This is a genomic window from Phocaeicola coprocola DSM 17136 (assembly GCF_000154845.1).
In the GTDB taxonomy this organism is placed as follows: Bacteria; Bacteroidota; Bacteroidia; order Bacteroidales; family Bacteroidaceae; genus Phocaeicola; species Phocaeicola coprocola.
Genome location: NZ_DS981495.1, coordinates 1 through 57,501, shown reverse-complemented (window position 1 = coordinate 57,501; position 57,501 = coordinate 1). Strand labels below are relative to the sequence as shown.

Below are 57,501 nucleotides of genomic sequence, written 5' to 3'. Positions count from 1 at the left end.
CCGACGAACGTGTAACGGCCTGGACTGAAAAATTAAAGACTGAACTGGCCTGAAAGCCTTGAAAACAAACGTCACTAAAACCTAATCTCCATGACAGCTCCTGATATAAATCCCGTAGAACTGAAAGTTTTTCTAAACCACATCTACGAATACAAGAAAGGTGTACGCCAGATGGTGCTCTACACCACCAACCGAAAATACGAAGCATTCGCCGTAAACCGACTGAAAAGCCAGCGCATTAAGTTTGTGATTCAACCGGTAGATGAGGAACGTATCAACCTGTTTTTTGGTAAGGCAGAATGTATCAATGCTATCCGGCTGATGGTAACCCGCCCTTTAAATCTGCTTACGCCCGAAGAAGACTTTATTCTGGGAGCTATGCTGGGATATGATATTTGTGCACAATGCAAGCGTTACTGTACCCGCAAGGCACGCAGAAGCGTATCAAACTAAAATCATTTTTCCTATTCATTCAGTGCACCACAATGCGGACAAATCCCTTTTGTCCGCATTTTTGCTCCACACGCACCACAGGCGTACGGATATTTGTCCGATTTCTTTAAACGCTCGATACACCACACCGCATATACTGCCAGGCAGATGTATGCCGCATATACCCAGATGCAGGTAAAGAAGATATATAAGAAAATACAATACGAAGCCAGTCCCAGCAAATAGAAGAAAGCCGTTTCAAGCTTTACCTGATGGAAAAGGTCATCGAGCATAGCCACTCCAAAAAGCAAAATCATCCCTACACATACGATGAACAGTCCGAGAATAAAAGGAACTTCAAAAGGATTCAGTGTAGGATCATAATAATAATGCTCCCACGTTTCGGGAACGAAATGCTGAATACTGTTATATACGGTAGCCGCCACAGCCAGTAGAAATGACAGGATAATAGGAAATACACTGTCGATATCATTCAGACCTATCAGCTTAATCTGTTTCCTCTGTACTGCCCGATAGACAAACCATAGAAAGAATACGGCCAGCACCAGAAAGAAAGGCAAGGTATGCGAACTGCTGAACAAATGAATAAACTGCGAAATAGGATCGATCGGTACGATATTCTCCAGCAGCTTATGTTCCTGAATCCAGCCGATAGTTTCCTGGTCACGCGCGACCTTTACCCATACCGAATCGACTGAATCCTGAGGATGTACATCAAACTCCGCCACCACAAGCTGGTTCCCTTTCACAACGGGAATAGTATCCATAAACGGCAACTGATGAAGCCACAAAGTATCAGCCTCAACTTCAAAATTGCTGCTCAGTGCATAGGCACGCTTGTGTAAGGCCTCCGGAACTGAATCTGTCTTATTCTCCGAAGTCCCGTCTGCCGGCAGATCCGGATGATAATAACAAGCCACAAGCCCTACCAGCAACAGGAGAATCAATATGTACTTACTCTTCTGCATATACTTTCATCTGACACAGCTTACAGTCGAACTGTAAACGGAAACGTTTGCCATCGCTGCTCACCAAGAAATACGGTTCACGATAAGGAGAACGCACCTTATGATGTACCGGACACCAGCCCATGCTATAACGCAGACAATGCTTGCAGAACATCAGCACAGCCTTTTCGGGTGCTTCTTTCTCGAATGCCGGTGCAATACGACGTACCCCATGGTCATGATAGAAAGCAGCAGCAGCCCCATTCATGACATTTCCCAGATACGTCAGTTCCTGAGCCGGAAAAGCATGATGAGTTTCAGGCACACGCCATACTTCCCGCGGATAATTGATACGGCGGGCTTCCAGCAGTTTTTCTACTGCGCGTCGGCGTAAGTCTGACAGTTCGGATGAAGGAATAAACCAGTTGTCCGATAAAACGATTTCCACACTTTCCGCCTCGAACGGTGTATTTCCCAGCTTACTCAACTGATTCTTCAGGTTCTCCAGCTGAGGAGTACGAGCCAGTTCTTTCTCTCTAGGCATAGCCAGGCTGATACGGTTATCATCCTCATCAGCAACCGACAGGGTAAATCCGAAATTATTTTCTTCAAGTCTCAGCGTAACGGCAATTTTCCGTTCGGCCGACTTTTTCTGCATCACCCGCTCAAACTCCTGATCGAAGTTACGGTAAAGTCTGGTTTTAGGTTTCACACGAGGCATTTCCTGCGGATAGAGCTTGTTGCCGTCTACCCGGTTCACACGGAATCCGCACAACTTACCCCGCTCGTCAAGATAGCATAATCCATCGCCATTGCTGAACGACTTCACTCCCGCTACCGTCAGGTAATTGCCACGAATCTCTTTTACTGTTCCTACCTCTTCTCCCAGTGACTTCGGCGTATCGAACGAGAAAATTCCCGGATTACGCCCGTGAACAAAATAGTCGGTAAAGCCACGGCTGAAGCTCTTGTCCAGCTGCGGACGGAAAGCAAGCTTCACTGTACCCGACGAGGCACGTATGTACTCCTTACGACGTTTCAGAATGGCATCCAGTTTCTGACGATAATAAGCCGTCACATTCTTTACATACGAAACATCCTTCAGACGTCCTTCTATCTTGAGCGAAGAAGCACCAGCATCAAGCAAAGCCTCCAGATTCTCACTCTGGTTCATATCCTTAAGCGACAGCAAGTGTTTGTTTCGAGCAATGACTTTTCCATCGGCATCTACCATATCGAAACCTAAGCGACAGAACTGCGCACACTCTCCACGGTTGGCACTGCGGCCGAAGCATGCCTGACTGACATAGCACTGTCCGCTGTAGCTCACACACAATGCACCATGCACAAAAACCTCGAGCAACGTATCGGGACAGGCAGCATGAATTTTGGCAATCTCATCGAGCGTCAGTTCCCGAGCCAGCACCACCTGACGGAAACCGACATCAGCCAGAAACTTCACCTTCTGTACCGTACGGTTGTCCATCTGCGTACTGGCATGCAACGGAATAGGCGGCAGATTGAGCCGTGTTATTCCCATATCCTGAATAATCAGTGCATCTACACCGGCACGATATAAATCCCAGATCATCGCCTCGGTATCTTTCAGTTCCTCATCACGCAGGATCGTATTTACTGTAACGTAGATGCGAGCATTGTACACATGCGCATGCTGCACCAGTGCAGCAATGTCTTCCAGCGAATTGCCGGCTGCCGCACGCGCCCCGAAACGGGGAGCACCGATATATACCGCATCGGCACCGTGATTAATAGCCTCGATGCCGCACTCCAGATTCTTTGCCGGAGCCAAAAGTTCTATAGGACGTTGTCTGATCATTATTTAATCTGATTAATATCGTATGGAGTTTCCTGATATACATAATAGTTCAGCCAGTTGGAGAACAGCAAGTTTGCCGTACTCCGCCAGCGAACCAGCGGACCCTTTTCAAGATCATTATCGCGATAATAATTCTTCGGCATGTCGATAGGCAGACCTTTTCCCAGATCACGGCGATATTCTGTATCGAGGGTATAAGGAGAATATTCCGAATGTCCGGTCACGTAAAACTCACGTCCGCCACGAGCCATAACGATATGTACCCCCGAATCGTCCGACTCGGAAATAATAGTCAGCCCAGGATGTTTCTCGATATCCGCACGGCGTACCTCCGTATGGCGGCTGTGAGGCACGAAGAACACATCATCGAAACCACGGAAGATAGGCAGCTTGCTCATACCCTCGCAGATATGATGCTCGAAGATACCGAACATCTTCTTGTCGAGCGGATACTTGGGGATACCATAGTGATGATACAGTCCTGCCTGTGCTGCCCAGCAGATATAAAGTGTAGAAGTGACATGTGTACGTGTCCAGTTGAAGATATCCTGAATCTCGTCCCAATAGTTCACATCCTCAAATTCGAGATGCTCCACCGGTGCACCCGTAATAATCATTCCGTCGAACTTTTCATTCCGCATACATTCGAAATCGCGATAAAACGCCTTCATATGTTCGATAGGCGTATTCTTCGAAGTATGACTTTTCAGTTTCATGAAGCTGACCTCAATCTGTAGCGGTGAGTTAGACAACAGACGAATCAAGTCAGTTTCAGTAGTTATTTTTATCGGCATCAAATTGAGGATAACAATTTTCAGCGGACGGATATCCTGCGTACTGGCGCGTGAATTGTCGATGACGAAAATATTTTCCTCCTTCAGTATATCGATAGCCGGAAGTTTGTCTGGTAAATTAAGTGGCATTTCTTTATCCGTTAATTAGTTGCAAGTGCAAAATTAGGAAATAAAAATAAAATCTCCCTTATTCTTCCACCGGAAAGACTAAGTGAGAGAACAGATTATTTGAACATTACAGAGCTATCCGGACACTTTCTCTCTGTCTCAACAATAACCACCGATTACAATCATGCCACAATTACACTTTCTCCGTAACACAAACGAACGCTCACAAGCTTGCATATATTGAAAAATTTTACGAATATTGCATATAAGTTTGCCGATAACCTAATCTATAAGTCTAAACTTAAAAAATCCATTAACCTAAGTATCTATACAGCTACTTATATAATATTTAAACATAAAAGTACATATTCCGGAGCATACCCGTTCACTTTCCGGCAGCTTATTAGGGTATAAAACCATACCTTAAAAGCGTAATTTTTATCCGTTCATCCCCTAAAAGGATGAAAAAATGGATAACCAGACATTAAAATCTCAATTTTTCCGGAGCATATCCGTTCACCTCCGAGAATTGCAGGTTGTAGCACCCTTTTTCCGGAGCATACCCGTTCACTTTAGACGTATGCTTTCAGATTTTCCGGAGTATATCCGTTCAGCCGTGCATGGAATTGTGAGCGTATATCTTCGTTTCCGGAGCATATCCGTTCATTCTTTCCCCGGTTTCAGTTTCCTTTGTGCTGGTAAGCTAACAAGAAACAGCACAGTCATGGCAGGAACAACAAAGGATATGAGTCTGATAAAACAAGTACTCCAGCTCAAGCAGGCCGGAGAATCCAACCGCGGTGTAAGCCGCAAGTTACCGATTGACAAGGAAACCGTCAACGGTTATGTGAATACAGTAAAAGCCAACGGATGGAACATCAGCGACCTCCTTGAGATTGACGATCCCGAGTTGGAACGGATGTTCCATGCTGGTTCTCCGGCATATACGGACAGGAGAATGGAAGAGTTTCTGATCCTGCTACCCAGATACAGGGAACTGCTGGCGGACCCCAAATCCCATGTAAGCCGTCAGGTCCTGTTCGATGAATACCGTGCGACTCATCCCGATGGTTACGGCAAGTCACAGTTCTATTACCATCTGAAGCAGAATCTCGTTGCGAAGAAGGATGTTACGGCCGTACTGGCCAACACCTACAAACCGGGTGAAAAGCTCATGGTGGACTTTGCCGGTGACAAGCTCAGCTATGTGGATGCCGAAACCGGAGAAATTGTCAAGGTGGAGGTGTTTGTCGCCTGCATGCCTTACAGCGACTATACCTATGTGGTATGTGTACCTTCGCAGAAGACGGAGGACTTTCTGTATGCCATAAGGATGTGTCTGGAACATCTGGGCGGTGTACCTTCCATACTGACTCCTGACAACCTCAAATCGGCTGTAATCAGCAATGACCGGCATGAGCCGAAGCTGAACAAGGCTCTTGAGGACATGGGCAACTACTACCATTTCGTGGTACTGCCATGCGACCCGGCATCGCCGACACAGAAGGCTCTGGTAGAGGACTCCGTAAGGATTACATATAACCGTGTCTATGCCAGATTGCGTAACCGTACCTTCCATTCACTCCTGGAACTGAACCGTGCCGTATGGGAGCTGATGGAAAGGCACAACCAGACCCGTATGCAGAAGCGTCCCTACAGCCGTGAGGAGCGTTTTCATGCCATGGAGAAGGAGCTGCTGAAACCCTTGAAACCGGAACCCTATGAGATGCGCCTGTATGCCGATCTGAAAGTACAGGCAAACTGCCATGTGGAGCTGAGACAGGACAAGGTGACCCATTTTTACTCCGTCCCCTATATCCATGTAGGAAAACAGGCAAGAGTAGTCTTTACGCGTTCATGGGTCAAGGTCTATGTGGAGCAGAAACTGGTGGCCTCACATATCCGCAGCCATACATACGGCTATACCACAGTCAGGGAACATCTCGCATCCAGCTGCAGGGTGATTATGGAGCGTTCGGCAGCCTATTATGTGGAGAAAGCAAAAGATATATCACCTGACTGCCATGAATATGTAAAAAGAATCTTTGACCCCAAACGTACCGCACAGCCTGAAGAGGTGTATTACAAGCTGTGCAACTCCATAGTCAGCCTCAGAAGGAAGTATGACCTTGCCACGTTTGACCTTACCTGCCGTCAGTGCATGGAGTACGGTATTTACTCCTACAGCAAGTTTGAAGCCATACTCAGACGTAACGGCATGAATGCATCCGCAGACGAGACGGTAATCTTCCATGCGCCTACACCGTCAAACCACGGGAACATGCGCGGAAAAGACTATTTTACAGGAAATGACATAAACCAACAACAATAAATGATTATGAGCAACGAAACAGAAAGAACACTGCACAAGCTGAAGCTTCCGGGAATGGCAAGCTGCTGGAGCTCTCTGGAAGAAACACATCAGTTGGACAAGCTTACCCTGCGTGAAGGCATGCAGATCATGCTCCAGTACGAACGTGACACGAGAGGGAACAACCGCATCCAGCGTCTTATAAAGAATGCCGGCTTCCGTCTGAGAGCCTCGATGGAAGAACTTGAAACGGACACGGCAAGGGGCATACAGACCTGCTCTGCAGCCGACCTTGCAACCGGAAATTACATCACGGGCGGAATGACGGTCATCATTACCGGACCGGCAGGAACCGGGAAGTCCTACTTTGCCTGTGCCCTGGGTGACAGGGCATGCAGGAACGGCCGGAAGGTACTGTACTTCACGATGAACATGCTCATCGAGAACCTGAAGCTTGCACATCTGGAAGGACGGGAAACAAACTTCTTCCGGAAGCTGAACGCACATGACCTGCTGATTATCGATGACTTTGGGATGGTCAAGCTGGACGGCCAGATACAGCATGACTTTGAACAGATCATAGATGACCGGTACAACCGGAAGGCACTCATCCCGGCCAGCCAGCTTCCCGTTGCAGACTGGTATGATGTGTTCCAAAGCGAGCTCATTGCGGAAGCCTGTCTGGACAGAATCGTGCATAAGGCAATAAAATTTGACCTTAAAGGAGAGAGCCTAAGAAAGAAGTATTAACTTTGCCAACAACACTGAATACTAACTGGGGACTGAACGGATATCACCGGAAATGCTGAACGGGTATCCGCCGGAATATGCACATAAAAGGGTATGAAAAAATAAAATCATTCTATTATGAGATTGTAATTGCAAATATTTATTTGCTGGATATAAACAAACGAGAATATGATGAAAGCAGTGTTTACGATGGAATTTGGGTAACTTTACAGACATTTGTTGTATATACTGTCATAAGTTTTATCTTTATTCTTATACGCATCTTTGGTACTCTGCAAAATCCGTTAGCAACTGGCATAGGAGTTGTTATTTTGTGTCAAATAGCGGTTCATTTAATTATGAAAAAGCTTAAGAAAAGTAGTTATGTTCAGATAGTCCACGAAGAATATTTAAAAATGAATGTAGAAGAAAGAAAAAAACATTATAAGCGTGGATTATGGAAAGTAATACCTATATTCTTTTATCCTATTATAATTATTGCGTTCTTAAAGCTGATAACTGTAATCTTTTAAGTTGACTCTTTCAGCTGTAACTGTTTATAAATAAGTACCTATGAAAGCAATACAAAACTGCTTACAGAAAATAGTTATCTATAAAATATATTCTTTAGAAAAGCAAAAAATGGAATATAATGACAATGAAGTATATAACCACATAGGAGTAGGTTTTTTGATTGTATTCTCATATATAGTAATTATATTGCTTTTTTTATCCGTACGATTATTTAATGAATTGAGAAACAATTCCACACTTATTGTTTGCGTTACAATATTATGTTTTTCGGCTAAGTATTTTTTCGTAAAACACTTAAAACAAAAAAATATGTTCAGGCAATTCACGAAGAATATTTACAAATGGATTTAAAGAAAAGAAAGGAAAACTATAAAATTGGATTATATTACGTTGTATTTGTTATTTTATTTCCTCTATTCAGCATACTGATCATGGAATTAATGACTATCATTATTTAAGAAGATCCTTTACTTTAACAGAATCAATACAACCATTCACAAAAAAAGAAAAGCCACTGGAAATATACGTCTCCAATAGCTTTTCTAACTTTATAAACTCAGGTAGTTCGAACCAATGTGTGTTACAAACTATCCTTTATTATTATTTTTCAATGCTTCTTTCTTGTCTTGATGATTAAAGTAAATCACACCGACAATAGCTATAACCGACACAAGTACTGACATGATAATTGCTCCCATATCATTCTCCCTCCTTTTTTTCTTCTCTTACAAGCCATAAGCCTGAAAGTAGTGTTAATACTATGGCAATAGACACAACAAAGTAAATTATCCAAGAGTCCTTTATGTCGTTGAAAACAGAGGACAACAAAACCGCTGTCGTCAAATACTTGGCTATATCCATCAGCCATTTACCTAATTCTTTCTTCATATTTGCAAAGATACAAAACAACTCTTAATCTGACAATATCTTCTGTTACCAATAGCAACTTTCAGAGAACAAATTATAGCCACTTTACAACCGATTTTTGTAAATGCTTGCCATCAGCTTCTGGTACTGATTCTCCAGTTCCATGTAAGCCTGCAAGTTACGGTATACATTGTCGGCTTCCGTATAGTAATCGATGATAGAAAGTTGTCCTGCGGTAACGGCTTCTTTCAGCATGTCCAGCGTTTGATGCATCAGCTCCACGTCGTATGCCTGCATGGCGGTAGTCAACTGCTGCATTTCGTTGAACTGGCTCTGGACCTGAGCCTCTGCCTGCAAGCGGGCATTATCCAACTGATACTGGGCGCTGATAGCTTGTGCACGGGCTATCTGGTGCTTCTTCCTATTCGAAAAGATCGGCAAACTTCCTCCGATAAGGAAGCCGTTGCTCTTTTCATCGAGTGAAGTGTTGCGACGATAGCCTATTTCCAGTTTCGGCAACCAGCTCTGACGACTTACACTGATGTTCTTCTCGGCAGCACGCGCAGCGGCATCAGCAGCCAGCAGCGTAGCATCGGTAGCCATCACCTCATCGTACAAGGCGTTATAGTCTTTCAGTGCTTCCACCTGCGGATAATCGCGTGAGGTAAAGTCCATCGGAAGATTGCCGTTCATGGCAAGCAACTGCTGCAAGGCGGTACGATGAGCCGCATTGTTCAGCGAAACTTCTGTCTGCACACTCATCCGTTCCATCTTGATTTTATTGACTTCCAGTATGCCGGCATCCCCTTCTTCCAGCCGTTTTTCGAACAAGGCAAGCAGTTCGTCGGCATTCTTTTTCCGTTCTTCCAGCAGACCTTGCTGTTTATTCAGCATTACAAGATCCAAGCAGAGATTCTTTGCATTCAGCAGTATATCGCGACGGGTAGCCTCATACTGACGGTGAAGGGCTTCACGCTGCAACTTTCCCGAACGGCTGCGTGCCGCATACAAGGTGGGAAAATCGAATCCCTGTGTCACGACCAGTTCCGAACTCGACATACCGGTAATACCTTTGGTATAAAACGGACTATATTCTACCGAAGGATCTTCCAGGTTATTCTGCGTCTGGACTTCCAATTGTGCAGCTCGTGTAGCATGTTGCTGTGACTGCAATTCTTTATTATTCTGTTCTATCTGACGGAGCACCTCATCGATGCTCTGTGCCTGCATGCCTGCCGTAAAAAACAGACATGCAGCCAATGTAATATAGGTATGTTTCATAATTACTGTTTATTAGCATCTGACTTCTTGCGGTTCATCAGTTCGTACACAATAGGGATGACAAAAGCATTGAGGAAAGTTGAGGTAAGCAAACCTCCCAGGATAACCTTTGCCATCGGACTCTGGATTTCGTTGCCGGGCAGACCTCCACGCAAAGCAAGAGGTATCAATGCCAGAGCAGACGATAAGGCGGTCATCAGAATCGGATTCAGACGGTCGAGAGAACCTCGAAGGATACTTTCGCGCAATCCCATTCCTTGTTCATCACGCAACGTATTGTAATGGCTGATAAGCAGCATACCGTTACGGGTAGCAATACCGAATAATGATATAAATCCGATGATTGCCGGAATACTGACTTCACCTGTAGTGCACAGCAAGGCAAATACACCGCCTATCAGGGCAAGTGGCAGGTTCAGCAAAATCACGCCACTCTGTGAAGCATTGCGGAACTGCATGTATAGCAACAGGAAGATGACCACAATACTCATCAGGGAAGTAAGCAATAAGGTACGACTGGCGGCCTGTTCACTTTCAAACTGTCCGCCGTATTCGATGTGATAACCTTCGGGCAACTGTATCTTTTCGTTCACCCGTGTCTGGATATCGTTTACTACACTGCGCAGGTCACGTCCGCTGGTATTTGCCGAAATGACAATCTTACGCTTTACGTTCTCACGGTTAATGGTATTCGGTCCCATCGACGATTCCACGCGCGCCACGTAGCTCAACGGTATCTTGCGTCCCTGAGCATCGTCTATCATCAGGTCTTTGATGCGTTCCATCGAGCCACGGTTATCTTCCGCTGCACGTACCACAAGATTGAAAGATTTTCCTTTTTCGTATACCTGGGAAACAACTTCTCCGGCCATGTTTACCGTAACAAATTCATTGAACTGTGCCAGTGAAATGCCATACTTGGCAAGCATTTCCCGGCGAGGTATAATTTTCAGTTCCGGACGCTCAATCTGTTGTTCCACATTCAAGTCAGCAATACCTTCCACATCGCTTACAGCCTCTTTTATCTGATTACCCAAAGAGAACATCTTGTTCAAGTCATCACCGAAAAGCTTGATAGCGATATTTGCCTGCGTACCACTCAGCATGGCATCAATACGGTGACTGATAGGCTGACCGATTTCGATATTTGCCCCAGTCAGCACCGACAATTTATGACGAACCTCTTCGAGTACTTCCTGATGGGAACGACCGTCCAGTTCGAACGGGGCTTCTATTTCCGAAACGTTTACACCCAGTGCATGCTCGTCGAGTTCGGCACGTCCTGTCTTGCGTGCTACGGTCTTTATTTCGGGAATGGTAAGCAGCAGTTCCTCTGCCTGACGACCAATCTTATCAGACTCTTCCAGTGAGATACCGGGAAGAGAGCTTACATTGATGGTGAACGAACCTTCGTTGAACGGTGGCAAGAAACTATGTCCTAACGTAAAGAACGCTCCCAGTGCCACGATAAACAGGGCTATAGTACCACCCAGCACCGTCCGCTTATGTTCCAGTGCCCAGAGCAGTCCGCGTTCGTAATACTTTTTCATCCATACGGCAACAAAAGCCTCTTTGGGCAGCCCGTTTTTCTTGAAATCTCCTCCCAGCAGATAGCTGCACAGGACGGGAGTAAGTGTCAGCGCTACGACTGTCGATGCGAATAATGATACGATGAACGCGATGCCCAGCGGAACCAGCATTCTGCCTTCCATACCACTCAAGAAGAACAGAGGTACAAAACTCACTACGATAATCAGGGTTGAGTTAAGGATGGGCATACGCACTTCACGCGAAGCATGGAATACGACATCCAATACGGGTTTACGTTCGCCGGCAGGAAGCATACGGTTTTCACGCAGGTGCTTCCATACGTTCTCCACATCGACTATGGCATCGTCTACTAGCGAACCGATGGCAATGGCCATACCTCCCAGACTCATGGTATTGATACTGAGTCCCATATAGTGAAGTACCAGAATAGCTACCACCAGCGACAAGGGAAGTGTAACCAGCGAAATGATGGTAGTACGTGTGTTGGCAAGGAAAAGGAAAAGTACGATAACCACAAAGATAGCTCCTTCGTAAAGAGATTCCTGTACATTGCCAATAGAGCTTTCGATGAAACGTGACTGACGGAAGATATCGGTAGAAACCTTTACGTCTGCCGGAAGATTCTTTTGTAAGTCTTTCAAAGCAGCTTCCAGCTTTTCCGTCAGCTCGATAGTTCCTGTATTCGGCTGTTTGGTAACAGTTATCAGTACGGCAGGTTTACCTTTTTCCGAAGCAAGTCCCAGTTTAGGCTGCTGGGCTCCTACCTGTACGTCGGCAATATCTTCCAGTGTGACCGGAGCACCGTCGACTGTCTTTACAACCGAACGTGCCATCTGGCGTACATTATCCGTAGAAACGACTCCACGCACGATGTATTCGTTGCCATATTCATAAATTACTCCTCCGTTGGTATTCTGATTCATGCCACGAGTTACTGCCATGACTTCTCCCAATGTCACACCGTAGTGCTTCATACGCTCGGGATGCAGCAGTATCTGGTATTCTTTAATGTCACCTCCCAACACGGCAACCTGAGCAACTCCTCCGGTAGACAGCAAACGCGGACGGATAGTCCAGTCGGCAAGTGTACGTAAATCGAGCATAGAGGTGCTGTCGGCAGTCAGTCCCACAATCAGCAACTCACCTAAAATAGATGACTGTGGACCGAGTGTAGGATTGCCCACATTATCGGGTAAATCCTCACCTACCGTTGCCAGTTTTTCAGATACAATCTGACGTGCCAGGTAAATGTCCGTATCCCAATCGAACTCTACCCATACTACAGAAAATCCCGTTGTCGACGATGAGCGTACACGACGTACTCCCGTAGCACCATTCACTGCCGTTTCGATAGGGAACGTAACCAGCTGCTCCACTTCTTCGGCAGCCATGCCTCCCGCTTCCGTCATTACGACTACGGTAGGTGCATTCAAGTCGGGAAACACATCCACTTCGGTATGAAATGCCGTATAGGTTCCTCCTATCAGCAATAATATCGAAGCCACCAGAACCAGCAAGCGGTTCTGTAATGAAAAATGTATGATTTTATTCAGCATAATATTCTATAATGATATACGTGTCTGTAACAAAACACGTCCGACGATTAATGATTGTGTGTATGTCCCGGAATGGTATTGCCGGCAGCAGCCAGTTTCACATGCATGGCTCCGACAGTCACCACTTTTTCTCCGCCTTTCAGTCCTGAAAGAACTTCCACACGGCAGCCATCGTTCATGCCAAGCTTTACTTCCTGTTTCTTGTAACATTCCGCATCTACCTGCAAGTATACGAAATTCAGTCCCTGCTCTTCGGTAATTGCCGAAACAGGCAGACCGATAACTCCCTGACGCTCTTCCGACAACAGATATACCTCTACGAAAGAACCAGGTATCACGTCGCCACGGTTATCAAATTCAAAAGTTACCGGGATGTAATAGGATGCATCGCCCGATGATTTGCCATACGACAGCAGACGTCCTTTCAAATCATCCAGCCGATATACTTTGTCATCGTAAGTAGTTGTGAAATTAGCCGAAACAATCGATTTCAGTCCAGCATAATAACGTTCGGACACTTCAGCTTTCAACTGTAAACGGCGAGTCTGGGTAACGGTAAGCAAAGGCTGTCCCACGGTTACATAGTCGCCTTCCTTTACCAGACACGACTTGACATAGCCTCCTATCGGCGACTTGACAGCCACTCCTTTTCCGTCCTTGCTGGGAGAAAGTGCCTCGTAAGCTATGCGGGCATTTTCATAATTTTCTTTCAGCTGATTAAAATCTTTCTGCGAAACGATTTGCTTGTCCACCAGCTTGGCCGCACGTTCGTATTCACTCTTTGCCGTTTCGTAAGCAATACGGGCACGCTTTACCGGATCCCCCTCCTGAATATGCTGTGAAGAAACTGTAAGCAGTGCCATACCGGCAGATACTTGTGTACCTTCAATCAATGAACGGGTAAAGTTCACAACACCCGAAACAGCAGCAACGACAGTGGCTTCATCGCCTTGAGCAGCCAATACCTGTCCGCTGGTAGGAATCACACTACGAAAAGCAGCTGGTTGTACTTCCTCTACTTGTACACCGGCGGCCTGAGCTTTTTCAGGAGTTAAAACTATTTCGTCTGCGTGGGCAGCATGCGCCTCTTTTGCTTCCCCCTCAGCTTCGTGGTCATGTCCTTCATGACCTCCACAAGAGCCCAGCATACACGCTGCCAGAGCTCCCATAAAAATATAATGCTTCATAATGATGTAATTAATGTATTAAAGACAAAAACTTATTTCTCCGCACCGCAAAGGTACGGACATTGTCCTGCAACCGGATTGCAGTTTTTTATACAAGAATTACAGAAGCGGGAGGTGCACGTAACCCAGCTGTCTGAATAAACTGGTACGCATGCAGACTTTCTACAAAGAGCGCCCAGTCGGCATCAGCATCGTCAGTCGGTAAGGCCAGTACGCCCAATACGTTAACCAACGGATAAAGTATGGAATAAAAAGAATAATCGGGAGTTATGTCAGACAGATGCTGGTCAGGTGTACTGCATTGAAAATTGGTAACACACACACTGGTACACGAATGGCGGTCGGCATCGTCGCTATGATGCATATATCTGCTGCATGTTGCAGTAGCCTCATGTGCCACCAGATCGGTCGACAAACAGAATATTTCCGAATGATGATGATGTGGGAAAACCTGAGCAACCAGCATCAGCATGCAGATTGCCAACAAAAAATATGATTTGAATTCCCTTTTCATCATCATTCTGTATCACTTAATAATATCAAGCTTCTTCATCACCGTTATCTTCGGCTATCGGTGTGGTGACGAGTACCTTATCGATACGCGCTCCGTCCATATCGACAACCTCGAAAGTAAATCCGTTCCACTGGAGTGTTTCACCACTGGTAGGAATGTGCTGCAATTCCTTCAGCAGCAAGCCTCCCAACGTATGATACTCTGAAGCTTCGAATAAGTCACTGCGGTTAAAATAACACAAGAAGTCATATAATGAACACTGTCCGTCTACCAGCCAGCCTTCCTTATTTACTCGTTTGATGATATCCGGTTCTTCCTCCGGATCGTCTACATTACCCACTAATCCTTCCAGAATATCACGCAGCGTAATAATACCGGTACAGATACCAAATTCATCACAAACCAGTGCACGACTGATTTTCTGCATCTTCATCTGCTCAAGCACTTTATAAACGTTCATGCTCTCATGAAAATACGTAGCCTCATGAATCAAAGACGCCAGCTTAAAATCGGGATTAGACAGATGTACAACCAGATCTTTCAAGTTTACAATTCCTTTCACATGATCCAGGTCACCGTCGGCTATCGGATAAAACTCAAACAAGTTTTCATTTACTACCGCTCTGACTTCGTCGGCAGTCATATCCATGTCCAGCCAGACAATATCACTCTTGTGTGTCATGATCGAGCTGACTTTCAAATCTCCCAACAAGAATACACGCTGCATGATATCTTTCTCTACAGGCTGTACCTCTCCTTCTTCGGTTCCCTCCTCGATGATAGATTTGATTTCCTCTTCGGTCACCTTATTGTCGGTTTCCTTGATCCCCAGTAAATTGAAAATAATCTCAGTACTCTTGGAAAGCAGCCAAACGAAAGGAAGTGCGATAGAAGCAAGTACCCGCATGGGACGTGCAACCACTTTGGCAGCCTTTTCGGCAACACTCAATCCGATACGCTTCGGTACGAGTTCTCCGAAAATAATCGTAAGGTAAGTTACAACGACTACAATGATACCCTGAGCCAATGCCGAAGCATAGGTAACAGATACTCCCCACGAAATCATGGTTTCGGTCAGGTCGGCAGCAATGCGGTTTCCCGAATAGATACCGGTTAAAATACCAATCAGGGTAATTCCAATTTGTACTGTTGAAAGGAAGCGGTCGGGGTCGTTAGCCAGCTTTAAAGCTACTTTAGCAGACTTGCTGCCTTTTTTTGCATCTGAAGAAAGCCGAGATTTACGGGCTGATATTAATGCCACCTCGGACATAGCGAAAATACCGTTAAGTACTATCAATCCGATAATTATGATTATCCTTAATTCCGCAACATAATTGATAATTATTTTTATAAGTTCCTGAGCAACATTTTGTTGCCCAGGTTTTTGCCATGTCAGCGTTTTCACTTACCTTAGTGTTGCGAATCCAAAGACAAAGAAAACCGCAACAGGCATGGCAAAGGTAGCAATAAAATCCGAAAGACTCACTCCTTTTGGAGGCATATTTCCAATCATGGAGCAATTTACCTCCCTTCTCTCCTCTACAATTGACTCAACACTTGGGTTGAGATGCAAACTCTATGGTTATCAATACAGCGAAATCATCCGCTCCCTCCTATGCGTTTACTTCTGCGGCGGTTCTTGCGTTGAGGATGTCACCGCCCACTTAATGAGTCATCTTTCCCTTCACCCCACACTCCGCACCTGTAGCGCCGACACCATCCTTAGGGCAATAAACGAACTGACCCGGGAAAACATCTCATACACGTCTGATGCCGGAAAGTCCTATGATTTCAATACGGCAGACACACTCAACACATTGCTCCTGAATTGCCTGTTGTCCACAGGGCAGTTGAAAGAGGGCGGGGAGTATGACGTTGACTTTGACCACCAGTTCATTGAGGCGGAGAAGTACGATGCAAAGCCCACGTACAAGAAATTTCTTGGTTACAGGTCCGGTGTGGCCGTTATCGGCGACATGATTGTCGGCATAGAGAACAGCGACGGCAACACCAATGTACGCTTTCACCAGAAGGACACGCTAAAGAGGATTTTGGAGAGACTTGAAGAGAAGAAGCTGACAGTCAAACGCTTCAGGGCCGACTGCGGCTCATGCTCTGAAGACATTGTGGATGAGGTCAGGAAGCATTGCAGGACATTCTACATACGCGCCAACCGCTGCTGCTCGCTCTATGATGACATCTTCGCGCTCAGAGGGTGGAAGAAGGAAGAGATAAACGGCATCGTGTTTGAGTTGAACTCCATTCTCGTTGAGAAGTGGAAGGGCAAACCGTATCGCCTGGTAATCCAGAGACAGAGACGCATGGGCAGTGGACCGGACCTGTGGGAGGGGGAATATACATACCGCTGCATCCTGACCAACGATTACGAATCATCCATGAGGGACATCGTGGAGTTCTATAACATGCGCGGTGGCAAGGAACGCGTCTTTGATGACATGAACAATGGGTTTGGATGGGACAGACTGCCTAAATCCTTCATGGCGGAAAATACCGTGTTCCTGCTCCTGACGGCACTGATACGCAATTTCTACAAGGCCATCATGCAAAGGATTGAAGTGAAGAAGTTCGGGCTCAAGGAAACCAGCCGTATCAAGACGTTTGTCTTCAAATTCATTTCAGTACCTGCCAAGTGGATTAAGACCGCAAGGCAATGTGTGCTGAATATCTACACCGACAACCATGCATATGCAGAAGCCTTCAAAACTTCTTCCGGATGATTTACATCACTTGATGGCCACTGATTGCGTATTGCCTCAAGTCGCTTTATGGGGTAAGGGGATGGTATGCGCATTGAAACGGACGCGAGGACTTAATGGTTATCTTACGAATCAAAAGTCCATTTCTCTTTATGTAGGTAGCACTTCGGGAATGGAGTTGCGGATTTAAGGATTATCTCATCCATATAATAAACAAGTGTGTTTGCCTCACAAATATAGCGCAATGTTCCATGACTATAAAAGATAGTTCCTACAATTAAACAGTTTTAACAAAAAAAACTGAATCACTCACCCGAATGCATACATTTTGTACGCAAACGGAATTTATGATAGTAAATTCTGCCAGTATTTTTTGCCAATTCCCTAAAGTTTGATGTCTGTTTTTCTGTTCATGCCTAATTTCCTAAACGTAAAAATGCCTATCTTTGGCAAAAAATAAGAAAACAGATGAATACAGAATATTTAAACAACTTTGAAGAGAAACTACAGCAAGAGTTACTGCACTTGTGTACCAATTACGGCATGCTCGACAGCACGCTACTTGCTGCCGATGACATAGACAACCGCTGGCACGACCTGGCTCCCGAATATGTAGCCGATGCAGTAGGACAAATTCGTGATTATCCTGTCGTATCAGTAGCTTGGGCTGCTTATCTTGGCCTGGGAGTCGCTTTTGGATGGGATGAAGACTGGGAATATTACGCACAGGTCAGCTATCAGTCGTATTACGGTGAGCAAGGTTTCGATGATATGGACGAACACATCGTACGCGATCTGCTGCAGCTACCGCTCGACAGCAAAGAAGCGGGTCAGCTGGAAGACATTATCCGCCGCTGCGGACAAGCTACAGTAAGCATGATACGCCATGAACAGATAGAACCTCAGAGTCCGATGGCTTTTCATGTTTTCGCACGTGCCTGCCGCACAATGTTCCGTATCGGTGCAGCCATCGAGCTGAAACGTCTGGGATACAAGTTCGAGAAAATAGAATTGGGACGGAATTTGAATGAGTTGCCCTCATAAATTCTTCGTTTTTTTCTATCTTTGCCACACAACAAATTTGCAAACAACAAGAAAAGATATAGCATGAAGCGGATAAAAGTCACTTCCCCCCACGGAATAAATACTTGCATACAGCTTCCTTCATCGAAAAGCATCTGCAACCGTGCACTGATAATCAATGCCCTTGCCAAAGGAAACTGTCACCCGGAAAACCTGTCCGACTGCGACGACACACGGGTGATGATACAGGCTTTGCAACACATGCCTTCCATCATCGACATTATGGCGGCCGGTACGGCCATGCGTTTCCTGACGGCTTTTCTTGCCGTAGGCGAAGGCACACACATCATAACCGGAACACAGCGTATGCAGCAGCGCCCTATCAGCATACTGGTCAATGCACTCCGTGCACTGGGAGCTGACGTAGAATATGCAGGCAATGAAGGTTTTCCACCGTTGCGCATCGTAGGACGCAAGCTGGTAAACAGTGAAGTGACTTTGCCAGGAAATGTAAGTTCACAATATATCTCTGCCTTGCTGATGATAGGTCCGGCACTGACTAACGGACTAAAGCTTACACTGACGGGAGAAATTGTATCTCGCCCATATATCGACCTTACGCTGAAACTGATGCGCGACTTTGGAGCCAATGTTGCCTGGATCAGTGAAAATCAACTGGAAGTAAAGCCTCAACCTTATCAAGCTGTTCCCTATTATGTAGAGAGTGACTGGAGCGCGGCTTCGTACTGGTATGAAATCTGCGCATTATCGGAACAGGCAACAGTCTGTCTGCCGGGATTATTCCGCGAAAGCCCGCAAGGTGACTCGGAAGTAGCACGGTTATTCGAACAGCTGGGGGTAGAAACAGTTTATGGGGAACGTGAAGTGACTCTTCGAAAAACAGGAAAAATCACTGCACGCATGGAATACGATTTCGTTAATCAGCCTGACTTAGCCCAGACATTTGTAGTGACTTGTGCCGTAATGGGTATTCCTTTCCGTTTCTCCGGACTTCAGAGCCTGAAAATTAAAGAAACCGACCGCATAGCCGCTTTAATAGCCGAAATGAAAAAGCTGGGATACCTCATTACAGAAAGCGAAGGTTCCGTACTGTCGTGGAACGGTGAACGCTGTACTCCTGACACCAGCCCTTGCATAGACACTTACGAAGACCATCGCATGGCTATGGCTTTTGCTCCCGTCTGCATCCGATTGGGAGATATATACATCAATCATCCGCAAGTAGTTACCAAATCATATCCGCATTACTGGGAAAACCTGATACATGCGGGATTCAACATCACGGAGGAATAAATCATCATGTGGATACTTATTGTCATACTGATAGGAGTAGCATTATTCGGACTGGTAGCCGGATATTTCTATAACCGGAACATACAAAAGAAAATCGATCGTGGAGAGCTGGAAGAAGCTCCTCCTGTAGTAACCGTAGACAGTGAATGCTGCGGTCAGCATCAGATTTGTGAAAAAGAAAGTCTGCTGGCAGCTGTAAGCAAGCAAATAGAATATTACGACGACGAAGAACTGGACCGCTTCAAAGGACGTCCTTCTGACGGATATTCGGAAGAGGAAATCGAAGAGTTCCGCGACATTCTGTACTCCATGCAGGAAGTGGATGTGGCAGGATGGAGCCGGAGTCTGCAACTTCGCGGCATTGAATTGCCCGACGAACTGAAAGATGAACTTTTCCTTATCGTAGGAGAACGAAGATTTCATTAATCTTCCTGCCGGTCTGTCTCATTACCGAATACAACTATCATGGATATATTAGAACTGTTACAATATACTTTTTTCCAACATGCCTTACTGGGTAGTCTGTTTGCCAGCATCGCCTGCGGAATTATCGGAACCTACATTGTCACCCGTCGGCTTGTTTTTATCAGCGGAGGAATCACACATGCTTCTTTCGGAGGTATCGGAATCGGACTCTATACGGGTATTTCTCCCCTACTCACGGCAGCCATCTTTTCGGTGCTGTCAGCTTTCGGAGTAGAATGGCTCAGCAAGCGGAGTGATATGCGTGAAGATTCTGCCATTGCTGTATTCTGGACATTCGGAATGGCTATCGGAATCATTTTCAGTTTCCTTGCTCCGGGATTCACTCCCGACCTTTCTTCATTCCTTTTCGGAAATATACTTACCATCACACAAAGTGACATACTGCTGCTTGGTATACTGAGTATAGTGCTTATCATATTCTTTTCACTGTTTCTACGCCCAATTGTAGCTATCGCTTTCGACCGTGAGTTCGCGCGTTCACAACATCTTCCCGTAGCCACTTTCGAGTATCTGCTGATGATGTTTATCGCTCTGACTATCGTATCATGTCTGCGCATGGTAGGCATCGTGCTTGCCATCTCGCTACTCACTCTCCCACAGATGACGGCAAACTTGTTTACCAGCCGTTTCAAGAATATCATCTGGCTGTCTATCGGCATCGGCTATATCAGTTGTCTGGGCGGACTGCTGTTCTCATACAAATATCAGATTCCTTCAGGAGCAGCCATCATCTTTATATCCATACTGATATATGTCGCAGCAAAAATCTGCCGGCAGTTCCGTAAACAGGAATAAATATTCGCGATTTTTACTTACTTTTGCAAGAACAATAAAAACAGATACTTATGGAAATAAAAATTACTTCACTCGATCATATCCACGAAGCTGCCAAAGAGTTTATTGCAGCCATGGGCGATAACACAGTATTTGCCTTCTACGGCAAAATGGGAGCAGGAAAGACTACTTTTACCAAAGCTGTATGCGAAGAACTGGGAGTAACAGATGTCATCAACTCACCTACATTCGCTATCGTAAATGAGTATCGTTCGGAAACTACTGGAGAACTGATTTATCATTTCGACTTCTACCGTATCAAGAAACTGGAAGAAGTATACGACATGGGGTATGAAGATTATTTTTACAGTGGAGCTCTGTGCTTTATCGAATGGCCTGAACTGATAGAAGACTTGCTTCCGGGCAATGCAGTAAAGGTATATATCGAAGAAAACGAAGACGGCACTCGTACCGTCCGCTTCGATGCCGAAGAATAATGCATTATGGTGACACACTATATCATACAGGGCATATTTGTCCTGGTGGGGCTGCTGGCGTTGCTGGCTGCCCTATTCAACTGGGACTGGTTTTTTACGGCCCATAACACACAATTCATCGTAGCCAATGCCGGCAGAAACCGTGCACGTCTGTTTTATGCCGCCATCGGTCTGCTGATGATAGCTACGGGAGTATTCTTCTTCCTTTCCATTCAGGGATGCATCTAAGTAACAACTAATCTATGAAAAACACCAACCTCAAAAAATGCTTCACAGCAAGCTTACTCGGAATCATTGCACTGGGAGGCTATGCACAAGTCAATTACGTAGAACCACCTATAATGGGATGGAGTTCATGGAACACTTACCGCGTCAATATCAACGAAGAGCTGATCAAGAAACAGGCAGATGCCATGATTTCACAGGGCCTTGACAAGGTTGGCTATCATTTCATAAACATCGATGACGGATTCTTCGGATTCCGCGATGAGAAAGGTATCCTGCATACCCATCCACAACGTTTTCCAAACGGAATGAAAGGAATAGCCGACTATATCCATTCACTGGGACTGAAAGCTGGTATTTATTCGGAAGCGGGAGCCAACACATGCGGTTCGCTTTGGGATGGAGATAAAAACGGAATTGGGGTTGGTCTTTATGGATTTGAACATCAGGACGCCAACCTTTTCTTCAACGAATGGGGATTCGATTTTATCAAGACTGACTACTGCGGAGCCGGACAGCAGCTCGACCTTGAAGAACAAGAAAGATATACGGAAATTGTTAATGCCATCCGCGAAGTTTGCCCACGAAATATTTCTCTGAATATCTGCCGATGGGCTTATCCGGGTACATGGGTAAGCAGTCTGGCACGTTCCTGGAGAATCAGCGGAGATATCAATCCGTCGTGGGAATCTGTCAAATATATAATCGACAAAAATCTGTATCTCTCAGCCTTTGCCGGTAACGGACATTACAATGATATGGACATGCTGGAAATAGGACGAGGATTAAAGCCGGAAGAGGAGGAAACTCACTTTGGCATGTGGTGCATAATGAGTTCACCACTGCTGATCGGCTGCGATCTGACTGCCATCCCGGCATCTTCACTGCAACTGCTGAAAAATAAGGAACTCATCGCACTGAACCAAGATCCGCTGGGACTTCAGGCGTATGTAGTGCAACACGAGCATAGAGGATATGTACTGGTAAAAGACATCGAAGAAAAAAGAGGAACAGTACGGGCAGTAGCTCTATATAACCCGACCGAAGAAACCTGTTCCTTCCGGGTTCCCTTATCAGTACTCGAACTGGAAGGTACAACACGTATACGCGACCTTGTGAAACAAAAAGATGAACGTTCGGTAACAGACTTCATACAGTTTGATGTACTCCCTCACGGAACAAAAATTCTGAGAGTAGAAGGTGAAAGACGTATGAAACCTACCCGCTACGAGGCAGAACAGGCTTATCTGAATCAGTTTGACGACTTGGGAAAACGTAAACGGGGAATAGCTTTCATGCCTTTCGAAACAGCATCCGGAGGCATGACAATAACCAATCTTGGCGGACATAAAGACAACTACGCACAATGGAATGAAGTTTTCAGTGAACAAGGTGGTACGTACCAGATGACAGTTCAATACATACCTGCCGAAAAGAAAGAACGTGAAATAAGTGACCGCCGCTTGGAAGTTACTGTCAACGGAAACATGACAGTGGTCGACAAATTGGAAACAGACCGTTCTAAAGGTGTCGCTCAAACGACATTCACCGTAAATTTACAAAAAGGATATAATGTGATAAGAATAGGAAGCCGATTCAGCTGGTCTCCCGATTTAGACTGTTTTACCCTCACTCCTGTAAAATAAATTCGCAGTAGCTTATTACACAAGAAAACTGCATAACACAAATATAAAATTCTTAAAAAAAACATCAAAAAAAGAGGCTTCCTCATTTTTGAAGAAAGCCTCTTTTTCCCTATTTCTTGCTGACAAATCAATCGACTTGTCCCAATGAATTTCCGTATTCCATTTCGCCCTGAACTACAAAGAACACATCGTCGGATTCGAAAGGTCCCATACCGTCTTTTGCAGCCTCTTTGACTATGTAGTTTACAATTTCATCCTGGTCGATGTTGATGTAACCTTCTTCGTCAGGTTGAGCGTCCAGACATCCGCTGGTTGTATAATAGTCTACTATCAAGTCGAGAATGTAATACAAATCGTCGTCTGTAAACTTCTCTTTCAAATCCTGAGGCAAATAGTTCTTAATAAACTCGATGGTTTTTTCATCGTCCTCATCTTCCAACAAGAAATCGTCTTCCATTCCCATAGTCTTAGCGCGTTTTAAGTTATTTTATTTCAATAAAGCTTCAACTTTTTCTTTCAAAGCAGCCTTTGTAGTAGCACCAACCTGTTTGTCTACCACTTCACCGTTCTTGATGAACAATACGGTAGGAATATTACGTACACCAAACTGTGCAGGAAGATCAGCGTTATCGTCTACATCACATTTACCGATGTTTACAGTATCTTTATACTCTTCTGCCAATTCTTCGATGTAAGGAGCAATCTGCTTACAAGGTCCACACCAAGTAGCCCAGAAATCCAATACTACAGGTTTTCCTTCTGCTACAATAGCTTCAAAATTGTCATCTTTAATGTTCAATGCCATAATTCTAGTTGTTTAGGTTATTCAATTATATACGCAAATATATACTAATTTATTTTATAGTCCAACAATGGCTGACTTTTTAAATAATTTACAATGTCTTTTCGTACTGATATTTTCATTGTACGTGACATCAGATTGACATACATCTGTCCGTCTTCATCTCGGATATAGAAGTACAGTTCGGCATTTCCGGGATTTTCTTTTACCAGCGAACTCAGCTCCATAATCATCTCGTCGTTGACAGCAGACAAAGGAGCGGTAACCGTCAGCTTTTCTATCAGCCGGTCTTTTACTTCCGACAGCAGTTCGATGTTATTGATCTTCACTTCCCATTCTTCCTGCTTCCACTGGCGAGGCTGACACTTACCGTGCATAAATAAAAACATTCCTTCGGCAAAAAAGTTTTTCTTTTCTACCCATTCATTGCCAAAAAATGCAAATTCGGCCGTACCGGAATAGTCTTCCACTTTTGCCACGCCAAAAGGTTTTCCTGTTTTGGTATATCCTTCGCGTACACCGGTTACGATACCTCCCAGTGTCAGGTCATGATTCTGCAACGGAGTCAGATCAGACAGTTGTGCCATATGGGTATTGCATACATTTTCAAGTATTACAGAAAACTCATCCAGCGGATGTGCAGACAGATAAATACCTACTAGTTCACGCTCTTTGTTCAAGCGTTCCAGATCGCTCCATGCCGATGCACGGACAATTTCGGGAGTAGCTATTTCCACCTCATGCTCACCACCAAACAACGAATTGGCGGCAGCTGCCTTATCCATCTGATATTTGTTTCCATAACGCACCAGTACTTCGACAAATGTTTCGTCTTTGGCATTCTTTACAAAGAAGTCTTCGCGATGAATGTTCGGGAAGCTGTCGAATGCTCCGGCCAAAGCCAGATTTTCGATATTCTTACGGTTACATGCCGAAAGATTCACACGCTGCACAAAGTCGAAGATATCTTTAAACGGTCCGTTTTTCTGCCGTTCGGTCAAGATGCTTTGTACAGCAGATTCTCCCACTCCCTTAATAGCTCCCAGTCCGAAACGGATATCTCCATGACGGTTTACAGAGAATTTCAGGCTACTTTCGTTTACATCAGGACCCAGTACATTCACCCCGGTAGCCTTACTTTCGTCCATCAGTTTGGTAATTTCGGTAATGTTCGAAATGTTACGGCTCATGGTAGCCGCCATATATTCCGACGGATAGTTGGCTTTCAGATAAGCAGTCTGATAGGCAACCCACGAATAGCAGGTAGCATGCGACTTATTGAAGGCGTAGGAAGCAAATTTTTCCCAGTCTGCCCAGATCTTTTCCAGAATCTTCGGATCATGACCGTTTTTCTTACCTCCCTCGATAAACTTAGGCTTCATATGATCCAGCTTGTCGCGCAACTTCTTACCCATCGCCTTACGCAAGGCATCCGATTCACCACGGGTAAAGTCGGCAAGCAGACGCGACAGCAACATCACCTGCTCCTGATAGACAGTAATACCGTATGTATCTTTCAGATACTTCTCCATGACGGGAATATCGTACTCGATAGGCTTACGTCCTTGCTTACGGTCGATAAAGTCGGGGATATAATCCATCGGTCCCGGACGGTAAAGGGCATTCATGGCAATCAAATCCTCGAACGTAGTCGGCTGAAGTTCACGAAGATATTTCTGCATACCAGCCGATTCGAACTGGAACGTACCGATGGTTCTACCCTCACTATAAAGGCGGTAAGTAGCAGGGTCGTCGATAGGTATCTCGTCTATATTCAGGATAATTCCTTTACTCTGCTTAATATTTTCGAGAGCTTCCTTGATGATGGAGAGTGTCTTCAGCCCCAGGAAGTCCATCTTGATCAGTCCCGTATCTTCAATAACCGAACCTTCATACTGGGTAACGAGCATCTTCTCGCCGGTTTCTTTATCGTCGGCCGTACTGACAGGAACCCAGTCAGTAATATCGTCACGGCAGATAATAGTACCACAGGCATGTACACCCGTATTGCGGACGTTTCCTTCCAACATCTTGGCGTACTTAATGGTATCACGAAGCACAGGGTCCGACGATACTTCGGCTGCCTGAAGCTCGGGCACATAGGCTATTGCATTGGGCAAGTTAAGTTTCTTATCAGGAATCTTATCGGGTACAAGCTTACACAAACGGTCGGACTCCGAAAGAGGCAATTTCTGTACACGTGCTACATCCTTAATGGCAAGCTTGGTAGCCATCGTACCGTATGTAATAATATGAGCAACCTTTTCCTGTCCGTACTTCTCAGTTACCCAATTCAACACGCGTCCTCGTCCGTCATCATCGAAGTCGACATCGATATCAGGCAAAGAAATACGGTCAGGGTTCAGGAAACGCTCGAACAGCAAATCGTATTTGATAGGGTCGATCTGCGTAATACCCAGACAGTAGGCTACAGCCGAACCGGCTGCTGATCCACGTCCCGGACCGACAGATACATCAAGTTGATTGCGGGCCGCAGAAATAAAGTCCTGTACAATAAGGAAGTAACCCGGGAAACCCATGGTTTTCATGATATGAAGTTCGAACTTGATACGTTCTTTTACTTCATCTTCCAGATGCTCACCATAACGGCGGCGTGCTCCGTCGTATGCCAGCTTTGCCAGATAATCGGCTTCCAGCTTGATACGATACAGCTTTTCGTAACCTCCCAGTCGCTCAATCTTGGCCTTTGCCGACGCTTCATCCATGACCACATTGCCATTTTCATCTTGGGTAAATTCATCGAACAAATCTTTTTCGGTGAATTTCTTACGATATTCCTCTTCTGTTCCGAAATCTTCGGGAATGGCAAAAGTAGGCATGATAGGCGCATTATCGATCGAATAAAACTCTACCTGATCGCATATATCGCAAGTATTCGCCAGTGCTTCGGGCACATCGGCAAACACTTCGTTCATTTCTTCACGGGTTTTCATCCACTCCTGTTTGGTATAAAGCATACGGTTAGGATCGTCCAGATCCTTACCCGTACTCAAACAGATTAGACGGTCGTGTGCTTCAGCATTTTCTTCATCGACAAAGTGTACATCGTTTGTACACACCAGTTTGATATTATATTTTTTTGAATACTCTACCAATTTTTGATTTACAACTTCCTGAAGCTTGTAAGTTTCATGATTTGCACGAGGTACAGTAGCCTTGTGACGCTGAAGTTCAAGATAAAAATCATCGCCAAACAGATTCTTATACCACTGGATAGCTTCTTCTGCCTCTGCAAACTGACCTGCCGTAATGCGGCGTGGAATCTCTCCACCCAAACATGCCGAACAGACAATCAGTCCTTCGTGATATTTTTCCAGTTCCACACGGTCGGTACGCGGACGCATATAGAATCCCTCGGTCCATGCTTTCGATACCAGTTTGATAAGGTTGTGATAACCCTTCAGGTTTTTAGCAAGTACCACCAGGTGGTATCCACTCTGGTCAGCCTTTCCTTCCTTATCAGTCAGACGACGGCGTGCGACATACATTTCACAACCGATAATCGGCTTGAAGAGCTTCTTCTTGGCAGCTTCCAACTGTTCACGGCAAGCAGCAAGGTCGACTTCCGGATTCTCCGACTCAGCTTTTCCACTTTCCAGTGCAGCTATCTTTTTCTTCAAATCCTTTATTTCACCGTTGGTCCCGCCATTCTTCTTATTTACATAATTGAAGAATTCCTTTATACCGAACATATCACCATGATCGGTAACAGCAATGCCTCGCATGCCGTTGGCTATGGCTTTATCTACTAAACGGGGAATTGATGCCTGACCATCGAGAATAGAATATTGAGTATGGACGTGCAAATGAACAAAATCTTGCATATTTTCATTATTAAAAACAGAGTTCAAAGATACCGAGCTTTCGGAGAACAACCAACTACAAACGATAAAACTTGTAACGAATGAATACTTTTTAGTAAAAAAAAGGCATAAAGGACAATTCTAACGGTTGTTTATTTGGCAGGTTTTTAAATTAAATATATTTTTGCACGATAAATAAACTTTGTTATGACCCGATTGAACAAAATAAAAAAGATAAAGAAAATAAGATTACACCGGGAAGGTACTCACATTCTAATCACCAGCGCACTTTTATTGCTTATTGTCAACGCAGCATTGTATTGGGGATTAGAGTGCAAAATGCCTTTCTACATCATAGCTTTTGCCAGCATCATTCTTTACCTGCTGATGGCAAATTTTTTCCGTTGCCCTATCCGTCTGTTCGATGGTGAAACAGAAAAAATTGTCGTAGCCCCTGCCGATGGTCGTATCGTTGTGATAGAGGAAGTAGATGAGCATGAATATTTTCATGACCGTCGTCTGATGATTTCTATCTTTATGGATATTACAAACGTTCATGCCAACTGGTATCCGGTAGATGGAGTTATTCGTCACGTTGATCATCATAACGGACGTTTCATGAAAGCATGGTTACCGAAAGCGAGTACAGAAAACGAACGCTCGATGGTGGTAATAGATACTCCGGAAGGACATACGGTCATGGCCAGACAGATTGCGGGAGCAGTAGCACGCCGTATCGTTACTTATGCAGAAAAAGGAGAAGACTGCTACATTGACGAACACATGGGATTCATAAAATTCGGATCACGTGTAGACGTATATTTGCCTCTGGGAACTGAAGTGTGCGTTAAGATGGGGCAAAAGACAACAGGTAATCAGACTGTCATAGCAAAATTAAAGTAATACAGGAAGGAAGCAAAAACATGGCAAACGCAATCGTTCGCAATATTCCCAATACACTTACAAGCTGCAACTTGTTTTCAGGTTGTATAGCTGCGTATATGGCTTTTCATGGCAATTATAAGGAAGCCTTATTATTCATTGTATTAGGTGCTATGTTCGATTTCTTTGATGGAATGACCGCACGTTTGCTACATGTATCATCTCCTATCGGTAAAGAACTAGACTCACTGGCTGATGACATTACATTCGGACTGGCTCCGGCAGCCATTGCTTTTTCCTTGTTCAAGGAAGTATATTATCCGGATTTTTTAATGCCGGTAGCAGGCATTATGCCATACACGGCTTTTCTGATTGCTGTATTCTCGGGATTAAGACTAGCCAAATTTAATATAGACGAACGCCAGACCAGTTCTTTTATCGGCATGCCTACGCCTGCCAATGCATTATTCTGGGCTTCATTGGCTGTAGGAGGACATTCTTTTTTAATATCCGACAATTTTAATGCTATCTATCTTTTTGTATTAGTGGTAGTCATGTCATTACTGCTTGTCGCAGAACTGCCAATGTTCTCATTGAAGTTTAAAGATTTGTCTTGGGGACACAACAAAGTCAGTTATATATTTTTGATTGTCAGTCTGCCATTGCTTATCATTTTCCAGTTAAGCGGTATAGCAGCGGTCATTATCTGGTATATTCTCCTGTCATTGGCAACACGTAAAAAATAATTAAAACAATAATCGCGGCACGGTTATTGTTACTTTATGAATAAAAACAATAACTATGTTTCATATTTTAGGATTTCTATTTTTTTTCATTCTGATAATTCTTGTTATCGGACTTGCCTTAATCTCCAAGGTGATACGTACAATATTAGGAATCGGTCGTCGTATGACAACCGGAAACGCATCTTCCTCGACTAATACGAGTTCACGAAACAGTCAGTATAACTCATCATCTTCCAGCGAAAGCAATTCACAGCGTCAGCCCAATGAAACTACATCGGGCAGGAAAAAGATATTTGGAAGTGACGAGGGTGAATATATTGACTTTGAAGAGGTAAAGGAATAAGAAACTGAGAATATTCAAAGGATATCAAAATAATTTCCCCACTTAAAAAAGACTTTCTTTTTACAGATAAGTCTGTTTTTAAGTGGGGAAACTTTTTTATATCTCTATACTCAATATATCAGGTTATTCTTCATCATCGTCCACCAAATCTTGTATCGGCATCTGACGCTTAATAGCCTCACGGAAAGAAATAATGGTTTCCGAACGCGCCAATCCCAAAGGCTGCAACTTATCGTGGATAATATTTAGCAAGTGATGATTGTTTCTGGCGTAAATCTTTATGAACATGTCATATTGTCCGGTTGTATAATGACACTCTACCACTTCGGGAATACATTTTAGAGCTTCTGTCACCGAATCAAATTGTTCGGGATCTCTCAGAAACAAACCAATATAAGCACAAGTTTCATAACCGACCTTTTCAGGATCTATTATAAACTCGGAGCCTTTCAGTATTCCCAAGTTTGTCAACTTTTGAATACGCTGATGAATCGCTGCACCCGAGACATTACAAGCACGAGCTACTTCCAGAAATGGAATACGAGCATTGTCAGCAATCAAGCGCAAAATCTGTTCGTCTAATTTGTCTAATTGATGATGTCCCATTGATTAATGTTTTATTTGGTACAAATATAGTATATTTATTCCATACGCTAGATACCAATTATAACTTTTATCTTTGTTTTAGCAGTAAATTGGCAGATAGTCCTATCTTTGTAAAAATTTAAATCTTTTGAATTATGAGAAAAAATATATGGGCGGCATTGCTGATTTCAGCATGCACGCAGATTGGAGCATATGCACAAAACTTCGATGATTTCTTTATTAATAAAACACTGAGAGTAGATTATTTGTTCAACGGAAATGCGCAAAAACAAGAAATAAGCCTTGATGAACTGGTATCACTTCCCGGATGGGCCGGAAGAAGAAATTTTCTTGATAAACTTCCGTTAGAAGGCAACGGACAGATTACAATGAAAGATAAGGCATCTGGAAAGGTAATATACCGTACATCCTTTTCCAGCCTATTCCAAGAATGGGTAAGTGAAGAGGAAGCCAGCCGTGTGACCAGGGGATTCGAAAACACTTTTTTACTTCCCTATCCTAAACAACCAGCAACGGTAACCATCGAACTGAAGAACGTTTATCATCAGGCCTGTGCTTCACTCACGCATGAAATCAATCCGGATGATATCCTTATTCACCAACGCGGTACAACGCATATAACTCCTCATCGCTATCTGCTTCAAAACGGTACACCCGAAAAATGTATTGATCTCGCTATCATGGCTGAAGGATATACCGAAGACGAAATGGAAACCTTCTACAAAGACTCCCAGACTGCTTGTGAAGCAATATTTGCTCACGAACCATTCAAGCATCTGAAAGAACGTTTCAACGTCGTAGCAGTAGCTACACCTTCTCACGATAGTGGAGTGAGCATTCCGAGAAAAAGGAAATGGAAAAATACTGCTGTCAGTTCTCATTTTGATACATTCTATTCCGACCGCTACTTGACAACTCGCAGCGTAAAAGCCATGCATAACTGGCTTGCTGGCATTCCTTATGAGCATATCATTATTCTGGCCAATACTGACACTTACGGTGGAGGAGGTATCTATAATTCATACTTGCTGACTACAGCACATCACCCGATGTTTAAGCCCGTAGTAGTACATGAGTTAGGCCATAGTTTCGGAGGATTAGGTGACGAATATGCGTATGACACAGCTCCCAGTCCGCAATACCCATATAGCGTAGAACCATGGGAACCTAATATAACTACACTGGTTGATTTTGAAAGCAAATGGAAAGATATGCTTCCGGCACAAACTCCTGTCCCCACTCCAGCAGAAACAGACCCTAATACGATATACACTAAAGTAGGTGTATACGAAGGAGGAGGATATACATTAAAAGGAATCTATCGTCCGACAACAGAATGCAGAATGAAAATAAACGAAGCACCTCGTTTCTGTCCTGTTTGCGAACGTTCACTCGAAAAAACAATTCATTTCTATACCGATTAAAATATTTAAAACCATGTTGACATTTACCAAAATCCAAACGAATCACAAACATTATGACTTTGTAGAAGAACTTTTACATCAGTCATTTCCTCTTAACGAGCGCAGAGATGATGATTGCCAACGGTTTAATACAGACAATAACCCGTTATTCCACTGCTATCTGATTACAGAAAACGTGGATGAAAAAGAAGAGAGTCTTATCGGATTGATTACAGTCTGGGAATTAAATGGTTTTCGATATGTAGAACATTTGGCTACCTCACCAGCCATACGTAATAAAGGCTATGGTAAACTTATCATGGAAACTCTCAAAAAGAAATTCTCAGGAATTATCATCTTGGAAGTAGAAAGACCAGAAGATGAAATGAGCAAGCGCCGGATAGAATTTTATAAGCGATGTGGCTTTTCTCTTTGTGAAAAAGACTACATTCAGCCAGCCTACAGAAAGGGAGGTGAAGGAGTACCTTTATATCTGATGTATATTGGAACAGATAACATAGATCCGCAATATCCTGAAATAAGAAATGAGATCTATCAAAAAGTATATAATGTAAATTAGAAAGGGCCTCAATTACCATCGCAATTCTCATAAACACATAAATATAGCTGAAGATATATCAATCTCTAATTGCATAAAGATAATCGTATAAGTTGACGCTTGAATATCTTTATCGAAAATAGAAAGACGCTACCAAAAGATAATGTGTTTTCTAAAAATGAGGCTGTTTCAAAATAGAACAGCGAAAGTAAAAATCTTACAGATTAAAACTGAGAAATAAAATCTCCTGCTTTAGTCTTTATTTATTATAATAATAGGACTAAAAGCAGGAGTTTTTTATGTCGTAATTTATATAGATGATAAGTAAACCTATCTCAGTTTTTTATTTTGATACAGCTCCATTTTAATGGAGCATACTGGCCTTTTCATTATAGATTTACCTCCCTTTAATATTTCTGAATATTCGTTTTAATCTAACAGAATCTGCAAGAATAAACCTGAAAGACAATAAGAAACGGCATACTTTGATTATCTCAATAAAAAAAGAGAGGTTACTCTTCAACGGAGTAACCTCTCTCATTATAGCTTATCTTAAACTATTACTGACGCTGTGTAGCAGAATAGTTAATCTTCAAAGCATAAGCCTGACGAAGTGCCTGTTTTACTTCTGTTACAATACCCATCTTAGTCTTAGCATCGACTTTCAATGATACAGTCATAAACGGCTTATCAGCTTCTTTCATGTTTTCACGTTCCTGATAGATGTAGTCCTGAACTTCTGATGCTTCAGCAAACTTATCATTCAACTGAATACGGTCAGTAGTACCCATCTTCTTCTGGAATTCCGGCAAAGGTTTACCGATATAGATGAAAGAAACCAAAGATTTCTTTTCAAGCTTTTCCAATTCTGTAGCCTGAGGAACCTTAAACTGAACCTTCAATGTAACTTCACGCATAGTTGTTACAATCATGAAGAAGAACAACATGGTAAAGATAAGGTCAGGCAAAGAAGAGGTGTTCAATTCAGGCATCTCACGCTTGCCACTCTTATTAAATTTTCCCATGATTAGTTTCCTCCATATTTTTTAGGTTCTGCTTCAGAAATCTTTTGTGGATAGTAATCCATAATAGCATCCTTCTCTTCCTCTGAACATTCTGCATATTCCTTACCAAACTTAGACTTAGCAAGTTCGCTACGTAATTCGTTATATGCAGCTACCAATTCATTCTGAACCTGAAGGTAAGCTTCATAGCTTGTACCAACGTCGTTCTGTACAGAAATTACATGCTTTTCAGTAATCATCACATCACCAAAGAATGGGATATTCTTTGCATGCTTTTCAGGCATGTTAGGATCATCATTCGGGTTTGCAATGAATTCTTTAGCCTTTTCTCTTAATTGCTTAATATCAGACCATTCTCCACCAACCATCAACTGGTCGTCTTTGTTCAAACGAACCTGGAGAACGTTTCTTTCCTTAACAATGATATCATCTTTCTGATCTTTGTTTTCTGGTGGAGGCGGCAAACGTCTCGCCAAACCACGGTCAGTATCCATTGATGTTGTAATAAGGAAGAAGATAAGCAACATGAAGGCGATATCTGCCGTTGAACTAGCATTAATTCCCGGCACTTTTCTATTCCTTTTTGCCATTTTTACTTACTTCGTTTAATTAAACTTCAATGATAATTACTTTTTAAAGATACCAGACAAGTTAATCAATGTACCGATAGCTGCGATACCGAACAATACATAAGTAGAGTAAAGCAACATATCAGAAACTTTCAACATTGTTACATCTGAATATTCAGATCCGTCACCTAAAACAACAGTTTCAGAAGAACCGATATTGTAAGTTACGATTAACAGTACAACCAATAAGATCAATCCCAGCAAAGATTTAACAGCGCCTTTCGGATTATCTTTCAATGCTCCACCAAACTGAGCGATAGCACCAATAAGTGTAGCAATAACAGTCACAGCAAACATTCCGTACATTAAGTACATCAGAGCTGGCGTATTAGCAGGTTCAACCAAACCTGCTGCATTTGTTTCGTTGTATCCTACTCCGAAGAACATGCCAAGCACAACCAAGATAAGGGCGATGCAGACATAGAATACGTAGTAAGAAACTTTGTATGATAATTTAGCCATTGTTCAAAAATTATTTTTTGTATTTCAAGTTGTATTTCATGATCATATCAAGCAATGTGATAGAAGAATCTTCCATCTGACTTGTGATAGCTTCAATCTTAGAAAGAATGTAGTTATAGAATACCTGAAGAATCAATGCTACAATCAAACCGAAGATAGTAGTGATCAACGCAACTTTCATACCACCAGCAACAACTGTCGGAGAGATATCACCTGCACGCTGGATATTATCGAACGCCATAACCATACCGATTACAGTACCCAAGAATCCCAAAGACGGAGCCATTGCGATGAACAGTGTAATCCAAGAACATCCTTTTTCAAGGTAACCAGCCTGAACACCACCGTAAGATACTACAGAACGTTCAACAACGTCTACACCTTCGTCGATTCTCATCAGACCCTGATAGCAGATAGAAGCAACAGGACCACGAGTGTTACGGCAAATAGTCTTAGCACCTTCTACATCACCTTTTTCCAAAGCTGCTTCAACTTTAGCCATCAATTTTTTAACGTCAACTTCTGCCAAGCTCAAGTAAATGATACGTTCGATACAGAAAGCCAAACCAAGTACCAATGCGATAGCAACCAATGACATAAAGCCAGCGTCACCTTCGATAAACTTAGTTTTCAACTCTTTGTGCATACTGCCTTCTTCAACTGTAGCAGTAGCTACTTCTTCAGTTGCAGCAGGTGCAACCTGTTCTGTTTGTTCTGGAGCTGCTGTAGCTGTAGAATCCTGAGCCATAGCTGTCTGAGTCATTCCAAATGAGAGGACTCCCATCACTGCAAGAATTGCAAATAACTTTTTCATTGTGTGTCTAATTTTTAAGATTAAATAATTAATAGTTATAAATTGTTTTTAATTGTTTCATCTTTTTCTCACTGCGGAGAGAACGGGATTCGAACCCGTGATACGCTTTTGGCGTATACACGCTTTCCAGGCGTGCCTCTTCAACCACTCGAGCACCTCTCCTCATGACCTCGCTTGAAAGCCTTTTTCTTAAATCGAACGCAAATTACAAATAAAAATGCGAACGGCAAGCGATTTCAGCCACAAATGTATTCTTTTTTTTCGTCTTACATAACATTCACTAGCCAAAAGTTTATTTATACCCCTAAAATTAATAAACTTTAAAAACTATTCTCGGCATTTTTAAAAACTTTCAGCGCGTTTTCCGAGGTCACACGACCTATTTCCGACAAGGAAACATCATACACTTCGGATAGTTTTTCGGCCACTTTTACCAGGTATGCACTTTCATTGCGCTTTCCTCTATAAGGAACTGGTGCCAGATAAGGTGAATCTGTTTCCAGGGCTAAACGCTTCAAAGGTACAGATTTCAAAACTTCCGGCAAAATACTTTTCTTAAAAGTTACGACTCCATTTATGCCAAACATAAATCCAGAATACTCCATCAGCTTATGTGCGTCCTCTATTGTACCGGTAAAACTATGAAATATTCCGGTAAGTGATGTTTTACGATAGGGTTCCAGAACTTCAAGCAACTCCGGATAAGCCTCACGACAGTGAATAATCAGCGGTAAATCATACTCAAGAGCCCATTTCACCTGAATATCGAGTACCTCCATCTGCTCTTTTTTAAATGTCTTATCCCAGTATAAGTCCATCCCTACCTCTCCGATACCATAGAAAACTTGCTCCGAGCGCAACCATTTTTCTACCGTACCCAGACGTTCTTTCCAGTTTTCATCTACCGAAGTCGGATGAAAACCTATCATGGGATAGCACCCATCGTGAGAGTTACATAAAGCCAACATAGCTTCTACTGAAGTATCATCTATATTCGGCATAAAAAGACGTGTCACTCCGGCCTCTGTAGCACGAATAATTGCCAACTCACGATCTTCATCAAACTCTTCTGCAAAGAGATGTGTATGTGTATCGATTAAAGCTACCATATTGCTTATTTATTAAACGTTATAAATTACGTTCCATCAAACTCATTACAAAATCAGACAGTTTTTTCTTGTATTCTTCTTCCACGTTCACCTCTTTCAGCAGCCTCATTCCTTCATGATAATATTCATTTATCTTATCTCGGCATATATTCTGCAAGCCCACCTTATTATATATAGCAGTAACAGCTTCTATCTTCTGGGCTGGTACATAGTCTTCAGCTTTCAACCATTCTTGCAAGGAAGCACGTGTCTTGTCATCCGACTTTTCCAATGCTGTTATCAGCATAAACGTTTTCTTATTACATAAAATATCACCTCCGATATTTTTGCCAAATACCAGCGGATCACCATATACATCCAAATAGTCATCCTGCAATTGGAAAGCAAGCCCTATCTGTATACCAAAATCATAAAGCAACTGTGCATCTTTTTCCGAAGCTCCTCCAAGCACCGCTCCTATTTTTAAAGCACCGGCAAGCAGAACTGAAGTTTTCAAGCGAATCATTTCCATATATTCATCAACAGTCACATCTTCTCTGGATTCGAATTCCATATCCCATTGCTGTCCATCACAAACTTCCAGAGCCGTACGCGAGAAGATATCCATAACCTGATGTGTATATTCTACCGGACACCCCTGCATCATAAACTGAAAAGAAAGTATCAGCATTGCATCTCCGGAAAGAATAGCTGTATTTTCATCCCATTTTTTATGAACGGTAGGTTTTCCACGGCGCATATCCGCTTTATCCATCAAGTCATCATGCAAAAGCGTAAAGTTATGATAAGTTTCTATTGCCGCAGCCTGAGAGAATATTGCCTGCACATCTTCCTTAAACAGGTTATAGGCAAGCAGCATTAACACCGGTCTCAGTCTTTTACCTCCCAGTCCTAACACATATTCTATCGGGTCGTACAATCCTTTAGGTTCATGAGAATAAGGCAATGATTCGATATAAGCATGAATTTGCTTCAATAATTCTTTTGAAGTCTGTTGCTCCATGATTTTTCTTTTTATTAAGGTTATAAAAAATTTTTAGGCACGAATGCACAGTTTTCAATTCTGCGCAATCCGTGCCTAAACAATATTATCTAGGAAAAGCTTACTGCAACTTGAATGTTACAGGTACGGTATATTTTACACGTACAGCTTTACCACGCTGCTTACCTGGTTTCCACTTCGGCATCATCTGGATCACGCGAAGTGCTTCCTTGTCCAAATACGGGTCAACACTACGAACAACAACCGGATCAACGATAGAACCATCCTGGTTTACAACGAACTGTACGATAACACGTCCCTGTACACCATTTTCCTGTGCGATAGTCGGATACTTGATGTTCTTAGCCAAGAACTTCAAACATTCTGCCATACCACCTGGGAATTCCGGCATTTCTTCTACTACCTGGAAGATCTGCTGTTCTTCAACTTCCTCTTCTTCTACGACTTCAGGTACATACTTGATGTCAATAGCTTCACCTTTATCTTCGTTAGACTGAATAGTAGATTCTTCTACATCTGCATCATTTTCTGCAATCTGCAAAACTTCTTCTACTTTCGGTGCTTCGGGAGGTGGAGGAGCTTGTTTTGGTTCTTCCTGTTCCGTAATAGGAACCATTTCTTCTTCAAAAGGCACATCTACAATACCACTATCGGCAGTGATTACGACATCACGTTTGGTCCATTCAAACGCAACGAACATTGCTGCCAATATCAGCACGAGCCCGATCAGTAAACCAGTGGTCTTCTTGCCTTCAAGATCGGCTTTCGGCGATTTTTTAATTTCCATAAAAAAACTTTTATAGGTTAATAAATTCTCTGTTCGGCAAATGTAGTGCAAATCTTCGAATATGCAACAAGATAAGGGTGAAAAATTGCAAAATACGTTCATTCCGTACTATCTGTCACGAAAATAGACTATCTTTGACTTCTGATTCTTTTTAACTCTATAATAAATAAGGTATGAACAAAATCATCATTGCAATCGACGGGTTTTCTTCCTGCGGAAAAAGTACAATGGCAAAAGATCTGGCTAAAGAAATCGGTTATATATATATAGACAGCGGAGCAATGTACCGGGCTGTTACTCTTTACTGTATCGAGCACGGACTTTTCCTGGCGGATGGAAGCATCGATGAAGATAAGCTAAAGCAGCAGATGAGCAATATTCATATATCATTCCGTCTAGATACAGAAAGCGGACGTCCTCGTACATTTCTGAACGGAACGGATGTAGAAAACCAGATCCGGACATTAGAGGTATCCTCACTTGTCAGCCCTGTTGCAGCTTTGGGATTTGTACGTGAGGCTCTCGTACGCCAGCAGCAGGAACTTGGTAAAGAAAAAGGTATCGTAATGGACGGAAGAGATATCGGCACAGCGGTATTTCCTGATGCAGAACTGAAAATATTCGTCACTGCATCTGCCGAAATTCGTGCACAGCGACGCTATGACGAACTGAAAGCCAAAGGACAGGAAGCGTCTTTCGAAGATATCCTGCATAACGTAGAAGAACGCGACCGCATAGACCAGACGCGTGAAGTAAGTCCTTTGCGCAAAGCAGACGATGCAATACTGCTGGACAACAGCAACATGACTATTGCAGAACAGAAAGAATGGCTTATGAATCAATATCTTCAGGCAACTCATGCTTAAAGTAGAAATAGACGAAGGGTCAGGCTTCTGTTTCGGAGTAACTACTGCTATCCGGAAGACAGAAGAGGAACTGGCAAAGAGCGATACGCTTTATTGCCTGGGAGACATTGTGCATAACGGACGTGAATGTGAACGCCTCAAACAACTGGGACTGAATACAATCGACCACGAGGAGTTTGCACGGCTTAAAAACACCAAAGTTCTGCTCCGTGCTCACGGAGAACCTCCCCGCACCTACGAACTGGCTAAACAGAACAATATAGAACTTATTGATGCAACCTGCCCTGTCGTACTTCGCCTGCAGAAGCGAATCAAACAAGAATTCGACACTCCAAATCCGGAAGGACGGGAAAAACAAATCGTAATATTCGGGAAAAACGGACACGCTGAAGTATTGGGACTGGTAGGCCAGACCAACGGTCAGGCTATCATTATAGAAAATCTGGAAGAAGCCGAGAAGCTTGATTTCAGCAAAGACATCCGTCTGTACTCACAGACAACCAAGTCACTGGATGAATTCCGGCAGATCGTTGCATACATTCAAGAACATATTTCACCCAATGCGACTTTTCAGTATTACGATACAATATGCCGTCAGGTAGCAAACCGCATGCCTGATATACGCAAGTTTGCAGCCCGCCACGATCTGGTATTCTTTGTATGCGGACATAAAAGTTCAAACGGGAAGATTTTGTTTCAGGAATGTCTCAAGGTAAATCCTAATTCTTATCAGATAGACCGACCAGAGGAAATCGACCGGAAACTGCTGGAAGGCGTGCAGTCCATCGGAATATGTGGGGCAACCTCCACACCGAAATGGTTGATGGAAGCCTGCCGAGAAACAATTTTGTCGTATTCTTGACATCCAAAAATACAGACTTTTATTTGCTTGTAAACTAGTTTTTTAATACTTTTGCTCCAAAAGATTTTAATAAAGAAATAACATATGGGAATTATTAAATGTATTGGTATCTTGACTTCAGGTGGCGATGCTCCTGGAATGAATGCTGCAATCCGCGCCGTCACTCGTTCGGCTATATACAACGGACTGACCGTAAAAGGTATTTATCGAGGATACAAAGGCCTCATCACCGGTGAAATTCAAGAGTTCAAAACCCAAAATGTCAGCAATATCATACAGCAGGGAGGTACTATCCTGAAAACTGCACGCTGTCAGGAATTCAAGACTCCGGAAGGACGTAAAATAGCTTACGAAACCATGCAGCGTGAAGGCATTGACGCACTGGTAGTCATCGGTGGTGACGGTTCACTTACCGGAGCACGTCTGCTGGCACAAGAATTCGATGTTCCTTGTATCGGATTGCCTGGAACAATCGATAACGATTTGTACGGAACAGATACAACAATCGGATATGATACAGCTCTGAACACAATTCTGGATGCAGTCGACAAAATCCGCGACACTGCAACTTCACACGAACGTTTGTTCTTCGTAGAGGTTATGGGACGCGACGCCGGCTTCCTGGCGCTGAACGGAGCTATTGCAGCAGGTGCCGAAGCTGCAATCATTCCTGAATTCAATACAGAAGTCGACCAGCTGGAAGAGTTCATTAAGAACGGATTCCGTAAATCAAAGAGCAGCTCTATCGTACTGGTAGCCGAAAGTGAAATCACAGGTGGAGCTATGCATTATGCAGAACGTGTAAAGAACGAATATCCGCAATATGATGTACGTGTAACTATTCTGGGACACTTGCAACGTGGTGGTAAACCGACTGCACACGACCGTATCATTGCCAGCCGAATGGGTGTAGCAAGTATTCAGGCTTTGATGGAAGGACAGCGCAATGTAATGATCGGTATAGAAAATGACCAGATTGTTTATGTTCCGTTTACAAAGGCTATCAAAAACGACAAGCCTATCGACCATGAACTTGTCAATGTTCTCCACGAATTATCAATCTGATAAATAGAAGTTATATATATAAAAAACTCCTTCATTGTTTTCATGAAGGAGTTTTTTATGAGGTAGTTATTCTTTTACGAGCCTTATACCGTCATCTTCCAATACTATCAGACGCTTTTTATATAAATCTCCGACAGCCTTCTTAAATGTCTTCTTGCTTACCCCGAACGTATTATATATCTGTTCGGCATCTGTCTTGTCATTTATCGGTGTATATCCGTCGTTATCTTTGATATACTGCAACAGAAGTTCTGCAAAATCATCGACCTTCTTCACTCCTCTTTTCTGAAGTTCCAGGTCTATTTTTCCATCTTCACGCACACGTTTCACATAAGCATGCAAACGCATTCCCGGCTCCAGCGGCTGGAAAATCTCATTATGAAACAACATGCCCGAATATTTGTTATCTACAATAACCTTGAATCCCAAATCGGTTTTCTGCCATACAAGCACCTCAGCTTCATCACCCTGATTATACTCAGGACGTTCCTTCGACAGATAATGCTCTATCTTAGCCGATGCCACAATACGGTAACTTTCCTCATCCAGATGTACATGCACCAGATATCGTCCTCCTTTCTGCATCTTGGCCTTCTGCTCACGGAACGGAACAAAAAGGTCCTTCATCAGTCCCCAATCCAGAAATGCACCATACTGGTTTACCCATGCTACTTCCAGACAGGCAAATTCTCCTACTTGAACATAGGGCTCCAGCGTAGTAGCTACCAAGCGCTCATCCATATCAAGATAAATGAACACGTTCAGCACATCGCCCGGTTTACATCCCTGAGGCACATAACGCTTGGGAAGCAATATTTCGCCATCTTCATCACCATTAAGGTACATGCCGAAATCAACTTCCTTAACAACTTCCAACTGATTATATCTTCCTAACTGTATATGACTCATAACAATCACTTATTTCTGCCAAAGATAGCACAAAAAACTTATATACCCGACAAATGAGAGCTACAAAAGAAAGTCTGACAAACCTATTGACTACATTTGCTAAGTCTGAAAGTCATGAAATAAAGTTTTATGGTTATTTTTATCAGAAAATTTATTCCGCCTATAAGTGAAAAACATCATAAAATTGTTTTACTTAGCGGAACATTTTCAAACGAAAAACAACATATAGCATATCATTAAATTTTTTATTCTATGAAACACTCACTTTTCACTTTGGGAATCGTGGCAGCTTCACTTTCTGTCGCCACTCTTTCGTGCACAACTCAACAACAGCCTACAGAAGTTACTTGGGGAACATTCAACATCCGTTATGATAATCCAGGCGACAGCCTGAACAACTGGCAATACCGGAAAGACAATGTAGCTCAATTCATCAAATCACAGGACATCGACATCGTTGGTATGCAAGAGGTTCTTCACAATCAGCTGGAGGATTTAAAATCACGCCTGCCAGAATATGCAGAAGTTGGTGTAGGACGTGAAGATGGAAAAACAAAGGGAGAATACTCACCTCTATTCTACAAGAAAGACCGCTTCGAAGTACTCGACAGTAACACTTTCTGGCTCTCACAATATCCGGACAGTGTAGGATTTATCGGATGGGACGGAGCTTGCAGCCGCATTGCAACATGGGCAAAACTGAAGGACAAGAAAACCGGAAAGATCTTTATGGCAGTAAATACCCATTTCGACCATGTAGGAACGGAAGCCAGAAGAAAAGGAGCCCTGCTGATCATTGAAAAAATTAAAGAAATTGTGGGCGATCAGCCGGCTGTACTGACTGGAGATTTCAACGTAACAGACCAGTCGGAAGCTTATGAAACTATAACAACCAATGAGTTTGTACTGAAAGATGCGTATAAAGAAGCTGCACAACGCGAAGGAGTAGATTACACCTTCCACGACTTCGGACGTATCCCTGCCGACTCTTGCGACCAGATTGACTTCATCTTTGTTACCCCACAGATCAAAGTTGAAAGCAGCTATATTCCTCAAGAAGCTGAAGAAGCCGGACAATTCTTGTCTGACCACAACCCTGAGGTAGTTCATCTGTCATTCTAAATGGATTTTATAAAAAAGATTTGCATCAGAAAAGACTGTTCAAAGTCAATTCTGATGCAAATCTGCATATGTAAAGATGTAGCTTGCTATTTTATCATTCCATCTACAATGTGAATTGTACGGTCAGTCTGCGCAGCCAGTTCCTCATCGTGGGTTACAATAACAAAAGTCTGTCCCAGTTTATCACGCAAATCGAAGAACAAGCGGTGAAGTTCAATCTTATTCTGTGTATCCAGACTGCCAGAAGGTTCATCTGCCAGTACGACAGAAGGATGATTTATCAGTGCACGCGCTACGGCAACACGCTGTTTTTCTCCTCCCGACAGTTCAGCCGGTTTGTGCGAGGCACGTTCGGCAAGTCCCAGAAAATCCAACATTTCACGGGCATTTTTCTTTGCCTCAGAAGCAGAAATTCCCTGAATTAAAGCAGGAATCATTACATTCTCCAATGCCGTAAATTCAGGCAACAGCTGATGAAACTGAAAAACGAATCCGATTTCCTTGTTTCTGAAAGCCGACAGTTCTTTCTCTTTCAGACGGTTTACTTCCGTATCATTCAGCACTATCCTTCCGCTATCAGGTTTATCGAGCGTACCCATTATCTGAAGCAAGGTAGTCTTTCCTGCCCCGCTAGGTCCGACAATACTTACTACTTCTCCTTTATTTATTATAAGGTCTATCCCTTTCAATACCTGCAGTGAACCAAAGCTCTTGGTTATTCCTTCCAACTGAATCATCGTTCTACAATTTTCGTATTACATATTCTGCCAGATAACAGCCAAATACGGCGGGCATATAGCTCACTGTTCCGGCTGTAGACTTTTTATTCTGTTCATCGTCTACCAGTATAACAGCATTCGGATCTGCCTGTTCGGTACTGAACACTACCGGCAACTTACGTTTCATTCCCATTTTCTGCAAACGTTTACGCACTGCCTTACTCAGTCCGCAATGATAAGTTTCCCATAAGTCAGCAAAACGCACCTGCGTAATATCTCGTTTGGCTCCGGCCCCCATGCTGCTTACAATCTTAATACCACGCTGCAAGGCATGGTAAATAAGATAACACTTGGGAGCTACCGTATCAATTGCATCAACCACAAAGTCGAATTTGGCACTGTCAAGCAGTTCAGGTATTGCTTCATCCTTCAGATACACTGGCAATACCGTAAGTTGAAGTTCCGGATTTATATCGAGAAAACGCTCTGCCAGAACCTCAGCCTTCTGTCTGCCTAGTGAAGAGTGTGTAGCAGGGAGCTGCCTGTTAATATTGCTGGGTTGTACTGTATCGGCATCTACAATAGTCATCCGGCCTACTCCAGCACGGCAAATCATTTCCGCTGCATAGGCTCCCACTCCTCCGAGTCCGACCACCAGTACATGTGCCTGTCTTAAACGGTCGGTCTTATCTTTTCCCAACAACAACTCGGTGCGTTGCTGCCAGGCCTTACTATCTTCGCTCATGAATTCTTTTTAAACCATTTATAGAACCAGTTGCCCACCTTATCATAATATTGTGTTTCAGCCCATCCGCGCGGATCGGAGAACGACAGACTTTCATTCGGATCACCCTTCTGTTCGGGATAAAGCAACATGATGCTGTTATTATTAAAATATTTAGATATCTGCATCGGCAATCGCTCAAAAGCTGAATCATATGAGATAGAGCCACGGCGTGCACTGATGATTACCAGCAAATGATCATAGTTCACCTGTCCGGTCAAAAGAAGCAAGTCATCCCAGTCCTCCAGCTCAGAATAAGCCACACGCGTATCCTTATGCTTTTTCTGTATATATCCACGTATATAACCCAATGTCTGGGGATGAGCATAGAAGTGTACCCTACATCCCAACCGGCTGCTCATACGACACATGTGAGTTATCCATTTCATAAATCCGTGTTCGAACTCAGCTTTCGGAGGTACAGCCACGATAATACGCCTCAACGTATTGACAGGAATCAGGAAGCGTGCTACCATCACTTGCAGATAAGTATTTTTCAGCAGATTTTCTGTCAGATTACCAAAGAAAGAATCGACGATACTCATTTTACAATGCAGACCAATGATGATATTCGTCGCTTCGTATTCCTTCGCAGTATGCAAGATACCGGTAGTAATATTCAAGTCGAAACGCGATACGGTTTTCAGCCTTACGCTGGTCGAAGCCGCTATCTGTGCTGCACGTTCCAGACTGCGTTTGCCACGCATTTCCTGTTTTACCGAACCGTTATTATCGTTGATTACGTTTAGAGCTACCAGATTATCCGGCTGCTTTTCGTCGCGTACCACCATAGCCAGACTCATCAGACTTTCCAGCGTTTCAGGATTTGCTACTGGAATCAGGAATTTTTCTTTTTCCTGAGCCTTCTCGTCACTCACTTCCGCATCGTCCATTGCAATACGTTTGGCTGCATGCTCTGTAATAAACGAACTAACCACACAGGTCACCAGAATAAGTAAGATTGTTCCATTCAGTACATCTTCGTTCAACAGACGTTCTCCATTGGGAAGAATGATATTATATCCCACCAGTACGGCTGCCAGTGTAGCAGCTGCCTGTGCATTGCTCAAGCCGAACATCAGTTCACGCTCCAAAGCACGCATCTTATATATCTTCTGTGTAAGCCATGAAGCAATCCATTTACCCAACAGTGCAACAATAATCATCACTACAGCTACCTTGACAGAATCTATATGACCGAACAAGACATTTACGTCGATCAACATTCCCACACCGATAAGGAAATAAGGAATAAACAAAGCGTTTCCTACAAACTCCAGATGACTCATCAGCGGAGAAACATGAGGTATCAGCCTGTTTAATACCAGACCGGCAAGAAAAGCACCCAAAATACCTTCCATTCCCACAAACTCCATCAGTCCGGCTCCGAGGAAAACCATTGCCATTACAAAGATATACTGCACTACATTGTCACTGTAACGACGGAAGAACCACCGTCCGATACGAGGGAAAGCATACATAATGACTACGCTCAGCACAACAACTTTCAGCACCAGCCATATCCAGAACATTTCGGAAGTTTCACCCTTATACATACCTCCCACTACTGCCAGAACCAGCAATGTCAGTGTATCTGTCACAGCAGTACCTCCCACGGCAATGCTTACAGCCCGCTGACGGTTAATGCCATAGCGGATTACAATAGGATAAGCAATCAACGTATGCGACGCATACATACTGGCCAGCAAAACCGAAGTAGCCAGACTATAACCAAGCAGGTGAAGATTGGTCCATATACCTATTCCCAACGGAAAAATAAAAGCCAGCAGTCCCAGCACGGTAGCCTTTACACGAATGCTCTTAAAATCCTCCATGTTCATTTCGAGTCCGGCAAGGAACATGATATAATAAAGTCCCACCTTGCCAAACAGCTCAAAACTGCTGTCACGTGCCAATATATTGAATCCATGCTCACCGATAACGACTCCCGCCAGAATCATACCGATAATGTGAGGAATACGCAACCGTTCCAAAACAATGGGAGCGAACAATATAATAACCAGCACCAGGAAAAAAATCCACGTAGGGTCGGTGACAGGAAGATGAAAATCAAAGTTTACAAAATCGAGCACTTCTTTCATAAATAGGCGTTACTATTTCATTTTAGAAACAAAAATACAAAAAAACTTCCTATTTTCCGTATTAATAATTCAGAATGTTTTATTTTTGCAATCGGAAATATTGGCAGACGAAACACATCGTTTCAAAAACAAATAAGTTTCTTAACAAAGAGAAGATAAAACAGTCTGCACAGTAAGAAAATGTAAGTATTAACAGTTTAAGAATTTGTAAAAGAAAATGAGAGTAGCTATTGTTGGTGCAAGCGGAGCAGTAGGACAGGAGTTCCTGCGTGTGCTTGATGAGAGAAATTTTCCGATAGACGAATTGTTATTATTCGGTTCTTCACGCAGTGCAGGACGAAAATACACGTTCCGCGGAAAAGAAATCGAAGTGAAACTGCTGCAACACAATGATGACTTCAAAGGTGTTGATGTTGCCTTCACTTCTGCAGGAGCAGGTACTTCTAAGGAATTTGCCGAAACTATCACCAAATACGGCGCTGTAATGATAGACAACTCAAGTGCATTCCGTATGGATGCTGATATTCCTTTGGTAGTACCCGAAGTAAATGCTGAAGACGCTTTAAACCGTCCGCGTGGTATTATCGCTAACCCGAACTGTACTACTATACAGATGGTGGTAGCATTGAAGGCTATCGAAAAACTGTCACATATCAAACGTGTACATGTTTCTACTTATCAGGCTGCCAGTGGAGCTGGTGCAGCTGCAATGGACGAACTCTACGAACAATACCGTCAGGTACTTGCCGGCGAACCTGTAACTGTTGAAAAGTTCGCTTACCAGCTTGCGTTCAACCTGATACCTCAAATCGACGTATTTACCGACAACGGTTATACTAAAGAGGAAATGAAAATGTTCAACGAAACACGTAAGATCATGCACTCTGACGTAAAAGTAAGTGCAACTTGTGTACGTGTTCCGGCTCTTCGTTCTCACTCAGAAAGCATCTGGGTAGAAACAGAACGTCCGGTTTCTGTAGAAGAAGCTCGTCAGGCTTTTGCTGAAGGAGAGGGTCTGGTACTGATGGATAATCCTGAAAAGAAAGAATATCCGATGCCGTTGTTCCTCGCAGGTAAAGATCCTGTATATGTAGGACGTATCCGTAAGGATCTTGCAGACGAAAACGGTCTGACATTCTGGATTGTTGGTGACCAGATAAAGAAGGGTGCTGCGCTGAATGCTGTACAGATTGCCGAATACTTGATTAAAGTAAAGAACATCTAAGAAACCAATTCCATTCATTATACACGAAGAGATAAAACATCTTCTGTCGCCACGTAACAGGGAAGATTGTTTTATCTCTTCTTTTTATTTTCTGCTTTTCTATCTATGGAATACACCAGCCATTATAATTCTCCACTCGGACAGATCACTTTAGCCAGTAACGGAACATGCCTCACCGGTTTATGGTTCGAAGGCCAAAAGTTTTTTGCACGTACGCTGGCCAATTGCACTCAAGAAAAAGATCTTCCCGTTTTTCACCAAACATCCGAATGGCTGGATTGCTATTTCAGTGGAAAGAAACCTGACTTTACACCTGCTCTCCAGCTGAATGACACACCCTTCCGAATTGCTGTATGGAAAATCCTGCAACAAATACCTTATGGAGAAGCAGTTACTTATAAAGATATTGCTCAAGAAATAGCCCGACAGAAAGGTATTTCAAGCATGTCGGCACAAGCTATAGGAGGAGCAGTAGGACACAACCCTATCAGTATTATCATTCCTTGCCACCGTGTAATAGGAAGTAACGGTAACCTGACGGGATATGCAGGAGGGCTTGACCGGAAAATAAACTTACTAGCTCTTGAGGGTGCTGACATTGCAAAATACCTCATATCCACAACTGATTTCATACACGTTAAAAAAACATGCTGATGTTTCTTCTAAAAGATGCTCATGTTTTCCCAAAAAGATGCTGATGTTTTACAGAACTTTTGCCCATATTTTTCAAAAACATGCTGATGTTTTCAGTACACCATACCTCTAAAAAGAGAACACCATCTTCTGCACATGCAAAAGATGGTGTTTTCCTTTCAATATCTGTTATAAAGATATTCTTATTTATGCGTTTTTACAATTTGAGTCGGAGCTAGTTCGGCATTACGCTTTTCAGTCTGTGCTACAACGTTACGTGCCAGTTCAAGGAAAGCTTGTCCGGTCACAGAGTTTTCATCCAGCGCAACCGGTGTACCTTTATCTCCGTTTTCACAGATACTCTGTACGATAGGAATCTGTCCCAGCAACGGAACATTCAGTTCTTCGGCCAGTTTCTTTGTTCCTTCTTTTCCGAAAATATAATATTTGTTTTCAGGCAGCTCTGCTGGAGTAAACCACGACATATTCTCTACCAGTCCGAGAATAGGTACGTTTACCTTATCGTTCATGTACATATTGATACCTTTGCGTGCATCGGCAAGAGCAACCTGCTGAGGAGTGCTGACGATAACAGCTCCTGTAATAGCCAACGTCTGAAGCAAAGTCAGATGAATATCGCTTGTTCCCGGAGGAGTATCGAGAATAAAATAATCCAAATCGCCCCATTTGGCATCACCGACCAGCTGTTTCAAGGCATTGCTAGCCATACCTCCACGCCATAAAGTAGCCTGATCCGGATCGACAAAGAAGCCGATAGAAAGCAGTTCGATACCATACTTTTCAATCGGAACAATCAAATCACGACCATCTACCATTTCAGCATAAGGACGAGCATCTTCTACCTGGAACATTTTAGGTACAGAAGGTCCGAAGATATCCGCATCGAGCAAACCTACTTTATAACCCAGTTTCGAAAGTGCTACTGCCAGATTGGCCGCTACGGTAGACTTTCCTACTCCACCCTTACCGGAAGAAACGGCAATCACGTTCTTTACCTGCGGAAGCATCTTTCCCGGTTCCGGACGGGCAGCCTGACGACTTTCTGTAGCAATCGTCACTTCTACATCCTTTGATATATAAGTATGAATAGCAGTTTCGGCAGATTTAACTACCGATTTCATAAACGGATCGGTCGGTTTCTCGAATATCAATGAGAAGCTCACCTTCATCCCGTCAATACGAATATTATCGGCCACCATTTCGGCTTCTACAATATTCTTTCCATTTCCCGGATAACGCACCGTTGCCAGCGCATCAAGAATAAGTTTTGGATAAAGTGTCATAATATCTCAAATTATTATTATTATTATTTACTTGTTTTCAGCCCGCTGCGTTTGCTGCGGTTGTAACTGCGATAATCATCCAGTTCAATTTCTACATCCGGTTCCTGCAACTCTCCTTCCTGAGGCAGACGGAACTTGATGTACTTTATATTTAAGCCACGATCCAGCCATTGCTGTTCGTAATAGGTACGGATACTCAGAATATCATCATCCATACCCGAATGGTACAGGTCATCGGTGATAAACTCTACCGGCAGATTATTGGCTTCTATCATGTATTTGGTGTAAGTGTACATGAAATTACTGTCGGTCTTGAGATGTACCAGTCCGTCGGGCACAAGAAACTTACGGTAACGGTTCATGAAATAGGTAGAAGTAAGTCGCTTGGTAGCCTTCTTCATCTGCGGATCAGAGAAAGTCAGCCAGATTTCACTCACTTCTCCCGGAGCAAAGAAGCGGTCGATAATTTCGATATTGGTACGCAGAAAAGCAGCGTTTTTCAATCCTTCATTCAAGGCTTCGGTAGCTCCTGTCCACATACGTGCACCTTTTATATCTACTCCGATAAAGTTTTTGTCGGCATAACGTCGTGCCAGTCCCACGGTATATTCACCGCGACCGCACCCCAATTCCAATACAATCGGATTATCGTTCTTAAAGAAATCCTTGTTCCATTTTCCTTTCATCTCGAACGGAACATCATCTACCACCGAATATGGATATTCGAACACATGCGGATACTCCGCCATATCTGCAAACTTTGCCAGCTTTCCTTTTCCCATTTTTTACTGAGTTCTTCTTGTTTTGGGCACAAAGTTACGTTTTTTCACCGGAACGGACAAAAAAGATTTACTACAGAAAACACCACGGGCAGACAGAGATTTCAACCTCTCTGCCTGCCCGTTATATATACAATGATTACAACTATCCGTATTATACTTCTTCGCTGGCGTTTCTACCGCTCAATTCTGCTTTCAGATCTTCATAAAAAGTTGCACGTGCAGTAGACATATAAGGCTGCAAAAACAGTAATCCGATACCCAAAGTCAATACAGATAAAATCATCCAGCCGATAAAACTCAAATTAAGCAAGAATAACTTCATCTTATAACCGTTCATCATGCTCATACTTTTTTCGATAGCAGCATTGTATTTCAATTCCGGTTCATCTTTTAATATATAATAAGTCATAGCATAAGAATACGATTTGATAATACCCGGAACAATCAGCAGACAAGTCCATAACACCGTATAAATAGCAACTAAAATACCCGTACCCCAAATTCTTCCGAAATCCTTGAATCCATCAAACAGTTTTCCAATCTCAAGCGGTTTTCCTTCGCGGAACAAGTCGAGGAACAATATGGCAAATCCATACACAAGCGGATACGTTATTATAAGTGAAACAACAGTTCCCACCTTAGGAATAGAACTAACACCTCCTGCTATCAGTAAATATAGCAACGTAACAAGTGCAGCTATCGTCCAGTTACCCGACAGTGTAGTACGTGAAGCTGCGCGCAATTCAGAATTAAGTTTTAACATAGTATTAGATTTTAAAGGTTAATAATTCATTTACTCTACAATCATTACCCATCCGTATGGATCTGTTTCATCACCATACTGGATAGCACGCAGTTTGTTGTAAAGCTTTTCACTGATAGCACCCGGCTTACCGTCTTTTGCGATGACATACGATTTATGGTTTTCCAAATCGTCGATACGTTCAATCGGACTGATAACGGCTGCTGTTCCACATGCACCTGCTTCTTCGAATGTAGCAAGTTCTTCTTCCGGAATAGGACGGCGTTCTACCTTCATACCCATATCTTCTGCAAGCTGCATCAAGCTGCGGTTTGTAATAGAAGGAAGAATAGAAGAAGACAACGGTGTAACATATGTGTTATCTTTGATACCGAAGAAATTGGCAGCTCCACACTCATCAATATATTTCTTTTCCTTGGCATCCAGATAAAATTCACTGGCATAACCTGCATCGTGAGCCATCTTATTGGCACGAAGACTGGCAGCATAGTTACCACCGACCTTGAATGTACCGGTTCCCAGCGGAGCAGCACGGTCGAACTCACGAATAATAACATAAGGATTGGTTGCAAAACCACCTTTGAAATAAGGACCTACCGGAGTAACGAAAATGACAAAAAGATATTCGCTTGCCGGATGAACACCTACCTGTGCACCCGTACCGATCAGCAACGGACGAATATAAAGAGATGCACCGCTTTCATAAGGAGGAATGAAACGCTCGTTTGCCTTTACAACCATACGTACAGCTTCACAGAACTTTTCAGTCGACAGTTCCGGCATCAGAATACCTCTACAAGTACTTTGCAGACGTTCTGCATTAGCCTGCGGACGGAATACACGGATTTTTCCATCTTTTCCACGATAAGCCTTCAATCCTTCGAAAGCTTCCTGTCCGTAATGCAGACAAGTAGCAGCCATATGAATATTCAATGTTTCTTCCGAACAAAGTTCCAGTTCACCCCATTGTCCGTCGCGATAGTAGCAACGTACATTGTAATCTGTCTTCATATAGCCGAAAGACAGTTTAGACCAATCTATTTCTTTCATTGTTAATATAATGTTTATGTTTTACATTCCGTTACAAGTATTTAAGCAAAAGTAAAGTTTATATTTGCAAAATCCAACTTAATCACAGCTTTTTTCCACTTTATCACCCTCATCGAGCATCTTTTTGATTTCAGCATCTGCTTTATACAGTTTATCCCGACAATACTTTATCAGTTTTTGAGCTTCTTTCAGATTATCGCCCAGCTCGTCTATATCGAGTTCGTTGCCTTCTATTCGTGCCACGATAGCTTCCAGGCGTTTCATTGCTTCGGTATAAGTTTCTTTTTTTGTTGCCATAATTATATCACTTTACTCTTAAATTCTCCTTTCGCTACTTTAGTAACAACTTCATCACCGGGAAGAAGTTGTGTTGCATCCGTTACCGCTCTCCCATTTTTTAAGGTAATACTGTACCCTTTCTTTAACAACAGTTCCGGAGAAGAGGCCTTGACTTGTTGTTCGATCAGTGCCAGACGATGCTTTTCCCGTTGTAGAATCACCTCCAAAGCCGTAGCTATACGACGGTCAATCTGCAACCGGTGTTCTTCTTTCAGGAAACGTGTCTGCCATCCCATCTGTATCTGCTTGGTCAGTCTTTCCTGACGGAAATGTTCATGCTGGAGGCGCATCTGTACCCGTACAGGAATGCGAGATACCCAATGCTCAAACTGTTCCTTTTTACGAGTAAACAAAACCGGCAGTTCCTGATAGATAAATTGTGTATAGCGTTCAAGGCGTTCTGCTGTCTGCCTCAAATGATTTATCAGAAACTCGGCAGCAGCAGTCGGAGTTTTAACTCGTGTATGCGATACCATATCGAGTACCGTATCATCACGTTCATGACCAATGCCGGTTATGACAGGTAATGGAAACTGTGCACAGTGTGTAGCAAGCTCATACGTATCGAATCCGGACAAATCGGATGTAGCCCCTCCTCCACGGATAATGACAACGACGTCCCAACGGTCGCATTCTGCATTGATCCGTTCCAGAGCAGAAATAATAGAACTTTCTACAGCTTCTCCCTGCATGACTGCCGGAAACAATCGAGAATGGAAAGCAAAGCCAAAGGCGTTGTTCTCCAATTGATTACAAAAATCACCATAACCGGCTGCTGTAGCCGAAGATATAACCGCGATACGCTGTGTAAGTTCCGGCAATTCCAGTTCCTTATTCAGTGTCAGGACACCCTCTTCATCCAGACGTTTCAGAATTTCTTTCCGGCGAAGTGCCATATCACCCAGCGTGTAAGTAGGATCTATATCTGTTACGGTCAACGAATATCCATAAAGTTCATGAAAATCGACACTGACCTTCACCAATACCTTAATACCCGAAACGAATGCCTGACCGGTTTCCCGTTCGAAATAAGCTTTCAGCTGATAATATACATTACTCCAGATAATCCCCCTTGCCTTCGCAATCAGGGCATTGCTTTTTGCATCCTTCTGCACAAACTCCAGATAACAATGGCCGGAATAATTTGCCCGCACATCGCTAAGCTCCGCCTGTACCCAATAAGTATCAGGAAGACAAGTACGAATACTTTTGCGTACCAGTGAGTTCAGTTCTTGCAAAGATAAAGATGAATGTTCCATAAAATCTGACACTTTCGATGATGCAAAGATAAAGAAAGTTTTTTCCTTGTATGGAATTTTAAGTACCTTTACCGCGAATTTAATCGTAAAAAGAGTTTTATGACACAAAAAGGAACAGCAACCGAACTGGGAAACCAACCCATCGGCAAACTATTGACGCAGTATGCCATTCCGGCCATTATCGCGATGACAGCATCTTCACTTTATAACATGGTAGACAGTATTTTTATCGGACATGGAGTAGGTGCCATGGCTATTTCGGGTCTTGCCATTACTTTCCCTCTGATGAACCTGGCTGCTGCTTTCGGTTCACTGGTAGGTGTAGGAGCCTCTACCCTTGTTTCTGTTAAGTTAGGACAAAAAGATTATTCCACAGCCCAACAGATTTTAGGGAATGTAGTATCCCTAAACCTGATTATCGGTATCTTGTTTACGATACTGACACTTGCTTTTCTTGATCCTATCCTGTACTTTTTCGGAGCCAGTGAAGTTACTCTACCCTATGCACGCGACTATATGGTAACCATTCTTCTCGGAAACGTAGTTACTCATATGTATCTGGGACTAAACTCCGTACTGCGTTCTGCCGGCCATCCGCAAAAGGCAATGGCAGCAACCATACTGACCGTCGTCATCAATACCCTATTAGACCCTTTGTTCATTTACGGATTCGGTATGGGAATACGTGGAGCAGCTATAGCAACCATTCTGGCACAGATTATATCTTTATGCTGGCTAATTAAAATATTTTGCAATAAAAACGAACTTTTACATTTCCGCCGCGGTATTTACCGATTGAAAGGCGTGTTGGTAGAAAATATTATCGGAATCGGTCTTGCTCCTTTCTTCATGAACGTAGCCTCTTGTATGATAGTAATTCTGATCAACAAAGGGCTGAAACTGTACGACGGCGACCTTGCCATAGGAGCCTTCGGTATAGTAAACCGAATTGTATTTCTTTTCGTAATGATTGTCATGGGGTTAAACCAAGGTATGCAACCTATTGCCGGATACAATTTCGGGGCACGTCAATTTCATCGGGTAAACCATGTCATGAAACTGACCGTCATAGCAGCTACGATTGTCACCACCAGCGGTTTTCTGGTAGGAGAACTGATGCCGGAACTTGCTGTATCGGCTTTTACAACCGACAGCAAGTTGATCGAACTGTCCGCACGGGGACTCCGAATAACAGTCATGTTCTTCCCGATTATCGGATTCCAGATGGTGACATCCAACTTCTTCCAGAGTATCGGAATGGCAAAAAAGGCCATTATCCTTTCATTAAGCCGACAGGTGCTGATTCTTATCCCATGCCTGCTGATACTTCCTTTATTCTGGGGAGCAGACGGAATCTGGTTCAGCATGCCGATATCCGATATCCTAGCCAGCCTGATTGCAGGATTTATGCTATACAACCAGTTTAAGCAATTCAAGCAAAAGGCAGCAGAAATAAATTAAAAGCAAAAATTTTTATTTATATTTGCCTTACAAACCAAACCTCATTCAATTATGAACAATCACTATATAATTAACCTCGGACGTCAGCTGGGCAGCGGCGGAAAGGAAATTGGTGAAAAACTGGCTAAAGACTTAGGTATAGCTTTCTACGATAAAGAACTGATCAATCTGGCTTCTAAAGAAAGCGGACTATGTAAAGAGTTCTTTGAAAAAGCAGACGAGAAAGCTTCGCAAAGCATCTTGGGAGGATTGTTCGGAACACGTTTTCCTTTTATAACAGAAGGAGCTTATCCATATAACTCTTATTTAAGCAACGATTCGTTGTTCAAGATACAAAGTGATGTGATACGTCATCTGGCAGAACAAAAGTCGTGTCTGTTTGTAGGACGCTGTGCAGATTATATTTTACGCGATTTCCCGCGTTGTGCCAACATTTTCGTATCAGCTTCTCCCGAAGCGCGCATTGAAAGACTGATGAAACTGCATAACATCAGTGCAGAAAAAGCAGAAGAACTGATGGAGAAAGCAGACAAAAAACGTTCTTCATATTACAACTACTACAGCTATAAGACATGGGGAGCAGCTGCAACCTATCACCTTTGCATCGATTCTTCGGTTTTAGGCATTGACGGAACTGTTGAATTCATCAAACAATTCGTAAAGCTGAAATTACAGCTTCCTTAATTTTTTCACAATCATTGATTCATTAATCTATTTTATACTATTCTCTATTCATATGGACATAATAAATCCTCAATATTAACACTTATAACTACATATAAATTGCCGCATGTGAAAATTGCTGCTTCAACTGTAGTACACAATATCCTAGATTAATGTTATCTCAGAAATAAAAGAATATATATCCACCTGTAAAGCCACTTCCCCTAGTATAAAAGTTGTTGTCTTTACAGGTGGAGAATGTACCTTATTAAAAGACGACTTGATATCCGCAATTTGTTTTTGTACTAATCTTGGTCTTAAGACAAGAATTGTATCCAATGGTCATTGGGGTAAAAGTTTAGAAACAGCTCAAAACTAGATCAAACACAAGTTACCGAAAAGAATGTAATAAAGCCGTGGCGACTTCGAGGGAACGATACACATACATACGATATCACAAATAACTTACACAATGCTATTAATAAATTAGCCACAGATATTGCCAATATTAATAATTTAACAAAAGAAGAGCAAGAAACCATTCATGAAGTATTAGAAGGAACTATTAATCATAAAAATATTGAAAAATGAAATTTTTTTTTATTCCTGATAAAACTGTTATTACAATATCAATATTGTGCGCAATAGGAATTTATTTCATGATAACTTATGTTATCAATGCACACGAATGGTATTCTACTATTCCTACAATTTTAGCAATTGGGCTTTTCATCCTTTTTATTCTAAAAACACCTTATTGTACCTATATTGAAAAGGAAACTATTATTGTAAAACAAGTATTTGGCTCTATAAAAATCACTGACATAAAAAGCATTAAGCCTATTAAAAAAACAGATTTAGCAAATACTACTAGAGTACTTGAAAACGGAGGTTTTTTAGGACATGTTGGAACTGTAACCATTCTATTTTCCGCCACGACAATTTTATCGGCTGTTTTTCAGCCGATAAAATAAAAATGTCCGCAAGAAAATAGTTTAGTTTTAACATTCCGATTTATAAAAACATGGCAGAAGGACCTTCTTGTCGCAGTCCTTACCATGAAGAATACATTCAAACAAGTGCTTCAGGTAATCCTGAGGGGCTATATCATTAAGCTTGCAGCTTTCTATCAGAGAAAAGATGAATGCCGAGTTTCCTGCTGCATCCTCACTGCCGATGTTCATACAGTTCTTGAGCAGCAGCTTTACAGGTTTCATCCTTTGCTCACAGAGGTTGTTCGATATTTCC

Annotated in this window: 57 protein-coding genes and 1 tRNA gene (1 of these 58 only partly in view); 26 read left to right on the top strand and 32 right to left on the bottom strand. The window is 43.0% G+C overall.

Annotated features, from left to right (window positions below; all coding sequences use genetic code 11):
• Together fldA and BACCOP_RS13895 are read left to right on the top strand one after the other, a co-directional pair.
• Positions 1 to 53: the 3' end of a flavodoxin FldA gene (gene fldA, locus BACCOP_RS13900; protein WP_007570185.1), read on the top strand. 454 nt of this gene lie to the left of the window's left edge; 53 of the gene's 507 nt are visible here — the last part of the coding sequence; its start codon lies beyond the left edge, outside the window; its stop codon occupies positions 51 to 53.
• Between the two features lie 37 nt (positions 54 to 90).
• Positions 91 to 453, top strand: a complete 363-nt coding sequence (locus BACCOP_RS13895) for a DUF2023 family protein (protein ID WP_007570183.1) — start codon at positions 91 to 93, stop codon at positions 451 to 453.
• Between the two features lie 11 nt (positions 454 to 464).
• Here the strand turns inward: BACCOP_RS13895 and BACCOP_RS13890 are convergent, their stop codons facing one another.
• The 3 genes from BACCOP_RS13890 to metA are packed head-to-tail and all read right to left on the bottom strand — an operon-like array spanning position 465 to position 4,160.
• On the bottom strand, positions 465 to 1,421 hold the full coding sequence (locus tag BACCOP_RS13890; protein WP_007570182.1) for a hypothetical protein: 957 nt from the start codon (positions 1,419 to 1,421) through the stop codon (positions 465 to 467).
• A complete protein-coding gene (locus tag BACCOP_RS13885) occupies positions 1,408 to 3,237 on the bottom strand; it encodes a peptidase U32 family protein (protein ID WP_007570179.1) in 1,830 nt (609 codons plus the stop codon). The genes BACCOP_RS13890 and BACCOP_RS13885 overlap by 14 nt, the downstream gene beginning before the upstream one ends.
• Positions 3,237 to 4,160 carry a homoserine O-acetyltransferase MetA gene (gene metA, locus BACCOP_RS13880; protein ID WP_007570177.1) on the bottom strand — a complete coding sequence of 308 codons (924 nt, stop codon included), beginning with the start codon at positions 4,158 to 4,160 and terminating at the stop codon, positions 3,237 to 3,239. The genes BACCOP_RS13885 and metA overlap by 1 nt, the downstream gene beginning before the upstream one ends.
• A 703-nt stretch (positions 4,161 to 4,863) precedes the next feature.
• Between metA and istA the strand changes: the two genes are divergently transcribed.
• Both istA and istB read left to right on the top strand, forming a co-directional pair.
• Entirely contained in the window at positions 4,864 to 6,471 is a 1,608-nt protein-coding gene (gene istA, locus BACCOP_RS13875; protein WP_007566682.1) for an IS21 family transposase, read from the top strand.
• Between the two features lie 6 nt (positions 6,472 to 6,477).
• Positions 6,478 to 7,200, top strand: a complete 723-nt coding sequence (gene istB / locus BACCOP_RS13870) for an IS21-like element helper ATPase IstB (RefSeq protein WP_040312105.1) — start codon at positions 6,478 to 6,480, stop codon at positions 7,198 to 7,200.
• Between the two features lie 1,212 nt (positions 7,201 to 8,412).
• Here istB and BACCOP_RS13855 read toward each other — a convergent pair.
• From BACCOP_RS13855 to BACCOP_RS13830, 6 genes are all read right to left on the bottom strand, one after another.
• Positions 8,413 to 8,601, bottom strand: coding sequence for a DUF6722 family protein (locus BACCOP_RS13855; RefSeq protein ID WP_007570169.1), 189 nt, complete (start codon positions 8,599 to 8,601; stop codon positions 8,413 to 8,415).
• Between the two features lie 84 nt (positions 8,602 to 8,685).
• Positions 8,686 to 9,861, bottom strand: coding sequence for a TolC family protein (locus BACCOP_RS13850; RefSeq protein WP_007570167.1), 1,176 nt, complete (start codon positions 9,859 to 9,861; stop codon positions 8,686 to 8,688).
• A 2-nt stretch (positions 9,862 to 9,863) separates the two neighbouring features.
• The gene (locus tag BACCOP_RS13845) at positions 9,864 to 12,968 is read right to left on the bottom strand and encodes an efflux RND transporter permease subunit (RefSeq protein WP_007570165.1); all 3,105 of its coding nucleotides are present in this window, start codon (positions 12,966 to 12,968) and stop codon (positions 9,864 to 9,866) included.
• A gap of 47 nt (positions 12,969 to 13,015) precedes the next feature.
• Positions 13,016 to 14,155: an efflux RND transporter periplasmic adaptor subunit gene (locus BACCOP_RS13840; RefSeq protein WP_007570163.1), complete on the bottom strand. Its 1,140-nt coding sequence runs from the start codon at positions 14,153 to 14,155 to the stop codon at positions 13,016 to 13,018.
• An 88-nt stretch (positions 14,156 to 14,243) separates the two neighbouring features.
• Positions 14,244 to 14,675, bottom strand: a complete 432-nt coding sequence (locus BACCOP_RS13835; protein WP_007570161.1) for a DUF6769 family protein — start codon at positions 14,673 to 14,675, stop codon at positions 14,244 to 14,246.
• 19 nt (positions 14,676 to 14,694) lie between these two features.
• A complete protein-coding gene (locus BACCOP_RS13830; RefSeq protein WP_040312103.1) occupies positions 14,695 to 15,984 on the bottom strand; it encodes a hemolysin family protein in 1,290 nt (429 codons plus the stop codon).
• A 136-nt stretch (positions 15,985 to 16,120) separates the two neighbouring features.
• Between BACCOP_RS13830 and BACCOP_RS13825 the strand changes: the two genes are divergently transcribed.
• From BACCOP_RS13825 to BACCOP_RS13790, 8 genes are all read left to right on the top strand, one after another.
• Positions 16,121 to 17,407 carry an IS1380-like element IS615 family transposase gene (locus BACCOP_RS13825; RefSeq protein ID WP_007567149.1) on the top strand — a complete coding sequence of 429 codons (1,287 nt, stop codon included), beginning with the start codon at positions 16,121 to 16,123 and terminating at the stop codon, positions 17,405 to 17,407.
• A gap of 447 nt (positions 17,408 to 17,854) precedes the next feature.
• Positions 17,855 to 18,430, top strand: a complete 576-nt coding sequence (locus tag BACCOP_RS13820) for a hypothetical protein (protein ID WP_007570156.1) — start codon at positions 17,855 to 17,857, stop codon at positions 18,428 to 18,430.
• Between the two features lie 63 nt (positions 18,431 to 18,493).
• Positions 18,494 to 19,723, top strand: coding sequence for a 3-phosphoshikimate 1-carboxyvinyltransferase (locus BACCOP_RS13815; RefSeq protein WP_040312097.1), 1,230 nt, complete (start codon positions 18,494 to 18,496; stop codon positions 19,721 to 19,723).
• A 6-nt stretch (positions 19,724 to 19,729) separates the two neighbouring features.
• A complete protein-coding gene (locus tag BACCOP_RS13810) occupies positions 19,730 to 20,149 on the top strand; it encodes a hypothetical protein (protein WP_007570151.1) in 420 nt (139 codons plus the stop codon).
• Positions 20,150 to 20,188: 39 nt separating this feature from the next.
• Positions 20,189 to 21,004 carry a metal ABC transporter permease gene (locus BACCOP_RS13805; protein ID WP_007570149.1) on the top strand — a complete coding sequence of 272 codons (816 nt, stop codon included), beginning with the start codon at positions 20,189 to 20,191 and terminating at the stop codon, positions 21,002 to 21,004.
• Positions 21,005 to 21,054: 50 nt separating this feature from the next.
• On the top strand, positions 21,055 to 21,480 hold the full coding sequence (gene tsaE, locus BACCOP_RS13800; protein ID WP_007570147.1) for a tRNA (adenosine(37)-N6)-threonylcarbamoyltransferase complex ATPase subunit type 1 TsaE: 426 nt from the start codon (positions 21,055 to 21,057) through the stop codon (positions 21,478 to 21,480).
• A 6-nt stretch (positions 21,481 to 21,486) separates the two neighbouring features.
• A complete protein-coding gene (locus tag BACCOP_RS13795) occupies positions 21,487 to 21,708 on the top strand; it encodes an immunity 17 family protein (RefSeq protein WP_007570145.1) in 222 nt (73 codons plus the stop codon).
• Between the two features lie 14 nt (positions 21,709 to 21,722).
• Positions 21,723 to 23,351: an alpha-galactosidase D gene (locus BACCOP_RS13790; RefSeq protein ID WP_007570144.1), complete on the top strand. Its 1,629-nt coding sequence runs from the start codon at positions 21,723 to 21,725 to the stop codon at positions 23,349 to 23,351.
• A gap of 127 nt (positions 23,352 to 23,478) precedes the next feature.
• On the opposite strand, the gene BACCOP_RS13785 is transcribed toward BACCOP_RS13790, so the two are convergent.
• From BACCOP_RS13785 to dnaE, 3 genes are read right to left on the bottom strand one after another with little or no spacing between them, the layout of a single operon-like run.
• Complete coding sequence (locus tag BACCOP_RS13785; RefSeq protein WP_007570142.1) at positions 23,479 to 23,814, bottom strand: hypothetical protein; 336 nt, start codon at positions 23,812 to 23,814, stop codon at positions 23,479 to 23,481.
• A gap of 24 nt (positions 23,815 to 23,838) precedes the next feature.
• Positions 23,839 to 24,156, bottom strand: coding sequence for a thioredoxin (gene trxA / locus BACCOP_RS13780; protein ID WP_007570140.1), 318 nt, complete (start codon positions 24,154 to 24,156; stop codon positions 23,839 to 23,841).
• Positions 24,157 to 24,200: 44 nt separating this feature from the next.
• Positions 24,201 to 27,998, bottom strand: coding sequence for a DNA polymerase III subunit alpha (gene dnaE, locus BACCOP_RS13775; protein ID WP_007570137.1), 3,798 nt, complete (start codon positions 27,996 to 27,998; stop codon positions 24,201 to 24,203).
• A 186-nt stretch (positions 27,999 to 28,184) separates the two neighbouring features.
• Here dnaE and BACCOP_RS13770 point away from each other — a divergent pair, with 186 nt between their 5' ends.
• The 3 genes from BACCOP_RS13770 to BACCOP_RS13760 are packed head-to-tail and all read left to right on the top strand — an operon-like array spanning position 28,185 to position 29,948.
• Positions 28,185 to 28,880: a phosphatidylserine decarboxylase family protein gene (locus tag BACCOP_RS13770; protein ID WP_007570135.1), complete on the top strand. Its 696-nt coding sequence runs from the start codon at positions 28,185 to 28,187 to the stop codon at positions 28,878 to 28,880.
• 20 nt (positions 28,881 to 28,900) lie between these two features.
• A complete protein-coding gene (gene pssA / locus BACCOP_RS13765; protein ID WP_022124779.1) occupies positions 28,901 to 29,605 on the top strand; it encodes a CDP-diacylglycerol--serine O-phosphatidyltransferase in 705 nt (234 codons plus the stop codon).
• A 55-nt stretch (positions 29,606 to 29,660) separates the two neighbouring features.
• Positions 29,661 to 29,948, top strand: a complete 288-nt coding sequence (locus tag BACCOP_RS13760) for a DUF4834 family protein (RefSeq protein ID WP_007570131.1) — start codon at positions 29,661 to 29,663, stop codon at positions 29,946 to 29,948.
• A 123-nt stretch (positions 29,949 to 30,071) separates the two neighbouring features.
• On the opposite strand, the gene BACCOP_RS13755 is transcribed toward BACCOP_RS13760, so the two are convergent.
• Positions 30,072 to 30,554 (bottom strand): Lrp/AsnC family transcriptional regulator, encoded by a 483-nt coding sequence (locus BACCOP_RS13755; RefSeq protein WP_007570128.1) that lies wholly within the window; start codon positions 30,552 to 30,554, stop codon positions 30,072 to 30,074.
• A gap of 134 nt (positions 30,555 to 30,688) precedes the next feature.
• Here BACCOP_RS13755 and BACCOP_RS13750 point away from each other — a divergent pair, with 134 nt between their 5' ends.
• Positions 30,689 to 31,978, top strand: coding sequence for a M64 family metallopeptidase (locus BACCOP_RS13750; RefSeq protein ID WP_007570126.1), 1,290 nt, complete (start codon positions 30,689 to 30,691; stop codon positions 31,976 to 31,978).
• A 13-nt stretch (positions 31,979 to 31,991) separates the two neighbouring features.
• Positions 31,992 to 32,537, top strand: coding sequence for a GNAT family N-acetyltransferase (locus BACCOP_RS13745; protein ID WP_007570125.1), 546 nt, complete (start codon positions 31,992 to 31,994; stop codon positions 32,535 to 32,537).
• A gap of 539 nt (positions 32,538 to 33,076) precedes the next feature.
• Here BACCOP_RS13745 and BACCOP_RS13740 read toward each other — a convergent pair.
• The 8 genes from BACCOP_RS13740 to BACCOP_RS13705 form a co-directional block, all read right to left on the bottom strand.
• Positions 33,077 to 33,541: an ExbD/TolR family protein gene (locus BACCOP_RS13740; RefSeq protein ID WP_007570123.1), complete on the bottom strand. Its 465-nt coding sequence runs from the start codon at positions 33,539 to 33,541 to the stop codon at positions 33,077 to 33,079.
• 2 nt (positions 33,542 to 33,543) lie between these two features.
• Complete coding sequence (locus tag BACCOP_RS13735) at positions 33,544 to 34,131, bottom strand: ExbD/TolR family protein (protein ID WP_007570122.1); 588 nt, start codon at positions 34,129 to 34,131, stop codon at positions 33,544 to 33,546.
• A 36-nt stretch (positions 34,132 to 34,167) separates the two neighbouring features.
• Positions 34,168 to 34,632: a hypothetical protein gene (locus BACCOP_RS13730; RefSeq protein ID WP_007570121.1), complete on the bottom strand. Its 465-nt coding sequence runs from the start codon at positions 34,630 to 34,632 to the stop codon at positions 34,168 to 34,170.
• A gap of 10 nt (positions 34,633 to 34,642) precedes the next feature.
• Positions 34,643 to 35,446, bottom strand: a complete 804-nt coding sequence (locus BACCOP_RS13725) for a MotA/TolQ/ExbB proton channel family protein (protein WP_007570120.1) — start codon at positions 35,444 to 35,446, stop codon at positions 34,643 to 34,645.
• A 74-nt stretch (positions 35,447 to 35,520) separates the two neighbouring features.
• Positions 35,521 to 35,608 (bottom strand) — tRNA-Ser (locus tag BACCOP_RS13720).
• A 158-nt stretch (positions 35,609 to 35,766) separates the two neighbouring features.
• Positions 35,767 to 36,555, bottom strand: a complete 789-nt coding sequence (locus BACCOP_RS13715) for a TatD family hydrolase (RefSeq protein ID WP_007570119.1) — start codon at positions 36,553 to 36,555, stop codon at positions 35,767 to 35,769.
• A 19-nt stretch (positions 36,556 to 36,574) separates the two neighbouring features.
• Positions 36,575 to 37,558, bottom strand: a complete 984-nt coding sequence (locus tag BACCOP_RS13710) for a polyprenyl synthetase family protein (RefSeq protein ID WP_007570118.1) — start codon at positions 37,556 to 37,558, stop codon at positions 36,575 to 36,577.
• 100 nt (positions 37,559 to 37,658) lie between these two features.
• Positions 37,659 to 38,345: an energy transducer TonB gene (locus BACCOP_RS13705; protein ID WP_007570117.1), complete on the bottom strand. Its 687-nt coding sequence runs from the start codon at positions 38,343 to 38,345 to the stop codon at positions 37,659 to 37,661.
• 173 nt (positions 38,346 to 38,518) lie between these two features.
• Here BACCOP_RS13705 and cmk point away from each other — a divergent pair, with 173 nt between their 5' ends.
• The 3 genes from cmk to pfkA all read left to right on the top strand — a co-directional run bounded on the left by cmk (position 38,519) and on the right by pfkA (position 41,138).
• Positions 38,519 to 39,211 carry a (d)CMP kinase gene (gene cmk / locus BACCOP_RS13700; RefSeq protein ID WP_007570116.1) on the top strand — a complete coding sequence of 231 codons (693 nt, stop codon included), beginning with the start codon at positions 38,519 to 38,521 and terminating at the stop codon, positions 39,209 to 39,211.
• Positions 39,204 to 40,073 carry a 4-hydroxy-3-methylbut-2-enyl diphosphate reductase gene (locus BACCOP_RS13695; RefSeq protein ID WP_007570114.1) on the top strand — a complete coding sequence of 290 codons (870 nt, stop codon included), beginning with the start codon at positions 39,204 to 39,206 and terminating at the stop codon, positions 40,071 to 40,073. Before cmk ends, BACCOP_RS13695 begins: the two co-directional genes overlap by 8 nt.
• Before the next feature lie 84 nt (positions 40,074 to 40,157).
• The gene (pfkA, locus tag BACCOP_RS13690) at positions 40,158 to 41,138 is read left to right on the top strand and encodes a 6-phosphofructokinase (RefSeq protein ID WP_007570112.1); all 981 of its coding nucleotides are present in this window, start codon (positions 40,158 to 40,160) and stop codon (positions 41,136 to 41,138) included.
• 66 nt (positions 41,139 to 41,204) lie between these two features.
• Here pfkA and BACCOP_RS13685 read toward each other — a convergent pair whose 3' ends face one another.
• Positions 41,205 to 42,047: a CvfB family protein gene (locus BACCOP_RS13685; protein ID WP_007570110.1), complete on the bottom strand. Its 843-nt coding sequence runs from the start codon at positions 42,045 to 42,047 to the stop codon at positions 41,205 to 41,207.
• Positions 42,048 to 42,299: 252 nt separating this feature from the next.
• Between BACCOP_RS13685 and BACCOP_RS13680 the strand changes: the two genes are divergently transcribed.
• Positions 42,300 to 43,169, top strand: coding sequence for an endonuclease/exonuclease/phosphatase family protein (locus tag BACCOP_RS13680; RefSeq protein ID WP_007570108.1), 870 nt, complete (start codon positions 42,300 to 42,302; stop codon positions 43,167 to 43,169).
• An 86-nt stretch (positions 43,170 to 43,255) separates the two neighbouring features.
• Here BACCOP_RS13680 and BACCOP_RS13675 read toward each other — a convergent pair whose 3' ends face one another.
• Genes BACCOP_RS13675 through BACCOP_RS13665 form a run of 3 tightly spaced genes read right to left on the bottom strand, consistent with a single transcriptional unit; the run spans position 43,256 to position 46,774 of the window.
• Positions 43,256 to 43,906, bottom strand: a complete 651-nt coding sequence (locus BACCOP_RS13675) for an ABC transporter ATP-binding protein (RefSeq protein ID WP_007570106.1) — start codon at positions 43,904 to 43,906, stop codon at positions 43,256 to 43,258.
• 4 nt (positions 43,907 to 43,910) lie between these two features.
• Positions 43,911 to 44,633 carry a tRNA threonylcarbamoyladenosine dehydratase gene (locus BACCOP_RS13670; protein ID WP_007570105.1) on the bottom strand — a complete coding sequence of 241 codons (723 nt, stop codon included), beginning with the start codon at positions 44,631 to 44,633 and terminating at the stop codon, positions 43,911 to 43,913.
• A complete protein-coding gene (locus BACCOP_RS13665; protein ID WP_007570103.1) occupies positions 44,630 to 46,774 on the bottom strand; it encodes a cation:proton antiporter in 2,145 nt (714 codons plus the stop codon). The genes BACCOP_RS13670 and BACCOP_RS13665 overlap by 4 nt, the downstream gene beginning before the upstream one ends.
• A gap of 217 nt (positions 46,775 to 46,991) precedes the next feature.
• Here BACCOP_RS13665 and BACCOP_RS13660 point away from each other — a divergent pair, with 217 nt between their 5' ends.
• Together BACCOP_RS13660 and BACCOP_RS13655 are read left to right on the top strand one after the other, a co-directional pair.
• Entirely contained in the window at positions 46,992 to 47,999 is a 1,008-nt protein-coding gene (locus BACCOP_RS13660; RefSeq protein WP_007570102.1) for an aspartate-semialdehyde dehydrogenase, read from the top strand.
• A gap of 105 nt (positions 48,000 to 48,104) precedes the next feature.
• The gene (locus tag BACCOP_RS13655; protein ID WP_007570100.1) at positions 48,105 to 48,653 is read left to right on the top strand and encodes a methylated-DNA--[protein]-cysteine S-methyltransferase; all 549 of its coding nucleotides are present in this window, start codon (positions 48,105 to 48,107) and stop codon (positions 48,651 to 48,653) included.
• A gap of 182 nt (positions 48,654 to 48,835) precedes the next feature.
• Here BACCOP_RS13655 and BACCOP_RS13650 read toward each other — a convergent pair whose 3' ends face one another.
• The 6 genes from BACCOP_RS13650 to xseA all read right to left on the bottom strand — a co-directional run bounded on the left by BACCOP_RS13650 (position 48,836) and on the right by xseA (position 54,129).
• A complete protein-coding gene (locus BACCOP_RS13650; protein WP_007570099.1) occupies positions 48,836 to 49,936 on the bottom strand; it encodes an Mrp/NBP35 family ATP-binding protein in 1,101 nt (366 codons plus the stop codon).
• A gap of 23 nt (positions 49,937 to 49,959) precedes the next feature.
• Positions 49,960 to 50,718, bottom strand: coding sequence for a tRNA (guanosine(46)-N7)-methyltransferase TrmB (gene trmB / locus BACCOP_RS13645; protein ID WP_007570097.1), 759 nt, complete (start codon positions 50,716 to 50,718; stop codon positions 49,960 to 49,962).
• A 151-nt stretch (positions 50,719 to 50,869) separates the two neighbouring features.
• Positions 50,870 to 51,481 carry a DUF975 family protein gene (locus tag BACCOP_RS13640; protein ID WP_007570094.1) on the bottom strand — a complete coding sequence of 204 codons (612 nt, stop codon included), beginning with the start codon at positions 51,479 to 51,481 and terminating at the stop codon, positions 50,870 to 50,872.
• Between the two features lie 30 nt (positions 51,482 to 51,511).
• Positions 51,512 to 52,531: a branched-chain amino acid aminotransferase gene (locus BACCOP_RS13635; RefSeq protein ID WP_007570093.1), complete on the bottom strand. Its 1,020-nt coding sequence runs from the start codon at positions 52,529 to 52,531 to the stop codon at positions 51,512 to 51,514.
• 78 nt (positions 52,532 to 52,609) lie between these two features.
• Complete coding sequence (xseB, locus tag BACCOP_RS13630) at positions 52,610 to 52,828, bottom strand: exodeoxyribonuclease VII small subunit (protein ID WP_007570091.1); 219 nt, start codon at positions 52,826 to 52,828, stop codon at positions 52,610 to 52,612.
• A 2-nt stretch (positions 52,829 to 52,830) separates the two neighbouring features.
• Positions 52,831 to 54,129 carry an exodeoxyribonuclease VII large subunit gene (xseA, locus tag BACCOP_RS13625; protein ID WP_007570089.1) on the bottom strand — a complete coding sequence of 433 codons (1,299 nt, stop codon included), beginning with the start codon at positions 54,127 to 54,129 and terminating at the stop codon, positions 52,831 to 52,833.
• Between the two features lie 99 nt (positions 54,130 to 54,228).
• Between xseA and BACCOP_RS13620 the strand changes: the two genes are divergently transcribed.
• The 3 genes from BACCOP_RS13620 to BACCOP_RS20490 all read left to right on the top strand — a co-directional run bounded on the left by BACCOP_RS13620 (position 54,229) and on the right by BACCOP_RS20490 (position 57,227).
• Positions 54,229 to 55,590: an MATE family efflux transporter gene (locus BACCOP_RS13620; protein ID WP_007570087.1), complete on the top strand. Its 1,362-nt coding sequence runs from the start codon at positions 54,229 to 54,231 to the stop codon at positions 55,588 to 55,590.
• Between the two features lie 51 nt (positions 55,591 to 55,641).
• Entirely contained in the window at positions 55,642 to 56,274 is a 633-nt protein-coding gene (locus BACCOP_RS13615; RefSeq protein ID WP_007570085.1) for a cytidylate kinase-like family protein, read from the top strand.
• A gap of 566 nt (positions 56,275 to 56,840) precedes the next feature.
• Entirely contained in the window at positions 56,841 to 57,227 is a 387-nt protein-coding gene (locus BACCOP_RS20490) for a hypothetical protein (protein WP_007570083.1), read from the top strand.
• A gap of 27 nt (positions 57,228 to 57,254) precedes the next feature.
• Here the strand turns inward: BACCOP_RS20490 and BACCOP_RS13605 are convergent.
• The coding region (locus BACCOP_RS13605) for a transposase domain-containing protein (RefSeq protein WP_007570081.1) at positions 57,255 to 57,501 on the bottom strand (247 nt) is incomplete at its 5' end.

What these genes read in the sequence shown, in the direction of transcription:
- BACCOP_RS13895 (WP_007570183.1), top strand. Translation starts at nt 91, where the DNA reads ATGACAGCTCCTGATATAAATCCCGTAGAACTGAAAGTTTTTCTAAAC.
- BACCOP_RS13890 (WP_007570182.1), bottom strand. Translation starts at nt 1,421, where the DNA reads ATGCAGAAGAGTAAGTACATATTGATTCTCCTGTTGCTGGTAGGGCTT.
- BACCOP_RS13885 (WP_007570179.1), bottom strand. Translation starts at nt 3,237, where the DNA reads ATGATCAGACAACGTCCTATAGAACTTTTGGCTCCGGCAAAGAATCTG.
- metA (WP_007570177.1), bottom strand. Translation starts at nt 4,160, where the DNA reads ATGCCACTTAATTTACCAGACAAACTTCCGGCTATCGATATACTGAAG.
- istA (WP_007566682.1), top strand. Translation starts at nt 4,864, where the DNA reads ATGGCAGGAACAACAAAGGATATGAGTCTGATAAAACAAGTACTCCAG.
- istB (WP_040312105.1), top strand. Translation starts at nt 6,478, where the DNA reads ATGAGCAACGAAACAGAAAGAACACTGCACAAGCTGAAGCTTCCGGGA.
- BACCOP_RS13855 (WP_007570169.1), bottom strand. Translation starts at nt 8,601, where the DNA reads ATGAAGAAAGAATTAGGTAAATGGCTGATGGATATAGCCAAGTATTTG.
- BACCOP_RS13850 (WP_007570167.1), bottom strand. Translation starts at nt 9,861, where the DNA reads ATGAAACATACCTATATTACATTGGCTGCATGTCTGTTTTTTACGGCA.
- BACCOP_RS13845 (WP_007570165.1), bottom strand. Translation starts at nt 12,968, where the DNA reads ATGCTGAATAAAATCATACATTTTTCATTACAGAACCGCTTGCTGGTT.
- BACCOP_RS13840 (WP_007570163.1), bottom strand. Translation starts at nt 14,155, where the DNA reads ATGAAGCATTATATTTTTATGGGAGCTCTGGCAGCGTGTATGCTGGGC.
- BACCOP_RS13835 (WP_007570161.1), bottom strand. Translation starts at nt 14,675, where the DNA reads ATGATGATGAAAAGGGAATTCAAATCATATTTTTTGTTGGCAATCTGC.
- BACCOP_RS13825 (WP_007567149.1), top strand. Translation starts at nt 16,121, where the DNA reads ATGGCAAAGGTAGCAATAAAATCCGAAAGACTCACTCCTTTTGGAGGC.
- BACCOP_RS13820 (WP_007570156.1), top strand. Translation starts at nt 17,855, where the DNA reads ATGAATACAGAATATTTAAACAACTTTGAAGAGAAACTACAGCAAGAG.
- BACCOP_RS13815 (WP_040312097.1), top strand. Translation starts at nt 18,494, where the DNA reads ATGAAGCGGATAAAAGTCACTTCCCCCCACGGAATAAATACTTGCATA.
- BACCOP_RS13810 (WP_007570151.1), top strand. Translation starts at nt 19,730, where the DNA reads ATGTGGATACTTATTGTCATACTGATAGGAGTAGCATTATTCGGACTG.
- BACCOP_RS13805 (WP_007570149.1), top strand. Translation starts at nt 20,189, where the DNA reads ATGGATATATTAGAACTGTTACAATATACTTTTTTCCAACATGCCTTA.
- tsaE (WP_007570147.1), top strand. Translation starts at nt 21,055, where the DNA reads ATGGAAATAAAAATTACTTCACTCGATCATATCCACGAAGCTGCCAAA.
- BACCOP_RS13795 (WP_007570145.1), top strand. Translation starts at nt 21,487, where the DNA reads ATGGTGACACACTATATCATACAGGGCATATTTGTCCTGGTGGGGCTG.
- BACCOP_RS13790 (WP_007570144.1), top strand. Translation starts at nt 21,723, where the DNA reads ATGAAAAACACCAACCTCAAAAAATGCTTCACAGCAAGCTTACTCGGA.
- BACCOP_RS13785 (WP_007570142.1), bottom strand. Translation starts at nt 23,814, where the DNA reads ATGGGAATGGAAGACGATTTCTTGTTGGAAGATGAGGACGATGAAAAA.
- trxA (WP_007570140.1), bottom strand. Translation starts at nt 24,156, where the DNA reads ATGGCATTGAACATTAAAGATGACAATTTTGAAGCTATTGTAGCAGAA.
- dnaE (WP_007570137.1), bottom strand. Translation starts at nt 27,998, where the DNA reads ATGCAAGATTTTGTTCATTTGCACGTCCATACTCAATATTCTATTCTC.
- BACCOP_RS13770 (WP_007570135.1), top strand. Translation starts at nt 28,185, where the DNA reads ATGACCCGATTGAACAAAATAAAAAAGATAAAGAAAATAAGATTACAC.
- pssA (WP_022124779.1), top strand. Translation starts at nt 28,901, where the DNA reads ATGGCAAACGCAATCGTTCGCAATATTCCCAATACACTTACAAGCTGC.
- BACCOP_RS13760 (WP_007570131.1), top strand. Translation starts at nt 29,661, where the DNA reads ATGTTTCATATTTTAGGATTTCTATTTTTTTTCATTCTGATAATTCTT.
- BACCOP_RS13755 (WP_007570128.1), bottom strand. Translation starts at nt 30,554, where the DNA reads ATGGGACATCATCAATTAGACAAATTAGACGAACAGATTTTGCGCTTG.
- BACCOP_RS13750 (WP_007570126.1), top strand. Translation starts at nt 30,689, where the DNA reads ATGAGAAAAAATATATGGGCGGCATTGCTGATTTCAGCATGCACGCAG.
- BACCOP_RS13745 (WP_007570125.1), top strand. Translation starts at nt 31,992, where the DNA reads ATGTTGACATTTACCAAAATCCAAACGAATCACAAACATTATGACTTT.
- BACCOP_RS13740 (WP_007570123.1), bottom strand. Translation starts at nt 33,541, where the DNA reads ATGGGAAAATTTAATAAGAGTGGCAAGCGTGAGATGCCTGAATTGAAC.
- BACCOP_RS13735 (WP_007570122.1), bottom strand. Translation starts at nt 34,131, where the DNA reads ATGGCAAAAAGGAATAGAAAAGTGCCGGGAATTAATGCTAGTTCAACG.
- BACCOP_RS13730 (WP_007570121.1), bottom strand. Translation starts at nt 34,632, where the DNA reads ATGGCTAAATTATCATACAAAGTTTCTTACTACGTATTCTATGTCTGC.
- BACCOP_RS13725 (WP_007570120.1), bottom strand. Translation starts at nt 35,446, where the DNA reads ATGAAAAAGTTATTTGCAATTCTTGCAGTGATGGGAGTCCTCTCATTT.
- BACCOP_RS13715 (WP_007570119.1), bottom strand. Translation starts at nt 36,555, where the DNA reads ATGGTAGCTTTAATCGATACACATACACATCTCTTTGCAGAAGAGTTT.
- BACCOP_RS13710 (WP_007570118.1), bottom strand. Translation starts at nt 37,558, where the DNA reads ATGGAGCAACAGACTTCAAAAGAATTATTGAAGCAAATTCATGCTTAT.
- BACCOP_RS13705 (WP_007570117.1), bottom strand. Translation starts at nt 38,345, where the DNA reads ATGGAAATTAAAAAATCGCCGAAAGCCGATCTTGAAGGCAAGAAGACC.
- cmk (WP_007570116.1), top strand. Translation starts at nt 38,519, where the DNA reads ATGAACAAAATCATCATTGCAATCGACGGGTTTTCTTCCTGCGGAAAA.
- BACCOP_RS13695 (WP_007570114.1), top strand. Translation starts at nt 39,204, where the DNA reads ATGCTTAAAGTAGAAATAGACGAAGGGTCAGGCTTCTGTTTCGGAGTA.
- pfkA (WP_007570112.1), top strand. Translation starts at nt 40,158, where the DNA reads ATGGGAATTATTAAATGTATTGGTATCTTGACTTCAGGTGGCGATGCT.
- BACCOP_RS13685 (WP_007570110.1), bottom strand. Translation starts at nt 42,047, where the DNA reads ATGAGTCATATACAGTTAGGAAGATATAATCAGTTGGAAGTTGTTAAG.
- BACCOP_RS13680 (WP_007570108.1), top strand. Translation starts at nt 42,300, where the DNA reads ATGAAACACTCACTTTTCACTTTGGGAATCGTGGCAGCTTCACTTTCT.
- BACCOP_RS13675 (WP_007570106.1), bottom strand. Translation starts at nt 43,906, where the DNA reads ATGATTCAGTTGGAAGGAATAACCAAGAGCTTTGGTTCACTGCAGGTA.
- BACCOP_RS13670 (WP_007570105.1), bottom strand. Translation starts at nt 44,633, where the DNA reads ATGAGCGAAGATAGTAAGGCCTGGCAGCAACGCACCGAGTTGTTGTTG.
- BACCOP_RS13665 (WP_007570103.1), bottom strand. Translation starts at nt 46,774, where the DNA reads ATGAAAGAAGTGCTCGATTTTGTAAACTTTGATTTTCATCTTCCTGTC.
- BACCOP_RS13660 (WP_007570102.1), top strand. Translation starts at nt 46,992, where the DNA reads ATGAGAGTAGCTATTGTTGGTGCAAGCGGAGCAGTAGGACAGGAGTTC.
- BACCOP_RS13655 (WP_007570100.1), top strand. Translation starts at nt 48,105, where the DNA reads ATGGAATACACCAGCCATTATAATTCTCCACTCGGACAGATCACTTTA.
- BACCOP_RS13650 (WP_007570099.1), bottom strand. Translation starts at nt 49,936, where the DNA reads ATGACACTTTATCCAAAACTTATTCTTGATGCGCTGGCAACGGTGCGT.
- trmB (WP_007570097.1), bottom strand. Translation starts at nt 50,718, where the DNA reads ATGGGAAAAGGAAAGCTGGCAAAGTTTGCAGATATGGCGGAGTATCCG.
- BACCOP_RS13640 (WP_007570094.1), bottom strand. Translation starts at nt 51,481, where the DNA reads ATGTTAAAACTTAATTCTGAATTGCGCGCAGCTTCACGTACTACACTG.
- BACCOP_RS13635 (WP_007570093.1), bottom strand. Translation starts at nt 52,531, where the DNA reads ATGAAAGAAATAGATTGGTCTAAACTGTCTTTCGGCTATATGAAGACA.
- xseB (WP_007570091.1), bottom strand. Translation starts at nt 52,828, where the DNA reads ATGGCAACAAAAAAAGAAACTTATACCGAAGCAATGAAACGCCTGGAA.
- xseA (WP_007570089.1), bottom strand. Translation starts at nt 54,129, where the DNA reads ATGGAACATTCATCTTTATCTTTGCAAGAACTGAACTCACTGGTACGC.
- BACCOP_RS13620 (WP_007570087.1), top strand. Translation starts at nt 54,229, where the DNA reads ATGACACAAAAAGGAACAGCAACCGAACTGGGAAACCAACCCATCGGC.
- BACCOP_RS13615 (WP_007570085.1), top strand. Translation starts at nt 55,642, where the DNA reads ATGAACAATCACTATATAATTAACCTCGGACGTCAGCTGGGCAGCGGC.
- BACCOP_RS20490 (WP_007570083.1), top strand. Translation starts at nt 56,841, where the DNA reads ATGAAATTTTTTTTTATTCCTGATAAAACTGTTATTACAATATCAATA.